The organism is Bacteroides xylanisolvens (assembly GCF_018289135.1).
Lineage (GTDB): Bacteria > Bacteroidota > Bacteroidia > Bacteroidales > Bacteroidaceae > Bacteroides > Bacteroides xylanisolvens.
This window is the reverse complement of the sequence record NZ_CP072216.1, coordinates 5,997,833-6,055,503: the sequence shown is the minus strand read 5'-3', so window position 1 is coordinate 6,055,503 and position 57,671 is coordinate 5,997,833. Positions and strand designations below refer to the sequence as shown.

At 39.4% G+C, this 57,671-nt stretch carries 36 protein-coding genes (2 of these 36 running past the window's edge); 14 read left to right on the top strand and 22 right to left on the bottom strand.

Features of this window, described 5'->3' with window-relative positions; translation table 11 throughout:
• Positions 1-252, top strand: the 3' end of a protein-coding gene (trkA, locus tag INE92_RS24730; protein WP_015532376.1) for a Trk system potassium transporter TrkA. Its footprint begins 1,089 nt before the window's first position; 252 of the gene's 1,341 nt are visible here — the last part of the coding sequence; its start codon lies beyond the left edge, outside the window; its stop codon occupies positions 250-252.
• 39 nt (positions 253-291) lie between these two features.
• Positions 292-1,743 (top strand): TrkH family potassium uptake protein, encoded by a 1,452-nt coding sequence (locus tag INE92_RS24725; protein WP_015532375.1) that lies wholly within the window; start codon positions 292-294, stop codon positions 1,741-1,743.
• Positions 1,744-2,121: 378 nt separating this feature from the next.
• Here the strand turns inward: INE92_RS24725 and INE92_RS24720 are convergent, their stop codons facing one another.
• The 12 genes from INE92_RS24720 to INE92_RS24665 all read right to left on the bottom strand — a co-directional run bounded on the left by INE92_RS24720 (position 2,122) and on the right by INE92_RS24665 (position 24,240).
• Positions 2,122-3,504, bottom strand: a complete 1,383-nt coding sequence (locus INE92_RS24720; RefSeq protein WP_015532374.1) for an SGNH/GDSL hydrolase family protein — start codon at positions 3,502-3,504, stop codon at positions 2,122-2,124.
• A gap of 55 nt (positions 3,505-3,559) precedes the next feature.
• On the bottom strand, positions 3,560-4,693 hold the full coding sequence (locus tag INE92_RS24715; RefSeq protein ID WP_015532373.1) for a glycoside hydrolase family 130 protein: 1,134 nt from the start codon (positions 4,691-4,693) through the stop codon (positions 3,560-3,562).
• 78 nt (positions 4,694-4,771) lie between these two features.
• Positions 4,772-6,928 carry a GH92 family glycosyl hydrolase gene (locus tag INE92_RS24710; RefSeq protein WP_015532372.1) on the bottom strand — a complete coding sequence of 719 codons (2,157 nt, stop codon included), beginning with the start codon at positions 6,926-6,928 and terminating at the stop codon, positions 4,772-4,774.
• Positions 6,929-6,952: 24 nt separating this feature from the next.
• On the bottom strand, positions 6,953-9,226 hold the full coding sequence (locus INE92_RS24705; protein WP_015532371.1) for a GH92 family glycosyl hydrolase: 2,274 nt from the start codon (positions 9,224-9,226) through the stop codon (positions 6,953-6,955).
• A gap of 50 nt (positions 9,227-9,276) precedes the next feature.
• Positions 9,277-11,265, bottom strand: a complete 1,989-nt coding sequence (locus tag INE92_RS24700; RefSeq protein ID WP_195436436.1) for a sialate O-acetylesterase — start codon at positions 11,263-11,265, stop codon at positions 9,277-9,279.
• Between the two features lie 154 nt (positions 11,266-11,419).
• The gene (locus INE92_RS24695) at positions 11,420-12,736 is read right to left on the bottom strand and encodes a DUF5005 domain-containing protein (protein ID WP_229096987.1); all 1,317 of its coding nucleotides are present in this window, start codon (positions 12,734-12,736) and stop codon (positions 11,420-11,422) included.
• Positions 12,737-12,760: 24 nt separating this feature from the next.
• Complete coding sequence (locus INE92_RS24690) at positions 12,761-15,847, bottom strand: SusC/RagA family TonB-linked outer membrane protein (protein WP_015532368.1); 3,087 nt, start codon at positions 15,845-15,847, stop codon at positions 12,761-12,763.
• A 7-nt stretch (positions 15,848-15,854) separates the two neighbouring features.
• A complete protein-coding gene (locus INE92_RS24685; protein WP_178286846.1) occupies positions 15,855-17,630 on the bottom strand; it encodes a RagB/SusD family nutrient uptake outer membrane protein in 1,776 nt (591 codons plus the stop codon).
• 11 nt (positions 17,631-17,641) lie between these two features.
• Positions 17,642-20,767 carry a SusC/RagA family TonB-linked outer membrane protein gene (locus INE92_RS24680; RefSeq protein WP_195436439.1) on the bottom strand — a complete coding sequence of 1,042 codons (3,126 nt, stop codon included), beginning with the start codon at positions 20,765-20,767 and terminating at the stop codon, positions 17,642-17,644.
• A 48-nt stretch (positions 20,768-20,815) separates the two neighbouring features.
• Complete coding sequence (locus INE92_RS24675) at positions 20,816-21,886, bottom strand: DUF4961 domain-containing protein (protein ID WP_178286843.1); 1,071 nt, start codon at positions 21,884-21,886, stop codon at positions 20,816-20,818.
• Positions 21,887-21,902: 16 nt separating this feature from the next.
• Positions 21,903-22,355: a DUF5004 domain-containing protein gene (locus INE92_RS24670; RefSeq protein ID WP_178286841.1), complete on the bottom strand. Its 453-nt coding sequence runs from the start codon at positions 22,353-22,355 to the stop codon at positions 21,903-21,905.
• 16 nt (positions 22,356-22,371) lie between these two features.
• The gene (locus INE92_RS24665) at positions 22,372-24,240 is read right to left on the bottom strand and encodes a RagB/SusD family nutrient uptake outer membrane protein (protein ID WP_178286839.1); all 1,869 of its coding nucleotides are present in this window, start codon (positions 24,238-24,240) and stop codon (positions 22,372-22,374) included.
• Between the two features lie 275 nt (positions 24,241-24,515).
• Between INE92_RS24665 and INE92_RS24660 the strand changes: the two genes are divergently transcribed.
• Entirely contained in the window at positions 24,516-25,874 is a 1,359-nt protein-coding gene (locus INE92_RS24660; RefSeq protein ID WP_008646115.1) for a transposase, read from the top strand.
• A 269-nt stretch (positions 25,875-26,143) separates the two neighbouring features.
• On the opposite strand, the gene INE92_RS24655 is transcribed toward INE92_RS24660, so the two are convergent.
• The 9 genes from INE92_RS24655 to INE92_RS24615 all read right to left on the bottom strand — a co-directional run bounded on the left by INE92_RS24655 (position 26,144) and on the right by INE92_RS24615 (position 44,930).
• Positions 26,144-29,293, bottom strand: a complete 3,150-nt coding sequence (locus tag INE92_RS24655) for a glycosyl hydrolase (protein ID WP_178287254.1) — start codon at positions 29,291-29,293, stop codon at positions 26,144-26,146.
• Positions 29,294-30,090: 797 nt separating this feature from the next.
• Entirely contained in the window at positions 30,091-32,766 is a 2,676-nt protein-coding gene (locus tag INE92_RS24650) for a family 78 glycoside hydrolase catalytic domain (protein ID WP_195436643.1), read from the bottom strand.
• A gap of 9 nt (positions 32,767-32,775) precedes the next feature.
• A complete protein-coding gene (locus tag INE92_RS24645) occupies positions 32,776-34,182 on the bottom strand; it encodes an SGNH/GDSL hydrolase family protein (RefSeq protein ID WP_195436642.1) in 1,407 nt (468 codons plus the stop codon).
• Positions 34,183-34,227: 45 nt separating this feature from the next.
• Positions 34,228-37,317 carry a discoidin domain-containing protein gene (locus INE92_RS24640; RefSeq protein WP_195436641.1) on the bottom strand — a complete coding sequence of 1,030 codons (3,090 nt, stop codon included), beginning with the start codon at positions 37,315-37,317 and terminating at the stop codon, positions 34,228-34,230.
• A gap of 47 nt (positions 37,318-37,364) precedes the next feature.
• A complete protein-coding gene (locus INE92_RS24635) occupies positions 37,365-39,704 on the bottom strand; it encodes a GH92 family glycosyl hydrolase (protein WP_178286547.1) in 2,340 nt (779 codons plus the stop codon).
• Positions 39,705-39,719: 15 nt separating this feature from the next.
• Positions 39,720-42,287 (bottom strand): glycoside hydrolase family 38 N-terminal domain-containing protein, encoded by a 2,568-nt coding sequence (locus INE92_RS24630; protein ID WP_015532361.1) that lies wholly within the window; start codon positions 42,285-42,287, stop codon positions 39,720-39,722.
• A 16-nt stretch (positions 42,288-42,303) separates the two neighbouring features.
• On the bottom strand, positions 42,304-42,531 hold the full coding sequence (locus INE92_RS24625) for a hypothetical protein (RefSeq protein WP_015532360.1): 228 nt from the start codon (positions 42,529-42,531) through the stop codon (positions 42,304-42,306).
• A gap of 77 nt (positions 42,532-42,608) precedes the next feature.
• On the bottom strand, positions 42,609-43,133 hold the full coding sequence (locus INE92_RS24620; protein ID WP_015532359.1) for an RNA polymerase sigma-70 factor: 525 nt from the start codon (positions 43,131-43,133) through the stop codon (positions 42,609-42,611).
• A gap of 192 nt (positions 43,134-43,325) precedes the next feature.
• Positions 43,326-44,930: a DUF6377 domain-containing protein gene (locus tag INE92_RS24615; RefSeq protein ID WP_008020697.1), complete on the bottom strand. Its 1,605-nt coding sequence runs from the start codon at positions 44,928-44,930 to the stop codon at positions 43,326-43,328.
• Positions 44,931-45,190: 260 nt separating this feature from the next.
• Here INE92_RS24615 and INE92_RS24610 point away from each other — a divergent pair, with 260 nt between their 5' ends.
• The 11 genes from INE92_RS24610 (at position 45,191) to INE92_RS24560 (ending at position 55,887) form a co-directional block, all read left to right on the top strand.
• The gene (locus INE92_RS24610) at positions 45,191-45,568 is read left to right on the top strand and encodes a hypothetical protein (protein ID WP_004312115.1); all 378 of its coding nucleotides are present in this window, start codon (positions 45,191-45,193) and stop codon (positions 45,566-45,568) included.
• A gap of 118 nt (positions 45,569-45,686) precedes the next feature.
• Entirely contained in the window at positions 45,687-46,037 is a 351-nt protein-coding gene (locus INE92_RS24605) for an NADH-quinone oxidoreductase subunit A (RefSeq protein WP_004312114.1), read from the top strand.
• Complete coding sequence (locus INE92_RS24600; RefSeq protein ID WP_004301465.1) at positions 46,028-46,630, top strand: NADH-quinone oxidoreductase subunit B; 603 nt, start codon at positions 46,028-46,030, stop codon at positions 46,628-46,630. The genes INE92_RS24605 and INE92_RS24600 overlap by 10 nt, the downstream gene beginning before the upstream one ends.
• Before the next feature lie 82 nt (positions 46,631-46,712).
• A complete protein-coding gene (locus tag INE92_RS24595; protein ID WP_004312112.1) occupies positions 46,713-48,305 on the top strand; it encodes an NADH-quinone oxidoreductase subunit D in 1,593 nt (530 codons plus the stop codon).
• A 20-nt stretch (positions 48,306-48,325) separates the two neighbouring features.
• Positions 48,326-49,402 (top strand): NADH-quinone oxidoreductase subunit NuoH, encoded by a 1,077-nt coding sequence (gene nuoH / locus INE92_RS24590; RefSeq protein WP_195436640.1) that lies wholly within the window; start codon positions 48,326-48,328, stop codon positions 49,400-49,402.
• 12 nt (positions 49,403-49,414) lie between these two features.
• The gene (locus tag INE92_RS24585; RefSeq protein WP_004305338.1) at positions 49,415-49,903 is read left to right on the top strand and encodes a 4Fe-4S binding protein; all 489 of its coding nucleotides are present in this window, start codon (positions 49,415-49,417) and stop codon (positions 49,901-49,903) included.
• A 2-nt stretch (positions 49,904-49,905) separates the two neighbouring features.
• Positions 49,906-50,418 (top strand): NADH-quinone oxidoreductase subunit J family protein, encoded by a 513-nt coding sequence (locus tag INE92_RS24580; RefSeq protein ID WP_004312110.1) that lies wholly within the window; start codon positions 49,906-49,908, stop codon positions 50,416-50,418.
• A 37-nt stretch (positions 50,419-50,455) separates the two neighbouring features.
• Positions 50,456-50,764, top strand: coding sequence for an NADH-quinone oxidoreductase subunit NuoK (gene nuoK, locus INE92_RS24575; protein ID WP_004312109.1), 309 nt, complete (start codon positions 50,456-50,458; stop codon positions 50,762-50,764).
• A gap of 191 nt (positions 50,765-50,955) precedes the next feature.
• Positions 50,956-52,887: an NADH-quinone oxidoreductase subunit L gene (gene nuoL, locus INE92_RS24570; protein WP_004312108.1), complete on the top strand. Its 1,932-nt coding sequence runs from the start codon at positions 50,956-50,958 to the stop codon at positions 52,885-52,887.
• A gap of 38 nt (positions 52,888-52,925) precedes the next feature.
• Positions 52,926-54,410, top strand: coding sequence for a complex I subunit 4 family protein (locus tag INE92_RS24565; RefSeq protein ID WP_195436639.1), 1,485 nt, complete (start codon positions 52,926-52,928; stop codon positions 54,408-54,410).
• A gap of 37 nt (positions 54,411-54,447) precedes the next feature.
• Positions 54,448-55,887, top strand: a complete 1,440-nt coding sequence (locus INE92_RS24560; protein ID WP_195436638.1) for an NADH-quinone oxidoreductase subunit N — start codon at positions 54,448-54,450, stop codon at positions 55,885-55,887.
• Between the two features lie 139 nt (positions 55,888-56,026).
• Here the strand turns inward: INE92_RS24560 and INE92_RS24555 are convergent, their stop codons facing one another.
• On the bottom strand, positions 56,027-57,671 hold the 3' portion of the coding sequence (locus INE92_RS24555; protein WP_195436637.1) for a sensor histidine kinase. Its footprint extends 1,166 nt past the window's final position; the window shows 1,645 of its 2,811 coding nt (coding positions 1,167-2,811); its start codon lies beyond the right edge, outside the window; the stop codon is at positions 56,027-56,029.

Genomic DNA, 57,671 nt, shown 5'->3' with positions numbered 1-57,671 from the left:
GACGTTTCTAATGTGAAATGCCTGACTTTTGCCAATGCGGACGTTGCAGAATTCACCGTACCGGAAGGAGCTAAAATAACCAAACACCTGATTAAAGACCTAGGACTTCCAAAAGGTACTACCATCGGAGGAATGATCCGTAACGGAGAAGGTATCCTGGTGACAGGTGATACGCAAATCCTCCCCGGCGACCATGTAGTCGTATTCTGCCTAAGCATGATGATTAAAAAGATTGAGAAGTTCTTTAACTAAGTATTAAGTATCAAGTATTATTTAATAAATTACTTGTCTATGATTAACTCGAAGATGATATTCCGGATTCTGGGTTTTCTGCTTCTGATAGAAACAGCCATGCTGTTATGTTGTGGAGGGGTCTCTCTTTTCTATAAAGAAAACGACTTGCAAAGCTTCCTGATTTCATCAGCCGTCACTGCCTGCATCGGGGTTCTGCTGCTCGCTATTGGAAAAGATGCAGTAAACTCCCTGAATCGCCGTGATGGATATGTCATAGTCAGTGCAGCATGGGTCACCTTTTCCCTTTTCGGAATGTTGCCTTATTATATAGGAGGGTATATCCCAAGTGTCACGGATGCATTTTTTGAAACGATGTCCGGGTTCAGCAGTACTGGTGCCACTATCTTGAATAATATAGAGTCAATGCCTCATGGAATACTTTTCTGGCGAGCTATGACGCAATGGATAGGTGGTCTGGGTATTGTATTCTTCACCATTGCCGTTCTACCGATTTTCGGTGTGGGTGGGATTCAGGTGTTTGCAGCAGAAGCCAGTGGACCTACTCATGATAAAGTGCATCCCCGCATTGGCATCACCGCTAAATGGATTTGGGGTATTTATGCCGGAATGACGGGAACATTAATTGTCCTATTAGTACTCGGCGGTATGAGCGTATTCGATAGTATATGTCATGCTTTCACAACTACCAGCACCGGTGGATTTTCTACCAAACAAGCGAGTATTGAATATTATCACTCACCCTATATCGATTATGTAATCTCTACTTTCATGTTTCTTTCGGGCATCAACTTCACGCTATTACTGTTGATGTTCAATGGAAAAATAAAAAAGTTCATTCATGATGCAGAGTTGAAATTCTATTTCTTGTGTGTTTCTTTTTTTACTATATTTATTGCCGTCTGGCTCCATCAGACTTCTTCTATCTCCATAGAAGAAGCGTTCCGCAAATCACTATTCCAAGTGATCTCCTTGCAAACTTCTACGGGATTTGCTACTGCCGATTATATGCTATGGCCTTCTATCCTTTGGGGATGTCTTGTAATAGTAATGATCATCGGAGCTTGTGCCGGCAGTACAACCGGAGGTATCAAATGTATTCGTATGGTTATTCTGCTTCAGGTTGCAAAAAACGAATTCAAGCATATTCTTCACCCTAATGCCGTGCTCCCGGTACGAGTAAATAAGCAAGTGATTTCCCCTTCAATACAATCTACCGTACTAGCTTTCACCTTTTTGTATGCAGTCATTGTGATTATCAGTGTACTTGTCATGATGGGCTTAGGAGTAGGTTTTTTGGAATCAATCGGAACAGTGATCTCAAGTATAGGCAATATGGGACCGGGACTCGGCACATGTGGCCCGGCCTTTTCATGGAGTGAACTGCCGGATGCTGCCAAATGGCTACTCTCTTTCTTAATGCTCTTGGGACGTTTGGAATTGTTTACAGTATTATTGCTTTTCACTTCCGGTTTCTGGAAAAAGAATTAAGAAGGTTCTTCTTCAAATTCCGTGCTAGTAAAGCTCATTGAAAGGTTGATGGATAAAGGGATATCGGCATATTAGAAATAGCAAATAAATTATCCAAGCTATATGCATCTTAAAGTACCCCGGAATAGCCATGAATAAGGTTATTGAACATAAATAAGTAGCACGGAATTTGATTAAGAACCATTAAGAATTCAATAAAGGTAGCCTGTTTAATGCAAAAGCTACAATAAGATATACATTACCAGGCTATTACAAGACTAGCTATCTATTCATATATTTCTCAAACATACTCACTAGGATAAGAAAAAACACTCATCGCAATGAGAAAAAATTCTCATCACGATGAGTATTCTATCGTATTTCTACGCTGTTATCGCATCATATCTTTCTAAGTAAAACTTTTCTTACAACAGGCTTATTTATTTCATAAATCTTATTGATAAGAACCTCCATTTCTTGCTGGCGAGCATCACGGACAGCTTCAAACATCATCTTTGAATACATATCACGACGTCCCTTCAACCAAACGTTTTTATCCAGGTTTTCATCCATCACCTCGATCGCTTTTCTGTCATCAGCAAACAATAATCCCTTTTGTTGGAAAAAACCGAATTCACACCATGCATACTCTCTGAATGTTTTTTCAATTTCCCAACGATATTCATTCAGGTGCATAACCGCCAATGCCTGTTGGTATTGGGGAGTTTTGGATTCAGCAGCAAGATTAATGCCTTTTGCCAGTTCATCTCCACTCCAGGTTCCTATTTCTTCATTATCTATCAACAATTTATAATTGCCTTTCAGTCCTGTTACTTTCAACGTTTCGCGGTTCATCTCTTCCATAAAAGGAACAACCTTCAGCACTTCTGCCTGGCTCTTTTTCTGTCCCCAACCACGAGGAATAGTATCCAAAGGATAAGGAAGAGCACCTGCCAGGTAGTCAAAGCTCAAGTCTTTTCCGCTCTTCTTTATATTTGAAATAGTACAGTTCTCCGACTTGACGGCTTGTTTCTTATTAGCATTAATCTCCACATCCGCTACTTCTTTACCTACAAATCCCTGGGCTTTCAGGAAAAGATAGGCCATCACCATGTGTCCGTCGTTATCGGGATGAATACGGTCACTTCCACAAAGAGTAAAGGTAGGATCTTTCTGCTGATATTGCTGATTCAAAGCAACCATAGGCGCATTTAAATCAGTAAATTCCCAATTATTCTTAGCTGCCGATTCTTTCTGATATTCAACAAGTCGTTTGATGGTTTCATTCTTTGTCTTGAACGGTGTATTCTCTTTAAGTTGTACGGTTTCATCATACGGAGAAGTTCCGACCATCACGATACGGGTATCAGGAAGATCTTTAAAGCGTTTCTCCATCTGCTGGTAATTCTTTACACTTTCCTGATATTTCTGTTCACCGAATTCTTTGGGCTTATCACCATTGTATTCAAAATATCCGGAATCATTCATACCAAAAGTCACCATCAACACGGAAGGTTTCATCGCAAAAATATCACCATCCAGGCGTTTGTTCATATCATAGGCCGTATCTCCACCAATACCACCGTTAAAAACACGGATAGGCATATCCGGAAAACGGGTCATATAATACAACCAGATGTATGAATGGTAATGACCGCCATCCGTTATACTATTTCCTAAAAACACTGCCCTTTCACCCTCTTTAAAAGGCTTCACTGTTTGGGCAAATGCAGCTGTACATGCCATACAAGCTGCCGCAATCAATAAAATAATTTTTTTCATGTCTTAGTCTTAATCTATCTTTTACAAATTGTTATCTTCTTCATGAATGTTTTCCTTATTTTTTGCGAGGATCATATACGGCAACCGCCACGCGTGAATCGGCACATCCATAATATAAGAACCATTTCTGATTGTGGAACACAAGTCCTTCTATGAATACAGTTCCGGCAGGATATTGTCCGCTCTTCTCAAAATCCGATTCGGGAATATAGAATGGCTTATCCAGACGATCAATTAATTTGGCAGGGTCTTTGGCATCAAACAAGGCTTGCCCTGCACAATAGGAGTTTGCTGTATAAAGTGTATCCCCTTCAACACCTGATTTATTTTTACCGTTATAGAACAACAGGATTCCTTGATCCGTCAGGATGGCAGGAGGACCACATTCAGTTAGATCACTGTCGAACTTACCTTCGCGCGGAGTCATCACTTTCAGGAATTCTCCGTTTTCGTCCAACATTGGTTCCCAGTTTACCAAATCTGTGGAAGTAGCTAGATTCACAAACTTTTCTCCCCAGTACATCCAGTATTTCCCATCAATCCTGGCAATCACTTGTTTGCCGTCAATTAATTTGGTTACAATAGAGGCAGATTTGGAAAATTCATCTATAAATCTTCCGTTGTATGCTTTTGCAAAAGCCGGTCCATGTTTTTCCCACGTTTGAAGATCGCGCGAGGTGGCCACTGCCAAACGCGCCTGTTTGCGATTCCATTGTGTGTAATGCATTACATAAAGTCCGTCTTCTGTTACGGCAACACGCGGATCTTCGCAACCGCCGGGATTTTCCAATTCTTTCTGGCTGTCGTCTGCCGGATAAAATATGGGTACGGACATTCGTTTGAAATGTAGTCCGTCGTCAGAAGAGGCATATCCCAAACGAGAGGTACGTGTTCCGATACCGGTTGCCGAGTTATCTTCAGCCCGATAGAGTACTACAACTTTTCCATCATAGATCGTAGCAGCCGGATTAAATGTATCACTTGCTTCCCATGCTATTGAATCCTGTCTCATCGGACAATAGAAAAGGGTTGTTGTGTCAGGAGAGATAATCGGATTAACACCCTCCGGACGCTGAAAGTCCGTCCATGCCCAATCCGGAAATTCTGATATTTGTTTCTTTTCGCTACATGAAGCAACGAAGGCGGCAGCCATCAGTAGATAAGCTATGTTTTGTAGTTTTCTTTTCATTTTTACGTTTGATATTATAAATAAGTGCTCTTACAAAATTATCTTATATCATAAATTTATATACTTCGTTGATTTGCTTTAAGGGAAAGAGGGAGGTGTTACTTTTGTTCCCCACTTCACGTCAGGCTTGGACGAGGTAGTGTATTCTATCGTAGCTCCATTATTCAGTTGATCCCAATCGAGCCATGTACTGTCATACGATTTACCGTTTAACTTCATGTTCTTTATATAAATATTCTTTTCAGAACCGCCTTTTATCACAATATCCCCTTTCTTCAGATGAACCTTCACTGATGAAAATATCGGTGTATTTACAGTAAAACCTCCCACTCCTGGTATTTCGGGATAAAGTCCGATGCAAGCGAATACATACCAGGCACCCATCGTTCCTAAATCATCATTACCCGGCAGACCATCAATTTTACTTGAATACTGTTCATTCAATACACGGTTAATAATCTCCTGTGCTTTATAGGGTGTTCCTACCCAGTTGTATATCCAAGGGATGTGAAAGCTCGGTTCATTGCCGGAAGCGAACCAGGCATCATTGTAACCGGCATCCAGACGAGTAAAGAATTCATCCAGGCGTTTTTCTGCAACAGCTTTGCCTCCGATGATTTCTATCAGGCCGGCAATGTCGTACGGCACCATCCAAAAATAATTCTTATAAGTCGATTCACGGAAATCTTCAGTCAATGGTTTCCACGAACCATCCGGATTGCGTGATTGCAGCCAGCCGGTTTCCGGGTTATACAGATTCTTCCATGAACGTGCGAAGTGAAAATAACGCCAGCTCGCAAACTCATCTCCTACGGCATGTAAGGCAAATTGTGCGATTGCAAAATCAGCGGAAGTATATTCCAACTGAATAGAAGCATTATAATAACCTTTATCCAAATACTGTTTCAGTCCCGGTCGAGCCTCCACATCCTGCGACATTGCTCCCGGTTCTTCAGCTCCCTTTCTCATTATTTTGAAAATCGGTTTCGGATCATAATTACGGGCACCAAAAGCATAAGCATTGGATATCAGGATAGGAGTCGGATCTCCTTGCATTACTCCGGTTTCTATATTAGCCATCACCCAACGCGGGAAAGCACCACCCGCTTCTTCTGCAAACAGTTGGTGAGAAATCACAATATCAGAAGCAACTTCGGGATCGAGCATAGATAATAATTGAATCTGTGTGCGATAGGTATCCCAGTTACTGAAAGAGGTGTAATGTTTCGAACGAGACTTATGCACTCTGAAGTCAGCTCCCATATACTCTCCGTTCACATCACTGCAAACGTTCGGATGAATGAATGAGCGATACAGATGGGTATAAAATTGAGTGGCACGATCCGGATTAGTTCCTTCGACTTCGATCTTACCTAAATAATGATTCCATTTGGATTCAGCCTGATTCTGAATCTGCAGGAAATCCCATCCGGTATTCTCCGCTTTCAGATTCTCGCGTGCATTCTCTACCGAGACATAAGAAACTCCAATCTTATATTGGACATTTTTCTTCTTGCTTACATCAAAAGTAAAGTAAACTCCAGAATATTCTCCTTCGGCAAAAGTAGTGTTCGGTTTCAATTCATCTCTTTTCCATGTTCCCGACTCCAAGGCATCCGCATCAAATTCTGCTACGAAATAGACTTTATACGGTGTACGCAGACCGCAGAAATTACCACCCTCTGCATATCCTTCACACTTATTGGGTGCAGTGATTACGATGGCTGCCTGTTCAATTGGAGTGGCAGATATCCCTCCACCGATAATAACCGTACCATATTGCTGATCTGCCGGATATTCATAACTCGCCATACCGGTTCTCTCGGTCACAGTCAGTTTGGCTTTGATGTCTTCCTGCACCATAGCCTCATAATAACCTGCATGTCCTTTTTCTTCAGAAATATTGATGCGATAGTTGAGGATATTGTCAGGAGACATCTTCAGTTTGCCTTTTACCGGAAAGGTAGGAAAGTTGCCCATGTGTTCGCAACCGCCGCCACTCAACTGATTGATGACGAATCCGGAGCGTTTGGAAAAGTAAGAAGGGGTGAACTGCACCATACCATACGGATAGGTGGCTCCGGGATAAAGATATCCCGAAGTCAAGCCAACGCCTTTTGTACCTATCAGCGTATTTACCTGACGAGCATAATTGCTCCCGGCATTCTGTGCCAAAAGGTTCCCCCACCCTCCGATCAATACCAATAATAAACCTGTTAAAACTTTATTTTTCATACTGTATTTTCATTATTTCTTTTCTTATTCTTTCGACAGAGAGAAAGGAGCGGCATACTTTGACGTGCACCTTTCTTTATTTGGTTGACTTCCCATTTCAAAACGGAGCGTACCACCGTCTGCTATATCGTCATATTTAATGAAATTCTTATCCAACACACGTCCATTCAAAGTAGCAGACTGGATATAGACATTCTCTTTATTATTGTTATTTGCTTCAATCACAAACTTATTCCCGTTTTCCAGCGTTATGGTAGCCTTTTTAAATAGCGGACTGCCAATCACATATTCATCCGTACCCGGACAAACGGCATAAATACCTAATGAGCTCAAGATATACCATGATGACATACCACCTTGGTCTTCGTCTCCCGGATACCCTCTTTCTGTTGCATTATAGAGTCTTTCAACAATCTGACGTACCCAATACTGTGTTTTCCATGGCTGACCGGCATAACTATACAGATAAGGCATGTGTTGAATCGGCTGATTGCCGTGTGCATATTGTCCCATACCTGCCAGCTCCATTTCTTTCATTTCATGGATCACACCTCCGTATGTTCCCGGCTTGATAGTGCTGGGCAGGGTAAATACTGAATCCATCTTGATGGTAAACTTCTGATCGCTTCCGAACAAGTCTATTAATCCTTCTACATCATGGAATACAGACCAGGTATAATGCCAGGCGTTACCCTCACAGAAAGGTCCGCCCCACTCCAGAGGATCAAATGGTTCCTGCCATTTGCCATCGAGTCCTTTTCCACGCATAAAGCCGACAGACGGGTCGAACACATTCTTATAATTGTACATCTGGCGTGCAAATACTTCCTGATAGTGTTTGTTGCCAATCATTTTAGCCAACTGATAAGCACAAAAATCATCGTATGCATATTCCATCGTCTGGGAACTAGACCCCATTGATTGTGGATAGGGAACATATCCCAACTCAAAATATTCTTTCCAGAAGCCACGTCCGTTCGCACCCCCCCAAGGACCTTTGTTCATTGCTTCGTGCGCGTATGCTTTCAATGCTTTTTCCGGATCAAAGGTACGGATACCTTTTGCCCATGCGTCTGCCAGTAATGAAATAGAATGATTGCCCAACATTCCTCCCGTTTCTCCGGGAGCCGACCAGGATGGTAGCCATCCGCATTGTTCCTGTGCGGCGAGCAAAGCATTCATGTAGCGTCCTTGCATAGTGGGATGAAGAATATTGGTCAGTGGAAACTGTGAACGGAATGTATCCCAGAATCCATTATCGGTATACATATATCCGTCATATACTTTGCCATCATAAGGACTATAGTAATAAGGTTCTCCGTTTGCCTTACGTTCATAGAATTTACGGGAGAAGAGATTGGCACGGAACAGGCAAGAATAGAAAGTATTCATTTGTTCATCTGTTCCGCCTTCGACCTGAATTCTGTTCAATAATTCATTCCATGTTTTATATCCGCGTGCCTTAGTGGCTTCCAAATTCTTATCTTTACCCAGTTCGTCGTTCAGCGTAATCACAGCCTGCTCTGCGCTAATATAGGAAGAGGCAGCTTTCGCCTGTACCTTGGCTCCTTTTTTAAATTTGATATAAGCTCCATAGCCTTTACCTTCTCCCTCCAACTTTTTAGAGAAAATCTCATCTTTCTGATTTTCCCACATACCGTAATCCTCAAATGCTTTATCAAACTGCACAACAAAGTAACTACGGAATGTCTTAGAGTTATTTACAAAACGTTGATTATTCACCCAACCAGAGATTTGTCTCTTTGCTGGATCAATCTTAATTTCACTCATATCCGTATATCCGTCAATCACCAGATAAGCCTCTTCGGTAGAGGGATAAGAAAAGCGCAAATGTACACCACGAGTAGTTGGAGCCATCTCGGTTGTAATTCCATTATCCAGCGTTACTTTATAATAATGTGGCTTGGCAATTTCATTATCATGGCTGAACTTCGTTGCCCTCTTATCCTGATTGACCACTAATTCGCCTGCCACCGGCATAAACGAATAAACGGCATAGTCACTCATCCACGGACTACATTGATGTGACTGGCAGAAACCTCTGATTTTATCTACTGCATATTGATATTTCCAACCTTCACCATTCTTTCCGGTCTGTGCAGACCACGTATGCATGGCATAAGGCATACCGGTAGTAGGATATGTGTTTCCATAACTTAATCCAAAATGGGAATCAGTTCCTTGCAAGGTATTGACGTATTGCACCAAGTCTTTCGTTTGAGCATATATTCCTATCGAAATAAAAAGAAAGATTACTAGATAAATTAGTTTTCTCATGGTTATTCTTTAATGTGTAACATACTATTTTTACTGACAGATTGAAGGAATCATTTATTGCCGAAAGTGATTCCCGGCCAATCATCTGTGCGGAATGGAGATGCCGGAAGATTGGCTCCATTATACAAATTACAGATCGGATTATCAGCCCATGCGTATCTAACAGCTATCGGGAAAGTAACTTCCGGTGAAGATACAACGATGGTATTACCTTCAATCACAGCATTAGCCCAATAGAATTTATGATCAATACCGGCAATGGTAAATCCCTTTATTACTTCGTTATTTAGTGTCTTCAACCCACCATCTGTATGTTTGAAATAAATACGGATCTTATTCCCTTCAATCTGATACGTATCATACATTGGACCGGAATATGATATTTTCTCACCATAAGTCTGTGCTCGCGCAGCCAGTGCCAAACGCCTGCCGACTTCTTGCTTATTCTTCGGATGAATATCAAAAGCATCGCCTATATCAATGGTTACAGCCATTCCTGTATTCTCAAGATGCAATGTGCGTGTTTGAGCCTCTCTCAATTCAGCCCAGGTTGCATCTACTGGAGCTGTCTGTTGAACTGTAAAACTAGCAAGTTGTACCATATAAAATGGAAAATCATATCCCCAATGATCCCGCCAGTCTTTTATCATTAATGGCATCAATTCACGATATTGATATGCTTGTCCTGTGTTAGCTTCTCCTTGATACCAAATCGCCCCCTTTATACTATAGGGAATCAACGGATTCAGCATCGCATTAAATAAGAAGCCAGGAATATTCGGTTCATTAGCAGTATTAACAGGCATTTGTGGAATATCTTTTATATTCAAAGAAACTTGATATTTCCAATCACCAGCCAATGGTATGACATCTGATTGAGAGCAATGAAGTGAGATACTTTCAGGGCTTCCATTTATACCACCTGCACCTCCTGTATCCATAACACGCACAGCAATCACTGCTTTACCACTTTTCACCAACTCTTTAGGTATCTTATAGCTTCTTGGGGTCATCCATCCCTCAGTGTGTCCTACTTGCACGCCATTGAAATATGTAAAATCATTATCATCAATTACTCCGACATTCAACGTCAGTTCTTTGCCCTCCCATTTCGCCGGAATTTCTATTGTTTTTCTAAACCAAACAATACCATTAAACCCTTTCAAACCTTGCTCCTGCATCAAACCAGGCACTTCCATTGTTTTCCATGCACTGTCTTCAAAGTCTGTAACTGTCCATGCGGCTCTGCCATCCACAAATCCTTTATCAATCTTTTCAATCTCTTTTTTCCAATCTTCCACATCTGAATGAAATTTCTTTTCACGATCTTCGGATGAAATCGGAAGTTCTTTCAAGACATCAAGTTTCTTCTGCATACCCAGCATTGTTGCTAAAGCCTCTTTACTCGTCCATGTCTCAATACAGGTACCTCCCCAAGAAGTATCTATCAAGCCGATTGGCACATTTTGATACCTATGCAAATCACGCCCGAAAAAATAACCGGCTGCCGAGAAGTCTGCTACACTTTTTGATGAACAAACTTGCCAACCACCACCTGCTGCTTTTATATCACTAACAGGCAATGGACTCGTAGCTTTTTCTATCAGTAAGAAACGAATATTTGGATAGTTATTTGCTTCTTTTTTTTCTTGCTGGTAGTTCATTACCTTACCCCACCCTTCTACCTGCATTTCCATATTGGATTGGCCGGAACATACCCAGACCTCTCCAATCATCACATTGTTCAACTTTACAGTTTTTCCGTCAGAGATAGTTATCGTATATGGTCCTCCAGCTACAGGAGTATCGACTTTAGTCTTCCAGTTTCCTTGTGCATCAGCTTGGGTAGTATATTTTTTCTGATCCCATGAAGTAGTGATTACTATAGTTCTATTAGATTTGCTTATTCCCCAAATAGGAGCTTCTGCTTTCTGTTGCAACACCATATTATTAGAAAACAATGGTGACAATTTTACTTGTGCATAAACATTAGCAACAAACAATAGACACCATAAAATACAAACTAAAACTTTTCTCATTTCCACTCTTTATTAATCATATAACGTATGACGAACAAAACTCTATTTACCATTAATTAAGCAACCAAATACAAACTTAAAATAATCAAAAAAAGAATCATTTCTTATATTTGTAAAAAATGATTCTTTTTTTGATTATCTAAATAAATAACGATTATTCTTCATAAACTCTTTCCCAATTATATACACGATAGAAATAAGGACGATAATAATCAGCACTACCTACAGCGTTGAAGTTGTCCCAAAAATTTTTGGGATCTGTATTTGTAGAAAAGACTAATTCACCATTACGTGATAAATGTGGATGCAAGTTTATCATGTATAAATTCTGATAAGTTTGATCACCTAATTTATCTAAAAAATCAGAGAATCCAAATAGCCTTTTACAATCGACAAAAGGTCCATATGGTTTATCACTCCGGAAAATATACATTTCACGTCCAAACCATTTAGCTTGTGCCAACATATAATAGGTATCTCCTTTTTTAAATACCCATGGCATACTACAATCTGTCTCTTGAATTCTAGAACGCTTAACTTCCTCCTCAGTAGGATAAGTATTCTGCCAAGAAAAATTTCCTTGTTCATCCCCTACATAATACTCCCACGGACTAGTAAGATCATGTCTAGCCGTACGAGCTACTATCATATCATAATTATTATATGAACCATACAAATAAATATGACCGTCTTCGTCTTCCCACAAAGTAGATCCATATCCATATATATCAACATCATTAAAATGGTGATCAGCACTAATTAGTTTCATATAGTTATCATCTCCTGGGGTTCCTTCCAAACTATAAGTTGCCAAACAAATACCCTCATGTCTCATCAAAGCATCCAGATTTGTATTATCGACCCCATTCCAAAGCACCTGTAATTTATTATTACATACAGTAGCGTCACCTGCCCAATACAACCAATCTTGATCAATTTCTCCTTCTTGGATCTTATCATCACTCAAACTAGCTTTGGGATGACGAATATGAGTACGTGCTTGATAATAACGAGGAGCCTCGGGAGTAGTAGTTTGTACAAAATCAGCCAACCATACAAGATTCTCCTCCTCATCACCAGGAGTCTGAACCATTATAGAATTACGTGGGAAGCTACAATCCTTACGTGCACGAGTTTCACCTTCTACTACTCCATAAAAACTATCGTTAAATGACCAAAATGCATTTCCATCAGGTAATAGAGTTGTCAATACACCGTCGCCTCCGTTCCAGCCCAAAGTCCGAGTAAATAGTTTATCATACTTTTTATCTTTAAAAGCCATCACATAGCCATTAGTCTCCATCAGTTCTAATTCCCATGCCGGATCAATAGTATTTAAAACCTCTTCTTGTGCTTCTTCTAATGGAGTACTCTTATATTCCAAAGGAATTGCTTCAAATTTATCGCAAGCTCCTAATATTCCACACATCAAAAAAAGTGAGAAGATCTTTCCATTTTTATATCTATTCATATTTATGTTCATTTAATCATTAAATTAGAATGTCAATTGTACACCAAGATTCACTACACGCTGATTCATATAAGCATCACCCGCCGTATTAGTTTTTATCTCAGGATCTTGCTGATATTTATCATAACCTGTAAATGTCAATAAATTATAAGCATTCACATAGAAACGAATGTTATCTACATACTTAGGTAATACTTTCTTTGGAAGTTGATATCCTAAATCAATCGTCTTCAAACGGATATACCAAGCATTAATCAACCAGAAATCAGACATATAAGTACTGGCACTATTTATAGTGGAAGGATTGGTCGTTAAACGAGGGAAAGTTATTTCTTCTCCATTTTTATAACGATCTAATGTCCAACGTCCAGTATGGATAGGCTGAAACTGACTTTTAAACGATTCTATACCAGTACCATTGATTGCAAAACTATAGTCAAATGAACCTTGAAATAATACATTAAAACTAAATCCTTTCCAATAACCTCCAAATGACCACCCTAAAGTTGTTGTAGGCAGATTAGGCTTACCAATAGCACCCTTATCAAAATCATCAATAGAACCATCACCATTCAAATCAGCATACTTCAAGTCACCAGCCTGAACTGGAATATCAGTATAAGGTACTGCTGGAGCTTTAATAGTAGGATCTTCCTTTGCAGCATTTATCAGTTCAATATCTTCCGGAGTATAATAACCTATCCATTTATATCCAAATGGTTGATTCAAAGGTCTTCCTGTTTCTGCTAACCAAGGATATTTCTGTTGAGCCTCTGCCTTAAAATCAACTTTATTCTTTGCATAAGAGAATACTAAACTTGTATTAAAATCAAATTCTCCAAAACGATCTTGATAGCCAATTTGTCCATCAAATCCTTGATTAGTAGTTCTTGCTACATTACTCGGAGCATACCCTATACCTATTATTAAGGGAACGTCAGCTCTTGTCACCAATTGGTCATAACGTTTATCCAAGAAGTAGTCAATAGTAAATGAGACCTTATTAAATAAATTCATATCTAAACCAACATCAAATTTCTTAGCCTTCTCCCAAGTTACACTAGGAGTCCCTAAGTCTCCCTCTTTTATCACTGGACTATCGGCTGGATAATCTCCAAAAGGATAATTTCCATTTTCTTGATATACTTGTTCATACAAATAACGATTACCAGCAGCTACATCAGATCCTACCAAGCCATATGAAGCTCTTATTTTCAATAACTGAACATTTTTTTTTAGCCAGTCTACATTTTTAAAGAAATTTTCCTCTGAAATAGCATACCCAATACCAACAGCTGGGAAAAAACCAAAACGATTGTTTTTACCAAAACGGTCAGTTCCGTTATAAGCCATATTGAGATCAATTAAATATTTACCTTTATATTTATATCCCATCGTTAAAGTATAGCCCTCAAAATTATTGGGAACAGCTGCATCCTTTTCATTTGTCGTACTCTGACGATTATACAAAAACATAGCATTCACATCGTGGTCTCCATTAAAAACATGTGCATAATTTAATGAAGCTTGAATATTTACATCCTTCGTAGCTTGATCTGTACCGCTAGTTACAGAGTATGTTCCATAATCATATTTCTTATTAGGATTAATTTCATATTCATTAGTTGACGAATTATAGTAATACGTTGGATAATCCCCACGATGCACTTGACGATAATTTTCATCTACACTTGAATAAGCTACACGAAAATTAGCTGCAAGTCCCTGCGTTAGAAAGTCCATCTTCCAGGTGGCACCATATAAAATATTATTATCATTACGACGAGTACGCTTATACCCCTCATTAGCTAAACGAGCATTCAAGGTAGGTTTATATCCTTCTGTATCTCTCAAATAAGCATACGATCCATTAGGATTTAATACTGGAGCAGAATAAGGATGCATCTTAGAAAAGTCATAAATTTCACCCGTTGCATTCATATTACAAGGCTCATTAATATTCATAAAACGTGAAGATACATCTAAACGCATATTCAAATTATCCGTTACATCAAAATCTACGTTAGTTCGATAATTGAAACGACGATAAAAATAATTTGAATTTACATCATTTCCTTTCGTTCCAAAATCTTTTACCATACCATCCTGAGTAAAATAGCCGGCAGAGACAAAATATCTTAATCTCTTAGAACCTCCAGAAATATCCACATTCACATTTTCTTGAAAGGCATTCTTTTTAAAGATCTCATCATACCAATTTACATCAGGATGGCCATAAGGATCAGTGTGATCTCTAAATGCCATAATATCTTTCTTAGAGAACAATCTAGGCATGCCATCATTCTCATACGCTTCATTCACCAAAATAGCCGTATTATATGAATTCAAGAAGTCAGGAGTACGAACTGGGGTCTGTATTCCTCCTTCCAAACGTACATTGATCTGTGGTTTGCCCTCTTTTCCTCTTCTTGTTTTCACTACTAATACCCCGTTTGCTCCTTTGATACCATAAATTGCAGTTGTCGAAGCATCTTTCAAAATTGAAATACTTTCTATTTCATTTACATTAATTTGTGATAATTGCTCGTATGTATACTGCACATCATCTACAATAATCAAAGGTTTATTACCTTCGGAGTTCAAAGAGCTAACACCACGAATAAAAAAATCCGAAGCATCCTTACCTGGCTGTCCAGAGGACTGCTGGCTAAAAAATCCTGGCAATTTTCCAGTTAAAGCATTTTGTAAACTACTAGTTGGTACATTTCGAATTTCACGTGCTTGTATACCGCTAACCGCCCCTGTCATAGTGATACGTTTTGCCTTTCCGTATGCTACCACCACTACTTCATCCAAATCTGTTTGATCAGGTGCCAACTCTACATTCCAAGATGTCTGATTTCCTACTTTTAGTTCATACTTTTTAAAACCTATATAGGTAAATACTAATATATCTCCCTTATTCGCTTTCAACTGATAATTACCGTCAAAATCTGTAATTGTACCAATCGTAGCATTTTTTATCCTTACATTTACTCCTGGAAGCAATTCACCATCAGTAGAAGAGACCTTTCCTTTTATCGTTAACGATTGCGCCAAGGCAAACGTAAACAGATTTATACTCAATAATATTAATAATATTCTTTTCATAACGTAATTACCAATTCGGGTTTTGAATCATATTTCCATTTTTTATCACTTCTGAATACGGAATTGGATAGAAGTAACGCTTCGTATCAAATTTGGCCGAAAGCACATCCACTTCATGATAATTGGTTTTAGTACCAACAACCTGAATACTTAAACCTCTTAAAGGTTTTTCGAAAATAGTTTCCGCAATTCTCCAACGTCGAATATCCCAATAACGTTGTTCTTCAAAAGCCATTTCAATTCTTCGTTCATTACGAATAATGTCACGCATCTCAATAGGGTCATAAGTCTCTGGAGTAGGTAAACCATAATTATTATCATCTCCAGGTTCTATACCAGCTCTTTTACGCAATTGGACAAGGCTACTGATTACTTCTTTATAATCAATCATACCACCTGCTATAGCCACTTCATTCAATGCCTCTGCATAATTTAGCAACACTTCACCATAACGATATATTACCCACAAATGGGTATCGTCCTCATAATTGCCCAAAGCCTGATAATTTTTCATAAATTTCGCCATATAATAACATGTCCGACTATATTGGGCTCCTGAAGGGTTATGTGTGCCACCTACTTTTGTATCAAGAGTTGTATTCAACCATCTAGATCCGTTATGCAATACCGTCAAATCTAATCGTGGATCACGGTCCTTAAAAGGATCATCTACTGAATTATAAATATATTTAGTGCTTTCACCCGGTTTTTTACCATCTTTCATTAAAAAAGACTCCACCAAATTCTGTGTAGGATTAGTATTACCATTACCTAAAGAATTTCCAGAAAAGCCCAAAGGACCATTAACGGTTTCTATATTTTTATTCTTACCTACTGGACGAAAAAATATTAGTTCAGGATTATTTCCACCATAGAAATTTATAAAAATATTACGATAGTCTTGCGCTAAATTTAATGTACCTTTTCCTTTCGGTCCATACTGATCTATCAAATCTTTAGCAGCTTGTGCAGCCAAATTCCAACGTTGACTATCATAAGAAGCATATCCTATCAATTCATTACCTGCTTCTAGAGGTTTTTCATTGAATAAAGGACTAGCAGCATACAACAACACTCTAGCTTTCATAGCCAAACAAGTTTCTTTGGTTGGAGCATGTGCAAACTCGGTGGCATCTGACATCGGTAACGAACGAAGATCGTCCTTTATCTCATCCAATTCACCTATGATATAATCAATACATTGAGCAAATGTATTTCGTGGAAGTTGTACATCATCTCCCAATACATATACATTATCACCCACTAAAGGAACACCTCCATAACGCTTCACTAATTCGAAATAAAAATATGCTCTTAAAAAACGAGCCTCTGCCTTCATTGTATAATTTAATGGCTTTGTCTCTCCCAAAGCATTAACATACGTCAAATTAAAAGGCACCACATCTATATTATTAATCAAAATATTCGCTTTGCGAATTCCTTGATAATATGCCCCCCATTCCATGTCTCTCAAACGAGAAACTGCAGAATAACGACCCATAAATAACTTATAGATTTCTGGAGAATTATTATCAATAGAGATAGCATCATCTGAAGCCGCATCCAAAAAATCTCCATCTATACGGTTGTATCCACTATATAAATGTTCCAAATAGATATTATTCAAAAAGTATCGAGATTGTATCCCTGCTGAATCAACTCGTGAGAACACATAATCAAGTGTAAAATGTTCTACTGGCTCTTTTTCATACCCATCATTACAAGCCGATGCCATGAACAATAAGCCCATTCCTAAAAATGTTAAATATTTATTTCGTATCATATAATAACTCATTAAAATCTGATATTAATACCTGTACTAATACAACGTTGCAATGGATAACTAGTAAAACCGACTTCTGGATCAACCAGATCACACGCAGATTTTGTAAATAGATTTTGACCATTAACAAATATCTTCAAACGCAGTCCTCCCAAGTAGTTATTACAGAAAGAATCAGGTAAGTTATATCCTAAACTTATATCTTTCAAACGGATAAAGTTTCCTGATCGCAGCCAAAACGAAGAATTCCAGCCATTACCCCGATTATATTCATTTCCACCAGCTGTTAATCGTGGAAATGTCGCACTTTCTGCAGTTTCTGGTGTCCAACGTCCTAACATATTTTCATATGCTTGTCCGTAATAACGACCATTTGCTTGAAATCCTTCAAGCAATGTCCAATCCTGCAAATAAAGATCACGATTATAAGCACCTTGCCAAAACATAGAAAAATCTAATCCTCTCCATTTAAATCCCAAATCAATACCGAAATAAGAATAAGGTTTATCACCACCAATAACAGTACGATCAAATTCATTAATTACTTTATCGTTATTCAGATCTTTATATTTAATATCACCAGGTTGAATATTTTCGAATCCTTCAATTACCGGACTTTTCTCAATTTCCTCTCTTGTTGTAAAAAATCCATCAGCTACTAATCCGTAAATAGCTCCTGCAGGACGTCCAGTTTGGCGTAAATATTCTTCTGGAACTTCTTGCTCATCCATATAAAGTAATTTACTTTGTTCACAACTCCAGTTAGCAGAAACATAATAACTAAAATCATTTACACGATCTTGATAAGTAATAGACAAATCTCCACCAAAACGACGAACCTTTCCAATATTTTCCATAGGATAATACTGTCCTATCAATTCAATACTTTTACCTCTGTTTTGCAACAAGTCAAAGTATTTATCATTATAATAATCCGCTGTAAATTTTAAGCGATTATTGAACATAGCCAAATCAACTCCTACATTCAATTTATACGCTTTTTCCCACGTCAAGAAAGGATTTGCTAATGGAGTATTTTCCATTGTTACATTTCCCATAGCCGACATCTCCGTCCCTAATGGATAACCAGCTGTCCCAATATGTGAAAATGTTTGCCGGTACATATAATAACCAGAATTGTCTATGCCATTTCCTGTTTTACCAAATACTCCACGTAGTTTTAATTGATTTAACCAATCAGCATTCTCCATAAAGTCTTCTTTGCTGATATCCCATCCTAAACCAAATGCATAGAAAGTTCCCCATCGTTTACCAGGAGCATACCGATTGTAATAGCTTTCACTTAGAGCTGCTTGCACAAAATATTTCTCTGCATAATCATAAGCTACATCTGCTATAATATTAGAGGGCAATTGAGGTAAATCATAATTTGCCAATGTATGGCGAGTATCACCCATTAAAGTTGCCTTTACCCCATGTACTCCAAAACGACGATTATAATCTACAGCAAACTGTCCGTACATTTGCTGATAACTAGTCACCGAGTAGAATCTATTAATTTGTGAATTACTTGATCCATACTGAGTATATATTTCTTTCCCCTCTTTATCGAAGCCATAAGAATGTACCGGAGCACGTTTACTACGTTCTGTATATGAACGATTTTGAATAGAAACATTTCCAACTAAACGTGCAGATAATCCTTTTACTAATTTATTAAAATCATATTTCAAATTAATACCTCCCACCATATCACGAGCAGTATCCATAATGTAACCGGAATTAATGGCTTGTGACATCAAGTTATTGTCAAATGTCACATTACCTCCCCATGTCCCATTCGGGTTTTTAATCGGATATGCATTATTAGGAGTAGTATAAATTGCATTCAGCAAATTACTATATTTTGCACCAGGTTGATTTCCATCTTCCACACGCCCTAATAAAGTAACTTTAGCAGTAAAATCATCCGTTATATTAATATTTACTTTGGAAGAAATCATATAGCGAGAATAAGATAAATTAGTATCATGCGCATCACTTTCTGTTGGATTCGAAAACAATCCATTTTCTCCCATATAACCTACACTGACAAAATACTGTGCGAACTTATTACCTCCAGTCACATTTAAATTATAGGATTGAGTAGTAGAAGTCTTATTTAATATTTCATCAAACCAATTTACATTAGGATGTGTATATGGATTTGACTGTGTACGAAATTTATTAAAATCATCATATGTATAAAATGGTTCCTTCCCATCATTCTGTAATGCCTCATTCAACAAATAAGCATATTGATGTGCAGATAAAGGATTAGGTGTTTTAAGAGCACTCTGTACCCCAAAACGCCCAGTAAATGACAATTGAAAACCTTGTTTTATAGGCTCTTTAGTAGTAATCACTAATGCGCCTCTCGAACTACGCATTCCTAAAAACATAGATGACAAAGCATCTTTCTGAATAGAAACTGACTCTATTGCCTCTGGATCTATTGAATAAAGTTCTCGTTGTATTCCATCAATTACCACCACGGGGGCTATACCACGCGAACCAACATTAAACTCTGTGTTATCACTATAGACCCCTTCTCCAAACACAGGAACATTTCCTACAATATCACTCGTTGAGTTAGCAGAAGTTTGATGAACACGTGCCCCCCTATATTGAGTAATATTCAAACCTGACAAACGTCCTTCTAAGGCAGGAAGAATGGTAGTTCCCATCATCGATGACAATTTATCCGTATAAATAGTAGAGGCTGAGCCTAAAAAATGATTTTTATCTTTTCCTTCGTAAGGGCCACTAATTACCTCTTTATCTTTAATAAAGTGTTCATCCAACGTCACCTTAAATACACGCTCAGTATTTTTCAATTTATTCACCTTTATTTCCTTATGAATAAATCCCGGATGTGACAAACACAATATATCCCCTTTCTTCAATTGGAATTTGAAAATGCCATCAACACCTGTCACTGCTTTAAAATTACTATTTTTCATAGTTACCGTTACATCCGAAACTGGATTACCATATTGATCGACAACCTTACCAGTAATATCAGCATTACTCATACCCTGTGCCGACATATTCGGACTCAGCATTCCAAGAAGCATGCACATTGCAAGCAACATGAAATAAAACCGGTCATTTTTTTTAATTACTATATTATACATACAATTTACTATCATTTAATATTAATAAAAAGCATAAGTACCGACGTACTATTCGCAAATAAGCTCACTGTAAAATGGCTCTTCTTCCCCTTCTACCTCATCATCTCCCCCAGCTGCTATTTTATCATCAGTACTAGTAATATTTATTGTACCATCTTTATTTGTAAATATATAATCAATCCGTATAATTGTCTCACCCGCAGGTATAGCAAAAAAACCTGCTGGCCAAATCGTTAAATTATAAATATTAGTATAGGGACGATCGTCTTTAATCATCAATGTTTTTTCGCTCTTTTCATTTACAGAATAAACTTTTCCATTATCTGTATATGCCGTAGCTTCCATATAAACAGCATCCTCTTTCACAAGATCATTAGAATAAATGTCGCCTAAAAAAGAAAAAGTCACATAATCATCTTGTAATGCCGCTAATGGTTCTACTTTATTAAAATGGAAAGAGCAAAAGTCAATTACTCCACCATCTCCTTCTACTACTTCAAAACACTGATCACTATCACTATACTTTTTATATTTTTCATCACCAGGGAAATCGTCTTCTGCAAAATTGATAAAGAAAGCTGGTTTAAAACGTAAATTCTTAGGCCCTGCTTTACATTTTAAAGTTATAGTGAAATTTGCATAATCATGATTTTTTATAGAATATAATTTATCTGTACGAAAAGCTACCCATTCCATATCATTCAACACATTTGTACCAACCCCATATTCTGCCATCAATAACTCTGCCCAAGGCACGGTTGCATTCTTTGGTACCAATTTAGTGTCTACTGGAGACATTGGTAATGAAGTAACTCCATCTTCTACACCATCAGCAATATAAGTTACCGTCGTATTTTCACGTGCATTCCAACTTTTAGGAACCAATATGGCAACAAGAAATCTTCTTGTTGCATCCTCAGCAGCCTCAATGTGACCTTTTACTGTAAAGGTGGCAACTTCTCCTGCTTTCACCCAATAAACAGGTTCTTCTTCCGGATTTGTATTTTGATTAATATTAATAGAATCAAGATAAACACATCCGACCATTATAATGGTTATCAATAATAGAAGAACTCCCAAACCATAGTTTCTATCTTTCTGTTTACTATTTGTTTTCATAAGGTTATATTAAAGGTTATTCCATTACTTGTTTAAAAGTATAAACATATGTATTAGTATGACATCCTGGACTTAATTTTATAGTCAATTGACGTTCCCCATCCACTGTTAAAAATCCAATTTCTGTTTCTACAGTTTCATCTGCTCCATCTTCTCTAAAAATGAGATGAAACGGAAACTGCGGATCATCTACACTCCATGTTCCATTACCTTTCACAATAAATGGTAAATAATTTTTTATTTCATACGTATTGTCTTTATTTAATACAATATGGAAACGACTAAAATCCATATATTTCGTAATATCTATCCCATTTCGGGAAACGGTAAACAATCTCCAATTACCATCTACGTGTTTAATTGTCTCCGAATAACTATCGGGTGTCATTTCATCTTCAAACGTGTCGCAAGAACTGATCATAGTTAATGTCAGAAATGCCCCAATTACCAATTGCATATTCAGTCTCATATTTCTATTTTTTTTATTATTCGTAATAAGGATTCTGAAGTAAATCTTCACTCTTCACAGTTTCTTTATAAGGAATAGGGAAAAAATACATAGCTTCTCTGAAAGTATGTTTACGCACTGGCACTTTTTCACCTTTTTCAACACCATTAGTACTTCTTGTGATTTTATATCCATACATCTGTTGATTTTGTGTCGTCTCTGCTATCATCCAACGACGTACATCAAAGAAACGATGTCCTTCAAAAGCTAACTCAATACGACGTTCCAAGCGAATAGCCTCCTGCATTTCCTCATAACTCATATTTTTCTTTAGTCCATACATTCCATCATCCCCCGGCTCAATTCCAGCACGTTCCCGAAGCGTTTTCAATACTTCATACGGACTTACAACATGGCCATCTAAAATATCCTCATGATCTGGTCCATAATATTCATTAGCAGCCTCCGCATAATTTAATAAAATTTCAGCATAACGAATCAGATCAAATGCCTGCGAAGTAGCAAGCCAATGATTACCAGCTAATTGACGATGGCCAAATTTACGTATATAATATCCAGTCGGTGTACCTGTTCCAAAAGCATCGGAAGTACTTCCAGCTCCTACATGAGTATAAACAATGTGATTCAAATCACCACCACTAGTTAATTTCGATCCATTCCATACCACTGTATTAGCAAAACGTGGATCTCGTCCTTCATGTGGTTTCAATGGGTTATAAGAATATTTACTACTAGGATCATTTATGGATTTCCCATCTTTCATAGGAAATTGCTCAACTAAATCATGATAAACATAACCGCCATTACCATTCCCCCCACAACTTGGAGCTCCAAACAACGCTTCACGCTCATTACTAGAAGCCACAGGTCTATATTCAAATAACATCTCACAATACGTTCCATCAGGATAAGTCACTCCATTTCCTGCATCAGGGACTTTATAAAAGTCATTGTTGTGGAAAATTGCATAGAATCCCCACCCCGGCTCAGGACTTCCTTTTCTATCTGTATCATCATTACATATATGATTAGAATAAATAGCAAAAGTATTCATCCTAATCACATCAAGAGCTGCATCAACAGCTGTTTTCCAACGTTCCTTATTATATTCCGGATGCCCAATCAATTCTTTTGGAAAACCTGCAGATATTCCGAAGTTACTACCATTAAATAATTTACTAGCTTCATACAAACGAACACGTGAAATTAGTCCATTACATGCTCCAGCAGTAGCACGTCCGGTATTGATTCCTCGGAACTTGTTAGGCAAATCGCGAGCAGCCTGTTTACATTCACTAACAATGTATTCTACACAATCAGCATACGTATCACGACTTGTTTTCATTTCATCATCTATCTCATATATATTATCACCAATTAAAGGAACTCCACCATAATGCCGTAATAACATTGCATAATACCACGCCCGTAAAAAACGAGCTTCTGCTTTATACTGTCGTTTGATAGATTCAGTTAGTGGACTCCCATCCACATATTTCATGAAAACATTCGCACGACGAATATTAACATAGGCAATCTTCCACACATCGTCCTCTTTGGTGTTCACCGGATTAATCGTACCTGTAGCAAACATTACATCATTAGTCACATCAGTAACAACTTTGTATGCAGCTTCATCACATGCAGTTTGTAAACCTCCATGTTGAGTCACCCAGCCCATATACTCTGTTTTGTAACGATTAGGTTTCACATCATAACCTACATCTGTATAAATTTGCGAAAGAAACCTTGCCGTATACGCACTATCAGCGAATACTGTTTCCCGATCAAGATCTGTCGTTTCTACTTGCTCCAAATTGGAAGTACAAGAAGAAAGCGCAAATGTACCTGTAACAAATAAACACAAAAAAACAACTTTTCTCATATTACTAGAAATTATTAATAAATCTTTAATACATATTTATATTATGACGATTATACATATATATACCACTAAAAAAAATTGATTATCGTCTCATAGTAAAAATTCAATTATGGCAACTCTTTGAAATAATGAATCTCTACATAGGGATATTCCTAAAATAATAAAATTTAAGGCAACTAATTCATTGCGAGTTAGTTGCCTTTTTTGTATCTTTAAGCATTCCCCCCAAAAAACGGTTTGACGGCCAAAACGGGGGTAATTAAAAATAAAAACACATGGTAAAGATACAAAAAATCTCAGAAATCGAACCTTGTTTAGGTTTTACCGAGTTCGATATGCTTAAAAAATATCGTCAAAGTTTTGCAACGAGTGAATTAGGTCGCCTCCATTCTCTGTTCCCTTTCTCGGAACTGGCCCGACAAATGCATTTGAAGTCCTCTCCTTTTGGGCGTAAAAGTTATTTTTCTCCCGAAGGTAAAATAGCCTTGATGGTCTTGAAGTCCTATACCAACTTTTCCGATGCACAACTGATTGAGCATTTAAACGGTAATATTCATTACCAGTTATTTTGTGGTGTTCAGATTGATCCGCTTCATCCACTAACCAATCCTAAAATCGTTAGTGCAATTCGTCAGGAACTAGCGGATCGCCTTGACGTTGAGTCCCTCCAGCTCATTCTTGCCGAGCATTGGACACCTTATCTTGAGAACCTTCATGTCTGTATGACCGATGCCACCTGTTATGAAAGTCATCTGCGTTTCCCTACTGATACCAAACTCTTATGGGAAGGTATTGTATGGCTTCATCGTCATCTGTGCAAACATTGCCAGACCTTGCACATACAACGTCCCCGTAACAAGTATCTTGATGTACGCCGTGCCTATCTTGCTTATAGCAAACTGCGTAAACGCAGGAAATCACAGACTCGTATGATTACACGAAGGTTACTTCAGTTATTGGAAAAGTTACTTGACCAGCTGGAGCTGCTTCATTCATCCTACAGGAACAGGCTTACACTATCCTCTGATTACCAAAGACGTTTCTCGGTCATACAGACAGTCCTTGAGCAAGGGAAGAATTTATTTGCAGGCAAAAAAGTGTCCAACCGTATCGTGAGTATCGACCGGCATTACCTTCGCCCCATTATCAGAGGCAAGGAAACCAAATCCGTTGAATTCGGAGCCAAAGTCAACAATATACAGATAGACGGAATCTCCTTTATAGAACATATCTCCTTTAAGGCTTTTAACGAAGGAGTACGTTTGAAAGACTGTATTCATCTGCAACAACAACTGACCGGGGTTAGGGTTAAGGCGCTTGCGGCGGATTCAATCTATGCCAATAATGCCAACCGGAAATTTTGTACAAAATATCATATAAGTACTTCCTTTAAGCGTAAGGGCAGAGCTGCCAAAGATGAGCCGCTTCGGAAAATCTTACGGTCGGAACTCAGCCGTGAAAGAGCTACCCGCCTGGAAGGAAGTTTTGGAACGCAGAAACAACATTACTCACTGGCCAGGATAAAAGCTAGAAACAGGAAAACGGAAGTACTTTGGATTTTCTTTGGGATACATACAGCCAATGCGGTATGTATGATAGAAAAGGTCGAAAAGAAAAAAAGAAAGGCAGCATAATCTAACTAAAATAACAGGAAAAACAGGAGAGGTTTTAACTTCCCCTAAAAAAGACATGTACATAATGCATGGGTGGGAAGGAAAAAATAAGAATATGTAAACAATATTCTACAAAAAAGATAGAAGACTGGGAGAGTTGAACGAAAAAATCAAGAGAAAAGCTCACGTAAAGCAAAGCTTTTCTCTTGATTTTTTAGAAAGAGGAACATTTACTGAATATCCCTACATATATCTGCCATAACAATACTCTTTTCCTATTTAACATTATTTTAGTTTACCAATTCATAATCAACGACCTGAATTTCTACAGGTCCAAGTAGGCCTGAAGATTGTAACGGAGAATTTGCTTTCCACGAATTAATAGTTGTCCATGTCGGACGTTGGTCTTCCAAAAGAGACTGGTCGCCAATTAGACGATTTTGCCAATTATTGACAACTGTTATCTCCAGTTTATTCTCACCCTCCTTTAAAAAGTCTGTCACATTCAAACTATATGGATAAGTCCATACACCTCCTACATAGTGTCCATTCAAAGTTACTTTAGCCATTACCATCACACTGCCCAATTCAAGATACAAATTCTTCTGCGGAAGTTCTTTTAATACAAATTCTGTTTCATATACAGCTTTTCCTGAGAAATACTTAATTTTATTATCATTTACATTTGTCCAATCCTTCAAATGAGACCAAATTACCGCTGCCTCCGGTCCACGTTTACCTGCCTCAAATGTGATCTTCCAAGGGGTATCTATCTTATAAACTGTTGTTTTCTGTGGAAAATTATCTTTCTTTCTTGTTACTTTATTATTCTTGCGAAAAACAATAAAAGCACTTTCATTTCCTTCCAACTCAATCGGTAAAGATGTATAACCTTCTTTACTCTTAAAATCCGGTAAATAGCGAATCTCCCCTGTAACAGGATTCCAATGTTCTGGAGAGAAATCCTGAGATACACGAAATTCTCCGTTGAAAATCACTTTCTCATTATGCTGATTGGACACAAAATAAATTTCCGCATCCGGTAGAGTTCGATGTATAAACAGAACTGGCATATCCTTTTCACACATAAAATCAGGACATATATTCAGTGTATCCAACACATCTTGTAAAACAAGTCCCCGTTGGAACACTCTCCCTTTTCCATAATAATCGTTAGCAAACAATTCTGTACCAGTATGTGAAATCTCCTTATCTGCCTCAGGATAATCAGATAGGCTCGGAGAATATTCAGGAGCATCACCATAAACAGCCAAACCATTGCGTACCAATTCGCTAATCTTTCTCAAAACTTCAGGACGCATTGATTTTTGATTTGGCAATACCAATAAACGATACCTCATTCCATCCGGCAAGGTTAAATAACCATCCTTAACGACAGCTCTCGTTAAAAGAACCTCGGCATTAATAAAGTCAAAAGAATATCCCTTTGGTAATTGAGGGTCTATTGAACCTGTCATTTTGGGAGCATCCTCACCGATAAAATAGGCAACATCCGCCACATAAGTACCTTGCTGCAAAAGGAAATTTGATCTCCGCAGATAGTCTGTAAATAAATCCATCTGACTAAACCAAGTATTTTTCCGATTGAAGTCACTTCCAAACCAAGCACTCATACCAGGATTGCGATCCTCATACGGTTGATGAATATACAGATGAAGCAGTGAAGCATTGATACCTTCTGTAAAGAAACGATCTATCCGCGCTTTCATATTAGCCGGATAATTCGTGAAATTAGGTCCTCCACTGGTACAAGACTCCGCCCAAATACGCTTTTTACCGTAAATATGTCCACAAGAGGAAGCACAACGATTCTCAATTAGTCCCAAATCACCAAAGTTCCAAAATTCACCACTAATCTCATCAGATTGACCGCCATATTGCAAGAATTCTCCCGGAAATCCCCAATGCCCATAATTTTCCAACCAAGTTGTGAGTCCATGTTGATGGCAAATATACCTCAAACCACCTACATAATCATATGAAACAGCATCAGCAATCAAACGACGTAAATCCCAAAGAAAACGCGAAGATATATCCTCATTACCTACCACTTTTCCATATAGAGTTGGTAAATAAGGTAACGGATCGTACCCATAAACCTTCTTAAAACGTTCCAGCATATCATCTGTCCAATTTTGGCTACCCGTTTCATAGCTGTCTTGCACTACTATTTTCAGGCTCTTCCGATCAGCTTCGGGGATACGACGGAGGATTTCACCCATATAAGCATCAAAATGTGCACTAACATGCTTTCTACTCATCTTGTCTACTTCAAGCCCAGTAGCTTCAGGTGTGGCAGGTGTATTTGTCACACCTGTCGTTTTCATTTCCAAACAAGAAATAATCCAATCTCCTTCAGGCACATTCCAAGTCAACATTCCGTCTGACGACAGAAAGGCTGTTAAATCTGTCACCTTATCTTCCAGTATCACAAACCCCTCCGAATCATTATACCAATCTTGGTTAGGCCACATATATGAATTCCATTTTGGATCAGGACGCTGATACATTTTTGCCAAAGATTGTTCAGGATACCGTTCTACCACTTTTGCGGAAGAAAGAGAAACAATGGCCTCAATGTCTCCATAAGAATTAATCGGTTTATCCAACAACAAACGAAAATCTGCAGATTGCGTTGCAGGAAGAGAAATAACAACCGGAGCATTTGTAAAAAAGCCAACAGAACGCATTCCATTGGTGCGATCTATCTCAAATTTCCTGATCGTTTTATAAGTATCATCTACTTTAGCTTGCAATTCCGCTTTGGTCCATACATAATTGTTTGTTGTAAAAGTAAAACTACGAATAGGTTGTGGTTCATCAAGATGCATTTCAAAAACTACGGGTTCATATCCTTTCTGTTGCAGTTTCCATTCTTTTTTAAACACATCACTTTGTGTAGGATAAGCTATAACACGGACCAATTGCATCGAATCCGAATATTCAGGTATCGTATATGAAAGTGTTTGCGAACCTTTCACCATCGTATCGGTAGCTGCCAGATAACGCATACTCTGTTCCGGCTTCACCCACGGTCCTCCCGACTGACTCCACCCAGGACTATTAAACATTCCTATTTCCATATCCAGTTCTGTAGCAGTTTTCAGTGCTACATGTACAACCTCCCACCATTCAGGCGTAAATATTTTCACATCTCCATAAGCATTTCCTCCTATATCAATATTTCCTATGTAAACACGAGTAATCCCTGCCTTTTTCATAGCATACAGATCTTTAACCACTCCCTCTTTTGAGATATTATCTGAAATCCAATACCAATAACATCCCACTCGGATACTATCGGGAATTTCCCGAAAGCCTTTTTCAATAGTTACTATGGAAGGTACATTTTTTACATTCGAGCACGCTGATAAAAAGCAAATCAAAACACACGTAATCATTACTAAAACATTTTTCATGATATCATATTTTTCATTAAACTAGAGAAATATTATGGAAATACAAACACCAATCCTAACTTTTTACCTATATCTATTGAACTTTATACTATGAACGCTTGAAATTTTGGAAACCACTAAAATAGATATTTAAAAAGAATCGTATAAAAATCATAATTAAGCCGATAACAATGCAGGGTGGGGGTTGAGTATATCAATAAAGAAATTCAACTTAGGGGGGCTGGAACGTATTTGGTTCTTAATCAAATTCCGTGCTACTTATTTATGTTCAATAACCTTATTCATGGCTATTCCGGGGTACTTTAAGATGCATATAGCTTGGATAATTTATTTGCTATTTCTAATATGCCGATATCCCTTTATCCATCAACCTTTCAATGAGCTTTACTAGCACGGAATTTGAAGAAGAACCGAATCGTCTTCAGAGGCTGGGATTTCTTCTTATTCATTTCCCGGATTAGAAGATTATCTTTGGACAAATTTATAGTTAAAGTATAAATCTGTCCATTACAATAATATAAAGCTGATTAATAGAAAGATAGAAACTAAATTTCGTCATCTGATTTAACTTTATCCAGTGATAACAATTACTTTTATATATCCATATCTTTCAGAAAAGAGTGCCACCATCAATATCCAACCACAAATACACTTTCTTTTTACTATATACAAAGAAATGGTTGCTTTTATTTGATTATAATAAACCACAGGTATAGAATAATCAAATAAAAACAACCATCCAACAAATCTAAGCTTAATCCTTATAACGATATGCTTTCTAAATGGGAGTGATGTATCTACTTCAAATTAAATAGAAATTCATAATGCCCTGCTTCTACATCAACAGTCTGCTTTTTAATACTCACTTTCTTCTTATTCATCTTACATGAGACAGCATTATTGGGGATGCAAATTGTAGCTGTTGTTCCGGCAGGAACTGTCAATTGAAGGTTCAGCTGGTTATCATCTTCCAACTTCCAATTAACAGCAATTGTGCCATAAGGTGATTCTTTCGTTACTTTTGCCCAGGTCACACCATTCGGAATTTGAGGATCGACATAGAAGTGACGATATCCAGGTTCAGCCTCGTCAAGACGTATTCCTCCTACAGCCTGATAAAACCAAGTACCAATTCCATTGTAACAATTGTGCACACGACTTCGTTCTCCGCTCCAATATTCCCAAGTCGCTGTCGCACCACGATCAATCATATACAGATAACCGGGATAATCACGTTTCTTCATCATTTGATAGAAGAAATCCACTTGTTTATTCCGAACAGCCCATTCAGTCAAAATAGGTACTCCAACCAAACCAACAGCAATATGTCCTTTATGCTTTTCTTCGGTCATCATAACGACATTCTCTTTCACTTTATTATACAAAGAATCAGGTACAACACCTACCAACATAGGATAGCACATATCCAATTGTGAGCCGGTAGAATAGATTCCTTCATCCGCACGGTAGAACGTCTGATGAATCAACTTGTTAAGTTTTTCTTTACGAATAGCAAACTCTTCCGCCTCTTCTTTGTTTCCTAATGTTAAGGCTGTCTTATACATGGTGCTCAAGCATTCGCTGATAAAACAGTTACTTACCAAATCCACTGAAGCCTGATTACCTGCATCTACTCCCATGGGTGCCAGCCAATCGCCCAAATACCAGTCACGGTATTTGGTATCGGGCCAACGTTTCAGCAAACCATCTACTGTATATTTATCAACATACTTAAACCACTCTTTCATTTGAGAATAATATTTCTCAATCAAGCGGGGATCATTATAGTTGACATACGTTCTCCAGGGAGCCTGTACAAAGAATCCGCACCAATACGGACCGCCGCCACCGGCACCCGGATTAGGACCAACATGCGGCAAACTTCCTCCTTCACGCATGGAGTCTCCCCATGTTTGTATCCAGTTTTCAAATGTTGGAGCTACATCGTACATCGTTTGCAAAGACATCGTCGACGAGTTTCCATCACCACCATACCCTGCACGTTCCAAATGTGGACAATCTACCATATATCCACTAAAAGTCAAACATTTCATAGTATACTGAATCATATTATGGATATCATTCAAGTCAGCATCCGAACATTCAAAAGTAGCAGTCTGTTTGTAATCTCCATAAATTTGCAGAGATTTCATAGCACCTGTTTCCGGTTCTTGAGGAAGATTGGAGATGCGCACGTATCGGAAAGCGTGATGATTGAATTTATTTCTGAAGTACTCTCCTTGCTTACCACCAGATATATAGATATCACTTTCACCTTGCTTGTCAAATTCACCGTCTTTCGTCAAATTATCACTATACTCCATGATAACCTCATGCCCTGCCGGCAATATAGGCATTTGCATCTCAAACCATCCGGTCTGAACCTTTCCCATATCTACCAGCCATGTATCATCATCTATTTTTTTTACAGAAACAGCCTGCAAGGTCTGATGTATCTTGTTTACCTCACACATTTGAGGAGAAGCAAAATGATCAGGAACATTCACTTTCACAACAGGAGTCCATTTCATTTTGTCTAAAGCCTGTGTTGAGAGATCTCGCGGAAGAATCCTTCCATCTAGCCTCTCACCTCCAAACTGCAAAGCACGCCAAGTACCTGTATCCGAATAACCACTTTCACGTCCGTTCCATGATTCGTCTGTCTTCGTTACCACTTCCCATTTACCGTTTCTCAACACATCCAGTTCTGCCTTTACCAACGGACCTTCATAAGCAGCTCCGAAAGTAGTCGTTTTATACCAACCTTGTCCCAGCCAGATAAGCAGATCATTTTCTCCTTCTCTTAGATAAGGAGTTACATCATAAGTAACAATCAGTGAACGTTTAGATAAATGTGATACAGCAGGTGTAAGGACATCTTTCCCTACCTTTTTCCCATTGACATAAATTTCGTGATACCCCAACGTATTTACATGCAGGAAAGAAGTCTCCCCTTGAGTCAGCTTCACTTTTTTTCGAAGAATAGGAGCACAAATCTTACCACCCTCAATAGAAGCCCCTATATAATCTCCTTGCATCTGTGATTTATTCAAGATACCAACTCCAAAACGAGCAACTGGACTCCATGATGAAACTTGTTTTTTAGCATCCCAAACACGTACCCGCCAATAGCACAAAGAACGGGAAGTTAAAGCCTTACCCTGATAAGGAACCATAACAGAAACATTGGATTTCAATTTCCCGGTATTCCATAAATCAGCCCTATCCTGCGTCAACAGAATACTATCCGAAGCTACCTGTATCTCATAATAAGTCTGCCCGCCTTTCCAGCCGTTTCCCTTCAACTTCCAACTGAAGTGAGGGGTCACATTATCAATTCCTAGAGGATTAATAAGATTTTCACATTTCAACTCTGACAAATAAAAAGCAGTTGTTTTCTGACTTCCATACACTATCACAGACAGCCAACAGAAACAACAAACTAAACATAATAACCGTTTCATACTATTCATTTTCTATTATTACTCAATTCTTGTCAGCCTCACTTTATGAGTGACAGGTTTATTGATTTTATAAATTGTTTCAACAATAGTCTTCATATAATTGCTCCAAACCTCCCGTATTTCGGGATTCATCGCTTTTATATACCAGTCGTAGCTCATCCTAAGGAAACCATCTTTAGGTAAATATTCCTTCAGTTTATCGATAGCCTTTTGATCATCTGCAAACAGTAATCCTTCCTTTTTCAAGAATGAATATTCGGTCCACAAGTATTCTCTGAAGCGTTTCTCCACTTCAAACCGTTCTTCATTCAGATACATGATTTTCGCAGCTTGTTGATATTGGGGAGTATTCGGGTAATCTGCCAAATTCACTCCATTCGCCAACTTTTCGGATGAGAGATTGTCAATAAACTGATTGTCTATAGTTAACCGATACATTCCTTTCTCTAAGTTTGTTACCTGAAAACGTTCCTGATTAAACTCTTCCATAAATGGAACCAACTGCATTGCATCGCGTTGTGACCTTTTATTTCCCCAGCCACTTCTAGAAATAGAATCCAGCGGATAAGGAAGAGCATACGCCAGATAATCAAAAGTCAGATCAGCTCCGCTCTTTTTTAGTTTTGAAATCTTACAGTTCTTATGGGTTATTACGGATGAATGATATGCATCAATAGATACTGATGACACTTCATCCCCAGCCAATCCCTGTGCTTTCAGAAACAAATAGGCCATGACCATCTGTCCGTCATTATCCGGATGAATTCTATCTATCCTGCAGAATGTAAATGTAGAATCTGCCTCCTGCTCCTTTCTGCTTATCTCACGCATCGGTTGGTTAAAATCAACAAAACCCCAGCCATTCTTTTTAGTCGATGTACGTTGGGCATCTATGATTTTTAAAATGGCGTTATTCTTATTATGCAATATAAAATTATTAAACCGGGAAGTCTCATCATAAGGAGAACCACCAATCAAAACTTTCTTTATTTTATTTTTAGCCAGTAAGCGTTCTTCTATTTCCCGATAGCTTTCCAATGACTTTGCAATCCGTTGTTCCGACAGTTCTTTTGCATCGTCTTTCATGTAAATATCATAACCGGTATCATTCATACCGAAAGTTAGAGTCACATAAGTTGGTTTCCTGTTGAAAACATCATAGTCCAAACGATCCTTCATATCCCACGCACTCTCTCCACCAATTCCGGCATTCATGATAGTAATCGGTTTATCCGGGAAACGAGTCATGTAATACAACCAGATAAATGAATGATAATGTCCGCCGTGAGTAATGCTGTTTCCTACAAATACGACACGTTCCCCTTCTTCAAACCGGGGTATTGTTGTTTGTGCCTGTAAGTAATCGCAATTTATATAAACTAAAGATAACAACAAAAGTATCCTCATTTTTAGTCTATTAGCCATTTTCTTTATTCTTTTAATCAAACCATAAAGATAACCGTACAACAATCAATCTGCTATATCCAGCTTATTCTTCTCTGCTTTCCCATACTGTTTCACCAATATACTTACGCCTCCTTTCAACAGTTCGGGAGTTGCCTCCATAGTGATAACCTTTTCTTCGCCCGGCATCAACGTCACATAATTATCGGACATAATAATTGGAAGTATTCTTTTCTGCGTAGCCTTATTAACAAGCCTCACCCGATTAGCAAAAGCCACAGTCCCGGAATTGTTCTTTACAGCGATCTTCATCTTTCCGTCAGACATCGATTTATCCACCAATCGGCAAGACAAATCGGCCTCTGGGAGTGTATTCAGCAATGTATAATCAAGATCATTCACACCATTCCGCCAATAGAAGTTTTCAGAGATTAGATTACCTTTGACATCTGTCAGTTCCAACTTGATAAAATGAAGCGGAGTCAGTTCTTTTATCTCTTTTGGTTTCTCACCGTAGATTTCGAATTCGAACAATGAATATCCAAACTGTGTGGCACGGCTGATGCCTGCCAGTTTCACATAACGTGCTGTAACTGGTTCCAATTCAATCTGTTCAGTACCACCTCTTCCATCTTTGTTGGCATAAACGGTTTTCCATTCTTGCGCATCATTCGATACTTGCAGTTCGTATTTCTTAGCACAAGCTGCCTCCCATTTCAAAATAACCTTTTCTATCTTTTCTTTTTTACCAAGATCAATGTATATCCATTGAGGATCACTGTATGCACTTTCCCAACGACTTCCCGCTCCTCCGTCAGTAACCATTGAAGCACTTTTAGAGGCACCTGCTGAAGAAGAAGCTACAGCCTTCTTTCCATAAGCCAGATTGAAAGGATTAAAGTTCAAAGAAAATGCTTCTGCAATGTTGCTGGCTGCCACATCGACCTGTTTTGTCTGTCCGTATACAGGCACTTCTTTTCCATTCAGGTCATAAATTGTAGCTTTAGCTATTGCACCTTTCAAGTCCTCTGCTGTAGTATTTATTACTTTTATATTGTTATTGGAAGCATTCCATTGGATATGTAAAGGTTCACAAGCCTTTTTTGCTCCCCAATAAGCACCTGTAGGATCATAATAATAGTCATAAGTCTGCCATACAAACGAGGGATAAGCCGGATGGCTCATCCAGATCAGAAGTCCGGCTGCATCATTCCACATCTTATCGTTCCAAGCCTCATACATACCTTTCATCACTTCAAGATTCAGCATTTGCGCTTTCTCGCAGAATTCTTCCAGTCCGGATGATTCTCCGTACTGTGTGTTTACTGAATTCTTATAATTAACCGGGTTGGCATTAGACGCTTCCTTACCGAAGAAATGTTTGTTCCATACATTGTCATCATCATTCTTCAACTGCTCATCAGTAGGTAGAGGCCACCAGTCTTTTTGCGGGATAAACTCTTTGATGCTTTCAAATGTGGGGAAAGTGGCCGTTCCTATTTCTGTACGCATACCGTAACCGTGATCAATACCGTATGGATAAGCCGGTGTATTAAATGCCAGATTACTGCCTGAAGTTTCAAAATGGTGTCTTGGAGGTTGATTTCCCCACCAACCACTTCCGGACAATCCATCCTGATTGGAGCAAGACTTATACATACGGTCATTATTGTCCTCCTTCGCAATCATTTCACGCAGGTAATTATCCAAATCAGGTGCCGGATACGTTTCATTTGCTCCACACCAAATAGCAATAGAAGGATGGTTTCTAAGACGTCTGACTTTATCAAGGGCATTCGCTTTAAATGCTTCCGGTTGCGCCACGTCATTGTATGCTACATATAACCAAAAATCATTCCATACCATAATCCCATATTTATCACAATAATCATAAAACTCATCATCAGTAACACAACCGGTCCATAGACGGATCATATTGTAGTTCATTTCCTTATGAAGTCTGATTTTCGTTTCATACTCTTTACCCTGGCAGCGAAGCAGATATTCGCTCATTCCCCAGTTTCCACCTTTCAGATAGATCTTCTGTCCGTTGATAAAGAATGTAAGAACAGGATATCCCACTACATTATCGACCATTTTATACTCATACTTCTTGATACCGAATGTCATTTCTTTTACATCCGACACTTTTCCATCTACAGAACAAGTCAGCTTACAAGTATAGAGATTGGGATCACCATAACCATTCGGCCACCAAAGTTTCGGATGGTCAACAACCAATTGAGCTACGTCATCTTTGTTAATAGATAGTCTGGCTGTTGTTCCTCCTTCTACCCGAATGTCTTTAGAGAAAGAAATATTCCCCGGCTGAATCACTCCGGATACAACGACTTCTTTTGGGGAAGAAGAAGCATTTCTAATATCTGTTGAGACAGAAAGCTCTGCTTTCTGCAAGGTCGGTAACTCTGAACGCACCCAAGGATCTTCCATCACTACATCTCCCGTTACCACAAGATAAGCATTGCCTGTGATACCAGCCAGACGTCCCGGTACGTATGGCATCCAGTCCCAACCGGCACCAGCCAGATAACTGGGGCTACATGCAACTCCATACGGGTCTTTAGCCTTACGCGTCTTTTTCTGATCGGCATCGGTAATCAGAACAGCTATCACATTCTTACCAGACTTCTTTACCAGATTGGTCACATCAAACTTCGAACGTAACATGTGACCGCTTACATCTTTAGTAGATGTTTTTGTTCCTGATATCTTCTCGCCATTAAAATAGAAATCGGCAAAGCGGTTCGTATTGTCGAAGTGAAGCCATACCCGCTTCCCCTCCGAATAAGAAGACGGGAGTTCGAATTCCGTACGATACCAGAAAGGACGGTTATAAAACGTTTCGTCTACTTTATAAATATTATCGGCATAATTAGGATCAGGAACGATTCCTGCTTCAACATAAGCAGTAAAAACAGTTCCGGGTACAACCCCTTTTACATAATCGGACATTTTAAATTCCGGAGTAGAAATCTGCTCTCCGGTTATGTTCTCTAAATCTGCCTGGGGTTTCACTTCCCAGATAACCCGAGGATTAGAGCTATTCAAAGACATTCTAGTACTCTGCTCGGCGCAGCCTGTCTGAATAAGAACAAATATGACCAATACAATGAAAAGTCCAAGTCTATTTATCATACTATCAAAACTTTAAAGTAACAATTAGTTAAAAAAGATATTATTAATCAGACTCCCCACTCAACATTCGGTTTATCGCCCATAAACAGTTCTAATGTACCTCCAGCTGCAATGTCCGCAAAGTCAAGATAACATTTATTGTATTCCCGACCGTTCAACAAAGCCTTTTGTATATAGACGTTATTTATACTATTATTATGAGCTATCACCGTGAATTTCTTCCCGGTATAATAATTGGGATCAAGACTGAACTCTATTTTATCAAATACCGGACTTGTAATCTCCATACGTGTATTACCCGGACAAGAAGGATGAATACCGGAAGCAGCCAACACATACCATGCCGACATTTGACCGACGTCTTCATTACCAACAATACCTTCTACTTTATTAGCATACGCTTTTTCACAAATATAACGTGTCCACTTCTGGGTATGCCAAGGTACAGCAAGCTGATTAAAGAGGAAAGGAGCAAAATGCACCGGTTCGTTAGCATGATTGTAGTATTCATTCCACAACATATTGGAAGGAGTCTTACTGAAAAAATAAATCAGATCTTCAATTACTTTCTCTTTACCGCCCATCAATTCCACCATTCCCGAAACATCATGAGGCACGAACCAACCTTGTTGATAAGAATTTGCTTCTATACAGCCATACCATTCTTTAAGACGTGCATTCTCTGGCCATGCTACCCATGAGCCATCTGCTTTACGAGGACGGAACCAACCTTTCTCTTGATCAAAAATATGATGATATGCCTGGCCTTTTTCGTAAAAAAGTCTAGCATCCTCGCCTTTTCCCATGGCCTGTGCCATTTGAGATACACACCAGTCTGTGTAAGCATATTCCAAAGTTGTCGAAATACTTAATGGTTCCGGTATATAACCTAATGAATCATTACCAAAATGCCGTGAAGTATTAACGGCATACCGATAAGCTTTCTCTGCATCATACGTACGAATTCCCTTTACATAAGCATCCGCCAAAACAGACAAGGCGGGATTTCCCAACATACAACCGGAATAGGAATTTAGAAATTCCCAACGTTCGTAATATTCACGTCCGCTCTGCTCTGCCATTGAAATCAATGAATTCAATTCATCGCTCACCAGACATGGGTTAATTATAGTCTGCAAAGGAAACTGGCTGCGAAATACATCCCATCCACTAAAAATAGTACGCTTTGTAAAAGCACTGTCCGTTGTATGTATTTTATAATCACCTCCTACATAACGACCATCCACATCAGTATAAATACGAGGATCAATCATTGTATGATACATAGCAGTATAAAAAATAGTTTTTTCATCTTCCGTACCACCAGATATCCGAATACGACTAAGTTCTTTATTCCACAAATCCGTAGCTTCCTTCTTTACCTGCTCTAAATCTTTAGAAGCTATTTCCTGTTTGAAATTATTAGCAGCTCCTTCCATATCAACGAAAGAGATACCCACTTTCATCTCTACAGTCTCCCCTTCTTTTGTAGGAAACTCTGTAAAAAAGCCCAAATGCTTACCTTCCAATTCTTTCTTATCTTTGATGACCGGAGCTTGTGAAACACGAGTCAAATAAGGAATACTAACCACTTCATCACGTTTCCGAACCCAACTTTCAGGAATATCCGCACTCCAGAAACCATAATCTGCCAAAGGTTTACTGAATTGAGCATAATAATAGACAGTATAATCGGCTTTTCCTTCACCATTCCCCCATCCACCACCATCAGGTGTACACTTCATCCAACCTTGAATGGTATGTTCATCTACAACCTTAATATATTGGGAAGTAGATGTTCCTCCCACTCTACGCGCTAAATCAATCTGAATACGAGACCGCTTATTAGAAGGATAAGTAAAACGTAAAATTCCACAATGCGGCGTTGCGCTACTTTCCACTTTTATACGGTAATCAGTCAACTCAACCGAATAATATCCTGCCTTGGCTGTCTCAGTCACTTTGTTATAAACTGAACGATATCCCTTTATACTATCATTATTTTCTTTCCCTGCTACTTTATATAATTCACCTGTTGTAGGCATTACCAAGAAATTTCCTAAATCGCCGAACCAGCCCACACCACTCATCTGTGTAAAGGCAAAGCCTTCAATCGTATTATGTTCATCACTATATCCAGAACCATTATCTCCTCCTGTGATGGTATTTGGACTAACTTGTACCATACCATAAGGAGTGGTAGCTCCCGGAAAAGTTTTACCTAATCCATGATATACACCCGCAGCCCCTACACTGGTACTGGCGCCAATAAACGGATTTACATAATCAGTCGGGATCAAATCTTCCGATACTGTACTGGTGGACGAACATCCCGTCATCCAGCATAAAAAGCAAACAAATAAAAGATTAGCAGTCGCTTTATACATAACAATATAATAAATTTAAATCAAACTCAGAACGAAAGTTCTAACACCGAAACGAGGCATCGAGATCATCATATCCGATTTTCCCGCACATGTTTTTATATTCTTTTTTTCGACACATTTTCCATTTAAATCCACCTCTTCCACACCGGACAATGGCATGTCAAAAGTAACCTTCTGTAATTTCTCGTTCCCTTCCGAATTAAACAGGCGTAATACGATCTTTCCATTTTCCAGATAAACAGCACTTACCTGATAACCGGTATTTTGTAAATTAATAAACGACTTTGATTCCGGTTTTGCCACCGAATAACAAGAAGATAATAAAGGTTCATTCCAACAATCACTGCTGTTTGCTACTGATGCCTTATCCCATTTACCCCGATGAGGCATAATCGCATATTTCATTTTTAAAGGACCGGTAATTTTATAATCAGGTCCCCAAAGTCCCCCACCCGAATATTGAGCTGTCAGCCCGAGCGGAAAGTCTTCTCCATAGGAATAAGAAGTTGTATGATCAGAAAATAAAGCCAATGCATAATCGCCTTTCTGTTCAGCTAAATCGACCCAATTGAGTATAATATTATGTTTGATTTGATCCCAAGAATTGAAAAAAGTATTATCGAGTGTACTTTCACACACATCGAATGGTGCATTCTTATAAATACGAGGAGAACGAAGATCGGCCGGAAACAATACATTCAATTTAAAACGATCATCACAAAAAGCTCTGCGATTACCACTCCAATGATTTTCTTTATACTCACCAATACCTACATTCTTCTTCCAATCAACCGTCAATTCAAAATCAATCCGTTTCACCCCCTTTGAAAGGGTTATTAACTGTGTAAATGGGTGAGAAGCAATCTCTCCCTCTATCTTTACTTTTTTCTCATATATGTTATCCCTCAATATAGTCAATCTGGCTGGAGCTTCTGTTGAGGAACGGAACTTACCCTCTTCATAAAAGAAACCTCTCAACTCTCCTAAAAAATACTCACCTGTTTTACGTGCAAATTCTTTATTCCCCTCTTTTTTAGCAATCAGGCTTTTGATAACTCCTCCCTTCGATAAGTCAAAAACAACCTTATACATGTCATTCTCAATCACGTATTCCTGCTCATTAACCTTCTTACTTTCTGAAACCTTTTCGCTTCCTGCAACGATCTTTTTACCTACTTCTTTCTTTTTTATACAATACGTGGAGTATCCGAAGGGAGGAATCTCTGCTTCAAAAAACAATCTTTTCTTTTCTCCTTCACTTTCTACAAAACAAGCTATCTCTTTACCTTTCCAATCACAAATAACAAAATCTGAATTCTCAGACTCTAAAGAAAGAAGAACACTCACCGGTTCTTTCCTTTCCACTCCTAAAGTGTTAAAAAGACGTACCCATTGCTGGTTAATGTCACCTTGCTGCGAGCCTGACAAATCATCAAAGTTTTGTATGGACGCTTCTATGATTCTATCAGAAATTCGATTCGTATCATCCGTCCATCGTTTAATCTGATCAGCCCATGTACCTTGTCTATTCAATCCGTTATAGGGCACAATCCAAGAATCATGATGCTGTGCCATCATTAAAGTACGCCATGCCTCATCCATATCTGCCTTCAAACAAGTATACCCATTCTTCAGATGAGCCATAACAGACATTTTCTCTGCCATGATAATCCTGTTTTCAGAAGTACGAACTTCCTGCGCTATCTTCTGTAATACTTGGCTACCCCACATCAGGTTTACGCGTATATCTTCCTGTGAGAAATGCCAATCATCATCAGTTTTTCCGATGGAGATATTCTCTATATAATCCCTCCATCTTATATATATAGAATTATTTTTTGTGTTCTTTCCACTTCCGATCCACGGACCGTTTTTCCATCCGGCATCCTGAAAACACATGCCAACCGGATGCTTGATCCCCGCTTCACGACAAGCCGTCAAATATGCTTCTGAATTCCCCCAAGCTGTTGTCTGCCATGTTGAGTTCTTTTCCAGTCGTTCACAAGCGTAACGAGGAACCGTCAAAATAGAAGTCCCGTCTGTCCCTATCCAATTAACCAGTTCGCCGCCATACGCAGCAGTATACCCTCCCCAACAAGTATTAGGGCACTTTAAGACAGCATATTTAAAACCGAATTGTTTAAGAATCTGTGGTAAACAACTCGTAAAACAAGGCTCTTCTACAGAATAAGTAACAAAATCAACTTCCGGAAAATGTGCATTGGTCTTGGTTATACCATATTGAAACTGCCGAATGATGCTCTCTCCTGAAATATTATAGCAATAAGGTTGTGCATAAGTAGGATTCGTAAATTCTACTTGCCGACTTGCCACGAGCTTTTTAAATTGTTGATAAGCTTCAGGAGTTTGTACATAAACAGTATCCCAGGTTTCCGGTTCTATCTCCAAACAAATCCGCCAATCCGGATGCATAGATAGCTGGTCTACTATAAATTGAGTTTTCCACTTCACCGGGTAATGCCCATATATTCCACCATGATACCCATCAACAAAATAAGCTTGTTGTGCACGAACATTACTATAAAAGAAAACTGCTAGTAATATGATATAAAATTGATTCATGGTATTCCAAAACTAGTTATCTTTCGCGCTGTTCCATCTTGCGCATAAATTCATCCAATTTTTGCTGTATCACTTCCTCATTGTCTTTATTTCCGGGGAATGTCCAGTCAATGATTACCAAAAGACTTTGATTATCAACAAAATTCTCTTTCAAAACTTTATCCTTATCCACCTCCATCAAAAAGCTTTCCTTCTCATCAGAAGTAAGTTCACCAGCAAAATATTTATTTAAAGACTCCTTCATTCTTCGTTCCTTTTTTTATCAAAGGACGATTATATCAATAAATACCCCTAAAAAGCATCTACAAATTAGTTAAACGTTTATGCAGCCAAACGCATATTCAACATTACACGCAACTTTTTAAGCGCTATTCCCATCTGACATTCCACTGTATTAACCGAAATCCCCAACCGCTCGGAAATTTCCCGGTATTTCAGCCCCTCCATACGACTCAATAAAAATATAGCACGACACTTTTTAGGCAAACTATTAATTGCTTCCCGGACTAGCTTTTCCATTTCATTTCCCTCATAGATATCCAATACATCAAAGCGATCCAAAGATTGCATTTTCAAATTCAACTCGACTTCGAAAGAAGCTTGTACATTCTCAACGTATTTCTGTTCGAACACTTTATGCTTTAGATAATCCAGACATCTATTTCTTACTAGCCTAAAAAGATAAGCATTTATATTCTCAATATGATCCATAGACTCTCTTTTTTCCCAAAGATCTGCAAAAACATCTTGTGTTATGTTTTCAGCATCCTCTTCCGACATCACAAATTCTTTTGCAAACCGAACTAGTTTGGGATAATAAATAAGATACAATTCTGAAAAACTCATAGTTGTGTGTTTCTTTAAATTAGTATTCAGTTATCAAAAATCTTGTGATGCAAATATAGAGATGAAAAAAGCCTACTTCTTAGTGGAAGTAGGCAGGAAAGTAAACGTTTTACAGTTCAATTATTATATATACATTTAATAATCAATAGTTTACAATAATACTATTTTTTAGTTTTAGTAAACTGAATAGAATCATTTTTGAGACAAAGAACCAAGTTTTTTTACCTCTTCTTCAAAGATATTACTATCAAGAGTGGACATTCTCTTCACTTTACTCTTATAATTATAAATTGTCTGCACAGAATAATGCAAAAATACAGCAATCTGTCCAACATCGGTAATTCCTAACCGTATCAATGCAAATATGCGTAATTCTGTATTCAGTTGGTCCTTTTCCAGTTTATAACGCTCCTCCGGTTTCAACAAAGAATTGAACTTTTCCACAAAGTTAGGATACAAATTAAGGAACGCTTTATCAAAGTTATGATAAAGTTCTTCAAGTTCCTTTTCAAAAGGTCGGGAGGATGACTTATATAAATCATCAATCTGTCCGGTCTTGATTTTCCTGTTCACATTCTTCCTGTACTCATCGAGTTTATTAATATAAACGGCACATTGATTCATAAAATACCCCACATATTTTTCCTTGATCAGATTAGCTTCGTCGAGATTCTTATTCAGCCCGACCAGTTCCTCATTCATAGCTTTAAGATGCCGTTTAGCCCGGGATACAATTTTTGTTTGTTTATATGTAAAATACAGGGTGATAGCAAGAGCTACCACAAACAAGCTAGTCAGAAATATATAGAAACGGAGGTTCTGCTTTTGTTTTTCCAACCGGATCAAGTATGTATTTTCAATAATCGGATGGATGCGGGCAATTACTGTATTCTTAAAACGAGAATTATAAAAGATGGCATCATCCAACGCTACTTTAATATAGTTATAAGCCCTATCTATATCTCCTTTATGATATAAATTAACTGCCAATGTCAATAATGCCTCATTCTCTTTGACAGCCAGTTTTGTATCTGTCATAGCAGCCAGCATTAGAAACTTTTCTTCCAGTGCATAATTCCCAATCAACCGATAAGCCCTGGCAAGCCCCATAGCCATCATAGCATATCCATGAGATGCCGGCTCTTGTTTATCATATATCTCTGTCAAAATCAGAAGAGCCTCTTTGGTACTTCCCTTATCTTGAAGCTTCACAGCTTTTTCTTTTCTATATTCATCCGACTGGTCAAATAAGATGCTCATCACAGTATCCCGATAAGCCTCTTTTTCCGATATATACTCGTTTGAAAACCGTACATCGTCCGTGTATTTAATGAGATTTTCATAATAACGTATACGATTCCAGCAATACAAAGCTTTCAAATGATCGGGTAAATCCGCACATTTTATCGACTTAAAAATATCATTTGCTTGAATAAACAAACCGGATAAAGAATAGACAAAAGCCAACCGGAGCTGCTCTTCCAAAAGATATTCTTTATTACCAATCGTTTTTGCTATATCAATATTCTCATGAATATATTGTTCTGCCGAATCACAGACAAAAGTCTCATATTGATGGATAATCTCTTTATTTAAATTGTATATATCCTCCAACGAATTAAGGCCAACTTTCTTTTTCTTTAATTCTTTTATGGTAGCTTCTTTTTTCTGGGTATATATCAAACGTTCAGAAATCACTTTGTCTAACACCTTCAACAAAGAATCATTCTCACTATCTGCATAGAGGTAAAACAAGGAGTTTAGAAGGAAAAATATAAACCAAAGTGTGCGTTTCATAATCATGTATTCTTTCTTAATCTGCAAAAAAATGTATTTTCTTTGTGTTATTCGCCAAAAAGAGCGTAAATCATTCTTTTTATTGCATCTTTTAACAAATGAAGATGGAGAAATTACCCCATTCTAAATGATATTTGTGAAACCATGCTGACTAAAAAATGAATCTAAAAGATATGGAGTTAAAAAAAGCTTTTTTGCTATACGGACTTTGCAAAAAGTATAAATATTAGTTCTATATTTGCAGCCGTTAAAAGAGAAAGATGAAACAAAGCTTAAAATTCGGACTACTTTTAGTGTTGGCTTTGCTCATCCATTGTGCAACTAATGGAGCAATGGAAGATATGTGCAAAGTTTCCTCCCCGACTTATCGGCAGGAGAAATGCTATGTATCACAAGATCGTCCGATTCAGGATGCTTTGGAACGTCTTTATAATCTTTATACGACGCAAACCTGTGACATGAGTCATACAGATGTCGCACATGTTCCGACAGATAAAAGCATGTTTTTGTTAATCGCTTATTTCTGTGACCATTACAAACATCAAAGTCCGCCTTACCCGGTCTCATCCCATTCTCCTACATATTATTACGATCCTATCTCCTATTATATATATGGGTTGAGAAAGATTGTCATTTAGCCTACAGTACAGTAGACTCTTTTGCTCGTCATTTATTACAGTTGGTTTTATTCTCCATAGGGCGAATAGACTAATTGCTTATTTCTATATAATATTCAATCTAAACAGCTATTGAATTATGAATTTTACATTTTTAGTTGTTGTTTTACTGACAGCGCTTGCTTTTGTCGGTGTAGTAATAGCCCTCTCGCGTGCTATCTCTCCCCGTTCATACAACCTGCAAAAGTTTGAGGCTTATGAATGTGGTATACCGACACGTGGTAAATCATGGATGCAGTTCCGTGTAGGCTACTACTTGTTTGCCATCCTATTCCTTATGTTCGATGTCGAAACAGCTTTTCTGTTTCCGTGGGCGGTAGTTATGCGTGACATGGGACCACAGGGACTTATTAGTGTTCTCTTCTTCTTTATCATTTTAGTTCTGGGTCTTGCTTATGCCTGGAGGAAAGGAGCTTTGGAATGGAAATAACCAAAAAGCCAAAAATAAAATCTATTCCGTATGATGAGTTTATCGACAATGAATCATTGGAAAAGTTGGTCAAGGAACTTAATGCAGGAGGAGCCAATGTTGCCCTCGGAGTACTTGACGACTTTATCAACTGGGGACGCAGCAATTCACTGTGGCCGCTTACCTTTGCAACCAGTTGTTGTGGTATCGAATTTATGGCACTGGGTGCCGCGCGTTATGACATGGCCCGCTTTGGGTTTGAGGTAGCACGTGCCAGCCCGCGTCAGGCTGATATGATTATGGTATGCGGAACAATCACCAATAAAATGGCTCCGGTACTGAAACGACTTTACGACCAGATGCCCGATCCGAAGTATGTGGTTGCCGTAGGCGGATGCGCTGTCAGCGGAGGTCCTTTCAAGAAGTCCTATCACGTAGTGAACGGGGTGGACAAGATTCTTCCGGTAGATGTATATATTCCCGGATGCCCGCCACGTCCTGAAGCATTCTATTATGGCATGATGCAATTGCAACGCAAAGTGAAAATAGAAAAGTTCTTTGGTGGAGTAAACAGAAAAGAGAAGAAACCGGATTATTTAAAAAATGAAGAATGATGAATGATGAATGAAGAATTCGCATGCAACATCCCGGCAGATTTTTCATTCTTAATTTTTCATTCTTAATTTAATTTGATTTATGCAAGAAATACAATTTATAGCTCCTGCAGCGTTACACGACGAGATGCTGCGCTTGCGAAATGAAAAACAGATGGACTTTCTCGAAAGCCTCACCGGTATGGACTGGGGAGTAGCCGATGAGAAAGACGCTCCGGAAAAACTCCGCGGTTTAGGCGTAGTCTACCATCTGGAATCTACCATTACAGGCGAACGGATAGCACTAAAAACAGCGACAACCAACCGCGAGCTACCGGAAATTCCGTCTGTCAGCGACATCTGGAAGATAGCCGACTTCTACGAACGTGAAGTTTTTGATTTTTATGGCATCACCTTTGTCGGTCATCCTGATATGCGTCGGCTCTACCTGCGTAACGATTGGATCGGTTATCCAATGCGTAAAGATAACGATCCGGAAAAGGATAACCCACTGTGCATGACCAATGAAGAGACGTTTGATACGACTCAAGAAATAGAACTGAACCCGGACGGAACCATCAAGAACAAAGAAACGAAACTGTTCGGCGAAGAAGAATATGTAGTCAACATCGGTCCGCAGCACCCTGCTACTCATGGTGTAATGCGCTTCCGTGTTTCTCTGGAAGGTGAAATCATTCGTAAGATTGATGCGAACTGTGGTTATATCCATCGGGGAATCGAAAAAATGAATGAAAGCCTCACTTACCCTCAAACATTGGCTTTGACAGACCGTCTGGACTATTTGGGCGCGCATCAGAACCGCCATGCATTGTGTATGTGTATTGAAAAAGCCATGGGTATTGAGGTCAGTGAACGCGTACAGTACATCCGTACCATAATGGACGAGTTGCAACGTATCGATTCTCACTTGCTGTTCTACTCTTGTCTTGCTATGGACTTAGGAGCGTTGACAGCATTTTTTTATGGATTCCGTGACCGCGAGAAGATTCTCGATATTTTTGAAGAAACTTGTGGCGGACGTCTGATTATGAACTACAATACGATTGGCGGTGTACAGGCTGATCTTCATCCTAACTTCGTCAAACGAGTAAAAGAGTTCATTCCATATATGAGAGGAATTATCCACGAATATCACGATATATTCACGGGTAACATCATCGCACAGAGCCGTATGAAAGGCGTCGGTGTGTTAAGCCGTGAAGATGCCATCTCTTTCGGTTGTACCGGAGGTACAGGCCGTGCATCCGGATGGGCGTGTGACGTACGTAAACGAATGCCATACGGTGTATATGACAAAGTCGATTTCAAAGAAATCGTTTATACGGAAGGTGACTGCTTTGCCCGTTACCTGGTGCGTATGGATGAGATCATGGAAAGTCTGAACATCATTGAGCAATTAATAGACAATATTCCCGAGGGACCTTATCAGGAGAAGATGAAACCTATCATCCGTGTTCCGGAAGGCAGCTACTATGCAGCAGTAGAAGGAAGTCGTGGTGAATTTGGTGTCTTCCTGGAAAGTCAGGGTGACAAAACGCCTTACCGCCTGCACTACCGTGCTACGGGATTGCCGCTTGTTGCTGCAATTGACACCATTTGTCGGGGCACAAAGATTGCCGACTTAATTGCTATTGGCGGAACAATAGATTATGTCGTTCCGGATATTGACAGATAATACTTAATTATTAAAAATATATGTTCGACTTTAGTATAGTAACAAACTGGATACATGAGCTACTGCTCTCCATTATGCCGGAGGGATTAGCCATCTTTATAGAATGTGTAGCTGTCGGCGTGTGCCTCGTAGCACTGTATGCCATCCTGGCTATCATATTGATCTACATGGAGCGTAAGGTCTGCGGTTTTTTCCAGTGTCGTCTTGGACCGAACCGTGTTGGTAAATGGGGTTCTATCCAAGTGGTCTGCGACGTGCTCAAAATGCTGACCAAAGAAATCTTCATGCCGAAGGATGCCGACCATTTCCTTTACAATCTTGCTCCATTCATGGTGATTATCGCTTCATTCCTGACTTTCGCTTGTATTCCTTTTAATAAAGGTGCGGCGATTCTGGACTTTAATGTGGGCGTGTTCTTCCTGTTGGCAGCTTCCAGCATTGGAGTTGTCGGTATCTTGCTGGCCGGTTGGGGTAGTAACAACAAATTCTCTTTGATCGGTGCCATGCGAAGCGGTGCACAGATTATCAGTTATGAACTTTCTGTTGGTATGAGTATCATGACAATGGTAGTGCTGACGGGAACCATGCAATTTTCTGAAATCGTAGAAGGACAAGCTGATGGTTGGTTCATCTTCAAGGGACATATTCCTGCGGTCATTGCTTTCATCATCTATCTGATTGCCGGAAATGCAGAATGTAACCGTGGCCCGTTCGACCTTCCCGAAGCGGAAAGTGAGCTGACAGCCGGATATCATACTGAATACTCCGGTATGGGTTTCGGTTTCTTCTATCTGGCAGAATACTTGAATCTGTTTATCGTAGCCAGTGTTGCCGCCACCATCTTCCTGGGAGGATGGATGCCGCTGCACATTGTTGGTTTGGATGGATTTAACACTGTAATGGATTATATTCCGGGCTTTATCTGGTTCTTCGCCAAAGCATTCTTTGTGGTATTCCTTCTGATGTGGATCAAATGGACTTTCCCACGCTTGCGTATCGACCAGATCTTGAATCTGGAATGGAAATACCTGGTTCCAATTTCTATGGTAAATCTATTATTAATGGCATGCTGCGTAGCTTTCGGCTTCCACTTTTGATAAATGAAAATTATGGAATATAAAGATAAAAAATATACGTACTTAGGTGGTCTGGTGCATGGCATCAGTACACTGGCAACGGGTATGAAAACCAGCATCAAGGTATACTTCCGTAAGAAAGTGACCGAGCAATATCCCGAAAACCGGAAAGAGCTGAAAATGTTCGACCGTTTTCGTGGTACGCTGAATATGCCCCACAATGAGAATAATGAACATCGCTGTGTAGCTTGCGGATTGTGTCAAATGGCCTGTCCGAACGATACAATCAAAGTGACCAGCGAAACCGTCGAAACAGAAGATGGAAAGAAGAAGAAAATTCTGGCAACCTATGAATATGATTTGGGTGCCTGTATGTTCTGCCAGCTCTGTGTCAATGCTTGTCCGCACGATGCCATCACGTTCGACCAGAACTTCGAACATGCAGTCTTCGACCGGACGAAACTTGTCCTGAAGTTGAACCACGACGGTAGTAAAGTAATAGAAAAGAAAAAAGAAGTTTAGATATGGGATCAACACTTGAAACAGTAGTATTCTACTTTTTGGCAGCATTTATTATTGCTATGTCCATCATGACGGTGACTACCCAACGTATCGTACGCTCGGCCACCTACCTGCTCTTCGTGCTCTTCGGCACGGCCGGCATCTATTTTTTGCTGGGTTACACCTTTCTGGGTTCCGTTCAGATTATGGTTTATGCCGGTGGTATCGTCGTTCTTTATGTATTCTCCATCCTATTGACCAGTGGAGAAGGCGACCGGGCCGAGAAAGCAAAACGAAGTAAAGTCTTAGCCGGACTCTTCACTATGATTGCCGGTTTGGCCATTATCCTGTTTATCACACTGAAGCACGATTTCATGCAGACAGCTAATTTGGCCCCGCAAGAAATTAGCATTCATGCTATCGGGAACGCTTTATTAAGTAGTGACAAATACGGTTATGTATTGCCTTTCGAAGCTGTCAGCATATTATTGCTGGCGTGTATCATCGGTGGCATCATGATTGCACGTAAGAGATAGGAATTTTAAGTATTAACTATCAAAATAGAGTTCGAATATGATACACATGGAATATTACCTGGTAGTTTCTACCATCATGATGTTTGCAGGAATCTATGGATTCTTTACCCGCCGAAATACACTGGCTATCCTGATTTCTGTAGAGTTAATGCTGAATGCTACGGACATCAACTTCGCCGTATTCAATCGTTTCCTTTTTCCGGGGGGAATGGAGGGTTATTTCTTTGCACTCTTTTCCATCGCCATCTCGGCTGCGGAAACTGCAATAGCTATCGCCATCATGATTAACATTTATCGTAATCTTCGAAGCATTCAGGTGCGCAACCTGGACGAGTTGAAGTGGTGATTTGTTTCATTCCCAGGAACAAGGTGTTTCATCCCTTGAAACACTTCGTTTCACACCGAGAAACAAAGTGTTTCTCACCGAGGAACAACTAGTTTCACACCGGGAAACCAAACAGAAGGTCCGAGTATAGTGATTATCAGCTATAAGACCAAAAATTATTAATAATAACTCAAGTAATTAAATAAAACTGTATGGAACTAACAATTCTAATACTCCTTCTTCCTTTCTTCTCCTTTCTCATATTGGGAATCGGAGGTAAATGGATGTCCCACCGGACAGCGGGTACAATCGGTACGCTGATACTGGGAGCAGTAGCAGTACTATCCTACGTTACAGCTATCCAATATTTCTCCGCTCCACGACTGGAAGACGGAACATTCGCCACACTGATGCCTTACAACTTCACGTGGCTTCCTTTTACAGAGACTTTACACTTCGATTTGGGCATCTTGCTCGATCCTATATCGGTAATGATGTTGATCGTCATCTCTACAGTGTCACTGATGGTACATATCTACTCTTTCGGTTACATGAAAGGAGAAGTCGGTTTTCAACGCTATTACGCTTTCCTATCCCTGTTTACCATGTCTATGCTGGGATTGGTCGTTGCAACCAACATCTTCCAGATGTACCTTTTTTGGGAGCTGGTGGGGGTAAGTTCTTACCTGCTAATCGGTTTTTATTATACAAAACCGGCTGCCATTGCTGCTTCCAAGAAAGCGTTTATTGTTACTCGCTTTGCTGACTTGGGCTTCCTGATCGGTATCCTGATTTACGGATATTACGGTGGTACATTCGGCTTCACTCCGGATACAGTATCCTTGATAAGCGGTGGAGCTTCTATGCTTCCGTTGGCTCTCGGACTGATGTTTGTCGGTGGTGCCGGTAAAAGTGCCATGTTCCCGTTGCATATCTGGTTGCCGGATGCAATGGAAGGTCCTACTCCGGTCAGCGCATTGATTCATGCGGCTACCATGGTAGTTGCCGGTGTATATCTGGTGGCACGTATGTTCCCACTTTTCATTACATACGCACCGAATACGCTGCACATGGTTGCTTGGGTAGGTGCATTTACAGCATTCTACGCAGCAAGTGTGGCTTGCGTACAATCAGACATCAAACGTGTACTGGCTTTCTCTACCATTTCACAGATTGGCTTCATGATGGTAGCTCTGGGTGTTTGTACTTCCATGAATCCGCACGAAGGAGGTTTGGGCTACATGGCTTCCATGTTCCACCTTTTCACACATGCCATGTTTAAGGCATTACTCTTCCTCGGTGCAGGTAGCATTATCCATGCCGTACATTCTAATGAAATGTCCGCTATGGGAGGTTTACGCAAATATATGCCGATCACTCACTGGACATTCCTGATTGCTTGTCTGGCTATTGCCGGTATTCCTCCGTTCTCGGGCTTCTTCTCGAAGGATGAAATTCTGGCTGCTTGTTTCCAATACAGCCCTGTAATGGGATGGGTGATGACAGTCATCGCTGCAATGACAGCTTTCTATATGTTCCGCCTTTACTACGGTATTTTTTGGGGGAGCGAGCCGCCCCGGGCAGGTTCCCATTCGGAACATAACACGCCGCACGGAAACTTGGAAGCGGCACCTTGCCGCCCACATGAGAGTCCGTTGGCTATGACTTTCCCGCTGATGTTCCTGGCAGTTGTAACTTGTGGAGCAGGATTTATTCCTTTCGGACACTTCATCAGTTCGAATGGTGAATCTTATTCTATCCATCTCGATCCGTCAGTAGCTATTACGAGCGTTGTTATTGCGATTATTTCGATTGCAATCGCTACATGGATGTACAAGAATGCCAAACAGCCTGTTGCTGATTCGTTGGCAAAACGATTCAAAGGTCTGCACAAGGCAGCCTATAATCGCTTCTATATTGATGATATCTACCAGTTTATTACGCATAAGATTATCTTCCGCTGCATCTCTACTCCTATCGCATGGTTCGACCGTCATGTAGTGGATGGATTCTTTGACTTCCTGGCATGGGCCACCAATACAACAAGCGACGAGATTCGTGGTTTGCAGAGCGGTCAGGTACAACAATATGCGTATGTGTTCCTTTGCGGTGCATTGGCACTTATCCTACTGCTGATTCTCTAAATAGTAAATAGTAAATCTTTAAATAGTAAATCATAAAGATGAATTTCTTATCCATATTCGTACTTATCCCCTTATTGATGCTGGCCGGACTTTGGGCAGCACGAGGAATCAAAGCCATCCGGGGGGTTATGGTTACTGGCGCATCGGCACTTCTGATTGCCTCCGTCGTACTTACATTCCTGTATCTGGGAGAGCGTAGCGCCGGAAATACGGCAGAAATGCTTTTCCGTGCAGATACGCTTTGGTATGCCCCGCTTCACATATCTTATTCAGTAGGTGTTGACGGAATTTCGGTAGCCATGTTGTTATTGTCTGCTGTCATCGTATTCACCGGTACATTCGCTTCCTGGCGCCTACAACCGCTGACGAAAGAATATTTCCTCTGGTTCACCCTGTTGTCTATGGGAGTATTCGGATTCTTTATATCCGTCGATTTGTTCACCATGTTCATGTTCTATGAAATTGCGTTGATACCGATGTACCTGCTGATTGGTGTATGGGGATCAGGACGTAAAGAATATGCAGCCATGAAACTGACCCTTATGTTGATGGGCGGTTCCGCTTTCCTATTGATCGGTATTCTCGGAATCTATTTCGGCTCGGGAGCAACCACCATGAACCTTCTCGAAATTGCACAGTTGCACAACATACCTTTTGCACAGCAATGCATCTGGTTCCCGCTGACTTTCCTCGGCTTCGGTGTATTGGGCGCCCTTTTCCCGTTCCACACATGGAGTCCTGACGGTCACGCTTCTGCCCCGACTGCCGTATCCATGCTTCATGCCGGAGTATTGATGAAACTGGGAGGTTACGGATGTTTCCGTATCGCCATGTATCTGATGCCGGAAGCAGCCAACGAACTTTCCTGGATATTCCTGATACTGACAGGTATCTCTGTAGTCTACGGAGCCTTCTCCGCTTGCGTACAGACCGACTTGAAATATATCAATGCTTATTCATCCGTATCTCACTGCGGACTGGTTCTTTTCGCCATTCTGATGCTAAACCAGACAGCAGCAACAGGAGCAATCCTTCAGATGCTTTCACACGGATTGATGACAGCCTTGTTCTTTGCTCTGATCGGTATGATATATGGACGTACACACACACGTGACGTTCGCGAGCTTGCCGGTCTGATGAAGATTATGCCATTCCTTAGTGTATGTTATGTGATTGCCGGTCTTGCTAACCTCGGTCTGCCGGGCTTGAGTGGTTTCATTGCTGAAATGACTATCTTCGTCGGCTCTTTCCAGAACAACGATGTATTTCACCGTACACTGACTATCATCGCCTGCTCTTCGATTGTGATTACCGCAGTCTACATCCTGCGCCTGGTAGGTAAGATTCTATACGGAACCTGCACCAATAAACATCACCTCGAACTGACCGACGCAACATGGGACGAACGTATAGCCGTTATCTGCCTCATCGTTTGCGTTGCCGGACTAGGTATGGCTCCTTTCTGGGTTAGCCACATGATTGGCGAAAGCGTATTACCGGTTGTCTCACAACTAATCCCCTAACTCATAAATCATAATTCTTAATTCATAAATAAACAAGATGGATTATTCACAATTTCTATATATGCGAGAAGAGCTGTCGCTCATAGCTGTCTTATTGCTGCTATTTCTAGCTGACCTCTTCATGAGTCCGGATGCACACAAAAATAGTGGGAAAGCACGCCTGAACACCATGTTACCCGTTATTCTGATGGCTATCCATACGGCTATCAACATGATTCCAGGAACTGCTGCCGATGCCTTCGGTGGCATGTATCACTATGTACCGATGCACACAGTTGTTAAATCAATCCTGAACGTCGGTACACTGATTGTTTTCCTGATGGCGCACGAGTGGATGAAAAGAGAAGATACTTCATTCAAACAAGGAGAGTTCTATGTGCTTACACTCTCTACCTTGTTTGGTATGTACCTCATGATTTCCGCCGGACATTTCCTGATGTTCTTCATTGGGCTTGAAACAGCTTCTATTCCAATGGCAGCATTGATTGCCTTCGATAAATACCGTCACAACTCTGCCGAAGCAGGTGCCAAATACATTCTGACAACTCTTTTCTCCAGTGCATTGCTGTTATTCGGCCTGTCAATGATCTATGGTTCTGCCGGGACTCTTTATTTCGATGACCTCCCTGCCCATATCGACGGAAATCCGTTACAGATCATGGCATTTGTATTCTTCTTCACAGGAATGGCATTCAAGTTATCATTGGTTCCGTTCCACTTATGGACAGCAGACGTTTACGAAGGCGCTCCGAGTGCAGTTACCGCTTATCTGAGTGTTATATCAAAAGGATCGGCAGCATTTGTTTTATTGGCTGTCCTTATCAAAGTATTCGCTCCAATGATCAATGACTGGCAGGAAGTACTTTATTGGGTAACCATCGCTTCTATCACTATTGCCAATATATTTGCTGTCCGTCAGCAAAACCTGAAACGTTTGATGGCGTTCTCCAGTATTTCGCAAGCGGGATACATTATGTTAGGTGTTATCGGTGGCACGGCACAAGGCATGACAGCTTTGGTATATTACGTATTAATCTACGCTGCTGCCAACCTCGGAGTATTTGCCGTAATTACTATTGTGGCGCTACGCAGTCAGAAATTCACGCTCGAAGATTACGCAGGACTTTATAAAACGAATCCCAAAATCGCTCTCTTGATGACTCTGTCTCTGTTCTCATTGGCAGGCATCCCTCCGTTTGCCGGATTCTTCTCTAAATTCTTTATCTTCATGGCTGCTTTCGATGCAGGTTTCCACTTGTTGGTATTCATTGCATTGGTAAATACTGTGATTTCTTTGTATTACTATCTGCTGATTGTAAAAGCAATGTATATCACTCCTTCCGACAACCCGATTCCTACTTTCCACAGCGACCGTTGTACGAAATGGGGACTAGCACTCTGCACGCTGGGTATCATCGGACTGGGTATTGCAAGTATCGTATATCAATCTATTGATAAACTGTCATTCGGAATTTAAACGGACTACCTTTTCACCAAAGAAACGGCCTTGGTTTCATGTCAGTATCAATCGACATCAAAACCAAGACCGTTTCTTCTATATAAAAGCCGCTTTTATTAATGAGGAAGGAAGATATTCACCTGCCTCATTACCTACTCTACCGGGCACAACTCATCTCTTCCGCCACAATCACTTCGGGAATAGTAAACCAGAATCTTGATCCTTTTCCTTTTTCAGAATCAACGCCAATACGCCCACCCAATTGTTCAACAATACTCTGACAGATAGAAAGTCCCAATCCAGTACCGTGTACAAAAGTATTAAGCTTCACGAAACGCTCAAAGATATGTGGCAATTGCTCTTTCTCAATACCGATTCCTGTATCTTTGACATAAAATTCCAATTCCCCGTCTTTTAATTCATACCCCACATGAATACTACCTTCAGAGGTAAATTTCATTGCATTGTTAACAAAGTTAGAGATCACCTGATGTATACGGTTACGGTCACTAATGACATGACAAACCGGAAGATGATCATCAAACACCAGTTCCACCTCTTCTTTCGCTTTCACCCCCATAGAGCGGACAATATCCTCACATAACAGATTTACATCTACATCTCCGTTGGTAAACTCAAATGTACCCGCTTCAATCTTCGACAAATCGAGTATATCTGAAATTAATTGCAACAAGAGATCATTATTCTCACGCACAATCTTAATATACTCCTGACGTTCTGCCAACTCTTCTGTTTCCACCAATAAATCGGAGAAACCGACAATGGCATTCAGCGGCGTACGGATTTCATGACTCATATTTGCAAGGAAAGCACTTTTCAAACGATCCATCATCTCTGCTTTATCACGTGCCTGAATCAATTCGGCTTCAGTCTCCTTCAATTCTGTAATGTCATAATTAATACCGATAATTTCTATTTCATTTTCTTCCGGTTTATAATTGGTGACCATCACATTACTGCTGACCCAATTCCATTCGTTCTTCGTTCCGGGACGACGAATACGCATCTCCCCTTGGAAATGCCTCCTTTTTCCGTCTCTGACTCCATCATAAAAATCGAGGAAACGCTTGCGGTCTTCGGGATGCATTTGACTATAAACTGCTACCACCTCACTCAAAGGAATATCTTCCTCCTCACCTAAATTCTTATACCACTGTTTTATAGCATAACCTTTGCGGTTCAAGAGATTCAATTTGGCATATCCTACTTTTGCATAATCGGATATCATCAAGAAGAAATTTTCAAAATCACGAATACGATTCATTGCATCAATACGCTCCGTATTGTCAATGCTTATTAAAATATATCCGCTGAAGTTGCCCTCATTATCATATAGTTTACTAACCTTCGAATATAGTTCTATCACATTAGAACGGCTTGTCTCATAATATCCTCCTGCTTGCTCAAAAGAGTAATTAAGTCTGAAATCCACCAGATCTTCATTCCGCACACGATCACGAATCCCCTGCGGCACATTCGGATTCTCAAAGAAATTAACCCCTATCACATCCGATTTATTCACTACACCGAATATTTCTAAATCCTTATTATTCAAATCTATCAAATAGCCGTCCTTATCGTAAATCTCTACTCCTGCCGGAATATTAGCAAAGATATTCTTAAAGAGTTTTTCACTACGATCCAATGCCCGGTTAGCTTGTACCGATCCTGTAGAATCGAGGAATAAACCGACTATTTCATCTTTTCCGGGAGAATAAATAACCCAATGCGTATACCGTTCCGTTCTTGGAAAATATTCATCTTTCTCCCTATAAGAATTA

Bases quoted from the DNA above. Each gene is read 5' to 3' on its own strand.
- INE92_RS24725 (WP_015532375.1), top strand. From the start codon at position 292: ATGATTAACTCGAAGATGATATTCCGGATTCTGGGTTTTCTGCTTCTG.
- INE92_RS24720 (WP_015532374.1), bottom strand. From the start codon at position 3,504: ATGAAAAAAATTATTTTATTGATTGCGGCAGCTTGTATGGCATGTACA.
- INE92_RS24715 (WP_015532373.1), bottom strand. From the start codon at position 4,693: ATGAAAAGAAAACTACAAAACATAGCTTATCTACTGATGGCTGCCGCC.
- INE92_RS24710 (WP_015532372.1), bottom strand. From the start codon at position 6,928: ATGAAAAATAAAGTTTTAACAGGTTTATTATTGGTATTGATCGGAGGG.
- INE92_RS24705 (WP_015532371.1), bottom strand. From the start codon at position 9,226: ATGAGAAAACTAATTTATCTAGTAATCTTTCTTTTTATTTCGATAGGA.
- INE92_RS24700 (WP_195436436.1), bottom strand. From the start codon at position 11,265: ATGAGAAAAGTTTTAGTTTGTATTTTATGGTGTCTATTGTTTGTTGCT.
- INE92_RS24695 (WP_229096987.1), bottom strand. From the start codon at position 12,736: ATGAATAGATATAAAAATGGAAAGATCTTCTCACTTTTTTTGATGTGT.
- INE92_RS24690 (WP_015532368.1), bottom strand. From the start codon at position 15,847: ATGAAAAGAATATTATTAATATTATTGAGTATAAATCTGTTTACGTTT.
- INE92_RS24685 (WP_178286846.1), bottom strand. From the start codon at position 17,630: ATGATACGAAATAAATATTTAACATTTTTAGGAATGGGCTTATTGTTC.
- INE92_RS24680 (WP_195436439.1), bottom strand. From the start codon at position 20,767: ATGTATAATATAGTAATTAAAAAAAATGACCGGTTTTATTTCATGTTG.
- INE92_RS24675 (WP_178286843.1), bottom strand. From the start codon at position 21,886: ATGAAAACAAATAGTAAACAGAAAGATAGAAACTATGGTTTGGGAGTT.
- INE92_RS24670 (WP_178286841.1), bottom strand. From the start codon at position 22,355: ATGAGACTGAATATGCAATTGGTAATTGGGGCATTTCTGACATTAACT.
- INE92_RS24665 (WP_178286839.1), bottom strand. From the start codon at position 24,240: ATGAGAAAAGTTGTTTTTTTGTGTTTATTTGTTACAGGTACATTTGCG.
- INE92_RS24660 (WP_008646115.1), top strand. From the start codon at position 24,516: ATGGTAAAGATACAAAAAATCTCAGAAATCGAACCTTGTTTAGGTTTT.
- INE92_RS24655 (WP_178287254.1), bottom strand. From the start codon at position 29,293: ATGAAAAATGTTTTAGTAATGATTACGTGTGTTTTGATTTGCTTTTTA.
- INE92_RS24650 (WP_195436643.1), bottom strand. From the start codon at position 32,766: ATGAATAGTATGAAACGGTTATTATGTTTAGTTTGTTGTTTCTGTTGG.
- INE92_RS24645 (WP_195436642.1), bottom strand. From the start codon at position 34,182: ATGGCTAATAGACTAAAAATGAGGATACTTTTGTTGTTATCTTTAGTT.
- INE92_RS24640 (WP_195436641.1), bottom strand. From the start codon at position 37,317: ATGATAAATAGACTTGGACTTTTCATTGTATTGGTCATATTTGTTCTT.
- INE92_RS24635 (WP_178286547.1), bottom strand. From the start codon at position 39,704: ATGTATAAAGCGACTGCTAATCTTTTATTTGTTTGCTTTTTATGCTGG.
- INE92_RS24630 (WP_015532361.1), bottom strand. From the start codon at position 42,287: ATGAATCAATTTTATATCATATTACTAGCAGTTTTCTTTTATAGTAAT.
- INE92_RS24625 (WP_015532360.1), bottom strand. From the start codon at position 42,531: ATGAAGGAGTCTTTAAATAAATATTTTGCTGGTGAACTTACTTCTGAT.
- INE92_RS24620 (WP_015532359.1), bottom strand. From the start codon at position 43,133: ATGAGTTTTTCAGAATTGTATCTTATTTATTATCCCAAACTAGTTCGG.
- INE92_RS24615 (WP_008020697.1), bottom strand. From the start codon at position 44,930: ATGAAACGCACACTTTGGTTTATATTTTTCCTTCTAAACTCCTTGTTT.
- INE92_RS24610 (WP_004312115.1), top strand. From the start codon at position 45,191: ATGAAACAAAGCTTAAAATTCGGACTACTTTTAGTGTTGGCTTTGCTC.
- INE92_RS24605 (WP_004312114.1), top strand. From the start codon at position 45,687: ATGAATTTTACATTTTTAGTTGTTGTTTTACTGACAGCGCTTGCTTTT.
- INE92_RS24600 (WP_004301465.1), top strand. From the start codon at position 46,028: ATGGAAATAACCAAAAAGCCAAAAATAAAATCTATTCCGTATGATGAG.
- INE92_RS24595 (WP_004312112.1), top strand. From the start codon at position 46,713: ATGCAAGAAATACAATTTATAGCTCCTGCAGCGTTACACGACGAGATG.
- nuoH (WP_195436640.1), top strand. From the start codon at position 48,326: ATGTTCGACTTTAGTATAGTAACAAACTGGATACATGAGCTACTGCTC.
- INE92_RS24585 (WP_004305338.1), top strand. From the start codon at position 49,415: ATGGAATATAAAGATAAAAAATATACGTACTTAGGTGGTCTGGTGCAT.
- INE92_RS24580 (WP_004312110.1), top strand. From the start codon at position 49,906: ATGGGATCAACACTTGAAACAGTAGTATTCTACTTTTTGGCAGCATTT.
- nuoK (WP_004312109.1), top strand. From the start codon at position 50,456: ATGATACACATGGAATATTACCTGGTAGTTTCTACCATCATGATGTTT.
- nuoL (WP_004312108.1), top strand. From the start codon at position 50,956: ATGGAACTAACAATTCTAATACTCCTTCTTCCTTTCTTCTCCTTTCTC.
- INE92_RS24565 (WP_195436639.1), top strand. From the start codon at position 52,926: ATGAATTTCTTATCCATATTCGTACTTATCCCCTTATTGATGCTGGCC.
- INE92_RS24560 (WP_195436638.1), top strand. From the start codon at position 54,448: ATGGATTATTCACAATTTCTATATATGCGAGAAGAGCTGTCGCTCATA.